A 44473-nucleotide genomic window follows, 5' to 3' on the forward strand; every position below is an offset into this window, starting at 1 on the left:
CCCGTGCCATTCGGGTCAGGCCTCTTTCTCTAAACCCAACAAAGAGTCCTGCCCCCATTTCCCAGTCAGCGACTGCCTACTGCCTACAAAAAAAGCGTCAGCGGGCTTCGCTGACGCTTTTGTCGGTTTGTGATCGTTGAGTGCTGCCTAGAAGCAGACGGCTCGGTCGCCGGAGTGAATCTTCGTCAGGCTCGCCGGGTCCGTGACCGTTGCGACCGACTGGTTGCCGTTGACGCTGTTGATCAGCAGGTGTGCCACGAGTCGCTCGCCGGTCAAGTACTGGTGATAGACGGTGACCGAGGCTCCGGGACGCATTTCCTGGCCGCTCCGCAAGATCACGCGTCCGTTGCGTTGATCGACACCGACAACCGTAGCGACCACGTTTTTTCGCTGGACCGGCTGGGCCGTGACTCGTCGGACCGAGCGGGCCTTGGGTGCTTCAATCGCTTCGGTGGTGTCAACCGGCTGGGCGTTTTGGATCGGAAGTGCGATCGGCTTGGGCAACGCCAACTTGGCCGAGGCTTCCGATTTGGCCGAGTCGTCGCTCAGTGACAGAGAGACCGGCTGGCTCGATTGAAGCTCCTCTTGGACGTTGGACGTTGCGGTGACGGGCGAGATGGTGACCGGTTGGATCGCCATGCCTCCGATCATCTTGACTTGCCCGACTTCGACGTCGTTTCGCTCCACCTTCGCGGCTTGAAACAGCTTCAAGCTGTCCGCGGTGGTGGTGGCGTCCACGCTCGTGGCATCGCTTGCCGAACCCGCCTCGCTGTCTTCGTCATCATCGTCGGATTTGTTCGCATCGGTGTCGACAGCACCTTCGCCCTGGATCCCTTCGACGTCCGCGGCCCCTTCGCCGGAAATCGGGTCGGGCACAACGGGCGGAGGCATCAACTCCTCGGGGATGTCTTCTTCGATCGGCCCGGTGGCACGATTCGGGCAGCACACACAAAGTGCCTTGGCCGCAGCCGCTCGCACGTCTGCATTGGGTTCCAAGTGGCATCCGCTGTCGTCGCGTTCGTAGGCAATTTCGCTCAGACGTTTCGTGACTTTCTCGCTACAGCAGGACGTCGACCCACATTTGCTGCAACCTTCGCCGTTGGCAGCCGTTTCGATGGCGTCCATTGCCGCCAATCGGACGTCTGGCGTGCAGTCGTCCATCGCCGCCAGCAGGGCGTCGGTGATCTTCCCTTCTTTGTCGTAGCACCCACAACCCATCTTGGCCAGGAACTTGATCGCCTTGATCTTTTGTGCTTTCAAGTCCTCGGCTTGCTTGATCTCCGCGGCGGCTTTGATCGCCGGATTGGGGGATTCAAGGTTGGCCGGGTCACCGATTCGCTTCAATGGCGGCTTTCGCTCCAGACCGGGAAAATTCCCACGCCGGTTCACCGTGACGTCACGGATTTTTTGGATGCCCTGAGGAATTCCGATGAACCGCCAAATGGTCGGTACGGGAGCTTCAGGGGTTTGTGCATGAACTGAGGATGCGGTGGAAATGGCTAGCGCTGCCACCGAAATCCAAATGAGATTATTTGTTTTCACCGTCGCATTCCATTGCGGTTTGTGTTTCGATGGCGTTCTGTGTCGCACACGCGTTTCGCTACGTGCCCGTCTATGGTGATCGGCAAATCACCCGCGTGAGTTCATTTGCAAAACGTGACGCGGCACAAACGGAAGCTGGTTTCTGGCGAATCCTGTGAAAGATTGCCGGTTACAGGAATTGCAAGACGGGCGTGGTCGGGAAAGGATGGCCAAGCTGGGCTCTGCAAAGTTTCACGGCCTGCGTTTCACAACCGTGGCATGCTCAAGTGTCGTGACGGCTTGTTGATTTAATCCGATCACACGTTTCTCTTGTTCCCGGGCTCCGCCCTCCGCCTGGGATCAAGCCGAAGTGGGGTAAGCATCTTGCTTGCCAACCCCGACGGCTCTGCCGGCGAACGCGACAGGCGGAGCCTTGCAAACGAGTCGAAGTCAAAACTACTCATCCTTTTCCGGCTCCAAGATTTCTAGCTTCATGTTTCGAAAGCGCACTTCGGTTTTTCCGCCGCTGTGTAGTTGAAAGGCGATGATGCCGCTTTCGGCGCCGTCGGGATCGTGCAGGTCGACACAGAGTTGATCGTTGATTCGCGTTTGGATGTGATCCCCTTGGGCAAACACTTCGTACTTGTTCCATTCGCCGGGCTGGACGTGTTGCTCGCCCGACTGATCCCACAACAGCTTGCGCCCGTGCTCTTCATACAGCTTGCCCCACCATCCCTGGCCGATGTCGGCCTGGTAACCGGAAACCTCACCGTCGTCGGCGTGACTGCGAAATTGGATGCCGCTGTTTCCCGCGTTGTCGACCAGTTTGACTTCGACGGTCAATCGGAAATCTGACGCCGCCAGGTCGCTGACGATCCATTCATTGCGCCTCAAACCGTCGGTGCGACCGACGAGCTCTCCGTTTTCCACCGACCACAAACTCAGGTCGCCGCGCCAGCCCGAAAGATCGCTCCCGTTGAAGAATGCGGCGGCATTCTCTTTGCTCGCCCGCATCGGAACTTGTTGTTTTCCACGCAGGTACGCGATCAGCGACCGGACTTCGTGCGGCGAAAATTGTTTCAACTGATCGTCGGGCATCATCGACTTGTCTGCCGTTGCCCGCTGTTCGATTTCATCTTTGGGGATCACGACGACGGCGTCGGAGGTCTGCATCGTCAGCGAAAACTTATCTTCGGCTTTGATCAGCCCGTTGACCACGCGTCCATCGTCGACCAGGACAACCGTCGGGACGTATTCCTTAGCCATCACGGCACTCGGATCGACGATGTTGGACAGCAAGTACTCCAAGTTGGCTCGGTTCGATCCCGTCAAGTCGGGGCCGACCTTGAACCCGACGCCGTACAGCACGTGACATTTCATGCAAGTCTTGGCGAACACGGCTCGGCCGAGTTCCAGGTCCGCCGGCGGGTGCTCGGTCGATGCGACCAATTGTTTGTACTCTTCGATCATCGCAAGTTTATCGGCCGCCGATTCGCGGGCGACTCCCCAAACACTGTCCAGCATTGCGTCGATCTTCTTGTTGCTCAAGAACTGCAACTGACGCACCAGATCGGCGGTCAAGTCCGTGCCTGGGATTTGTTCGGCTTCGATTGCATCGAGCAGAGCGATGCCGGGCTTCACTCGGGAACAGAGGGTTGCGAGCGCCGAACGCTTTTCGCCCGGGCTGAGTTGTTCGTACACGGCGAGCAGAGCCGGCGCGATCGAAGCGTCGTCATACTGCGCCATCCCACGGATCGCCGTTTCACGCAGGGGCGAGTCGACTGTCAACAGCCCGACCAAGGTCGGTACCAGGTCGGGATCGTCGAGATCGAGCAACGACCGCAAGGCGACTTGTCGCGATGGAAGCGGTGCGGACGGGTCGACGACTTGGGTCCGCATCGCCGCGAGTGCTTTGGGGTCACCGAATGTGACGCCCAAGGCAACGGCCTGCAACCGGACGTCGTCGTTTTCACTGGCCCACAATCGTTTGGCAACCGAATCCCATTGCGGCGGCGCGTCGACCTGTCGTCGACCTTCCAAAGACGATCGAATCGCGTTGATGTACGTCAGTTGCATCGCGGCGTCGGTGGCTTGCCCGAGTCCATCGACGAGGACGGCGAGTGAATCATTGCCGCCTTCACCGATTCGACGCAACATGAACTCTCGCAGCAGCGGGATCCGCTCGCCGGCCGACATCGCCAACGCGATCGCACGCCCGGGATCAAGATCCGCCAACGGTTCTGCGGCATACCAATACATCAGCGGCAGATTGTGATCGCGGGCATCTTCGGCGTGCGACGTCAATGATTCGAGCAAGTCCCAGCGCGAATCCAAGGGCAGTTTTTGTGCGGCCGAGGTGAGGTACAAACGCACGATCGGCGACGGGTCGCTGTCGGCCATTTTGACGAAACGTTCCAACAACGTGGGCGTGATTTCGGCATCCGCCGATTCCATCGCCATCTGGATCGCCCAGCCGCGGACAGAGGGGCTTTGGTCCGCCATCAACTGTTGCACTGATTCTGAACTTAAACTTCCCGTGACGTGCAGTGCCCAAGCGGCACGCAACCGACGCCTGTCGTCCTGGTGCGTTTCAGCGATTTGCCGCAGCCGCGTCAGGGCGTCGGAGGCGATCTGCCGCTCCGCGGCACGCTCCTGCAGGACGCGGCGACTGTGGCGGACGTACCAATCATTCTGATGCAGCACCAGTTCGGCCAATTGCAAATCCGTTGCCGTCGCAAAGTCGATCGTCGGCGCCGCGGACCCGACGTCGCCGTAGCTGATCTTGTAGATCCGGCCGTTACTGCGGTCATGCACTTCCGCTTCACGGCGGTGACAGGCTTGCATGTCGTACCAGTCGATCATCCATGCATTGCCATCGGGTCCGTAACGCAAGTTCAGGATTTGAGAGGCCTGGTCGCCGGTCAATAGAAAATCCGGACCGTGCCGTCCGACGTAACCGGATCCGGCGGGTTCCAGAAGATCGACGTTCAATCGCTGTCCGTGGATGTTGTTCATCATCAATTGACCGCGATATTCTGCCGGCCAACGGTCGCCCAAATAAATCATCGCGCCCGCATGTGCGTGGCCTCCGCCGGCGGAATCGGATTTGCTGTTTCCGCCGTGCGGCGTGGCGCCGAGGTAGTGCAAGTGATCGGCGATGGTGACGATGTCGCGATAGGTGTGCGAGTTGAAGTGCCGTCCGCCTTGACGTTGATAGCGGGCGCCATCGATGATGTGGTACAGGTGCGGAATGACACAGGCCGTGATGAAGGCTTGCCCGTGATCGTTGAAGTCGACACCCCACGGATTGCTGGTTCCATGGGCAAAGACTTCGAAGCGGTGTTGCGTCGGGTGATACCTCCAAACGCCGCAATTGATCGGCGTGCGTTGCTCGTCCGGTGTTCCCGGTTTGCCGACTCTTGAATGAGTGAACACGCCGTGGCAACCGTACAGCCAGCCATCGGGCCCCCAAATAAATGCGTTGAGGGTTTCGTGGGTGTCTTGATAGCCCCATCCATCCAACAGAATCTGTGGCTCGGCATCGGGGACATCGTCACCATCTTTGTCGGGAATGAACATCAGGTACGGAGCCGCGCCGACCCACACGCCGCCGAAACCGACTTCCAGTCCGCTAACCAGATTGAGTCCTTCGGCGAAGACCTTTCTGCTGTCCAACGATCCGTCGCCGTCGGTGTCTTCGAAGATCAGGATGCGGTCGCGTCCGACGTCGCCTTCGGCTCGAATCGGATACTCATAGGCTTCGGCGATCCAGACTCGGCCGCGATCATCCAGGGCCATCGCGATCGGTTGTTTGACGTCGGGTTCGGCGGCACCGACGGTGACGCGAAACCCGTCAGGGACTTGCATGGCAGCGGCGGCCTGCTCGGCGTCCAACCCGGCGTGCGGATACTCGTCCGCAGTCAGCACCACCATGGCGGGTGTGGGACGCGCGGGCGGTTTCACGTGCAAGCGAAAATCGTCAAAGTTGACGTGCCCCCATCCGTCTTGAGATTGGTCGACCAGCCGCACGATGATCTCTTTGCCGACATGGGCTCGCAAGTCCACGATGACGCGTCGCATCGTTTCGCTGTCGGTTCCGTTGCTCTGAAAGAAAACTTTGCCGCTGTCTTTGCGGAGCAATTCCACTCTGGTCGATTCGTGATCGCCCCCGTTGGACAAAAACGACGCGTAGGGTTGGGAGACGACAAACGGCACAGAGGTCAACGTTCCCTGTCGCTCGTCCCCAAATTTTTCGTAGCCGCCGATCCAGTATTGGCCGTCATGATTGCTCTGCATGTCCTTGCGGCGTGCATTGACGGTGTCTCCCTTGATCGGTTGGCCTTCGAACGCATCGCCGGTCGCAGTCCAATCGTCTAGCGTGCCGGTTTCAAATCCCAAATTGAGCACGCGTCCGTCGGTGTCCTTGGGACGAATCCCGACGTTTGCCGCTTCGCTTGCGGCCACGGCGTTGCGCGGCGCCGGCCCGGCCACATAACTGCCATCGGATTTCTTGATTCGCAGATAGTCGAGCGCGAACATGTACGCTTTCTTGGCGTTCGGATTGGCGCCGACGATTTTGACGCCCAGTGTGTGTTTACTTCCTTTCAGCGTCAGCTTCGGAAAGGACAGCACGCCGGTCGTGACCACTTGGCGATCGAAAAGGTCGATGGGGTCGCCCAATGGCTTGTCGTCCAGGGACAGCTGAACGATGCCGTAGTCCGCGGCACAGGTCAGCACCACGTCCAAGTCAATCACTCCGGTTGCCGGCGGCAGCTGAATCGTCAACGTGTCGCCGGGTCTGGCATCGGTCCACCACAATTGTGACTTGCCGCTCCACTTGTCGGCTTGGAAATTCGACATGTCCTGCGCACGTGCCTCTCCTCCCGTCGTGCGGAACTTGAGCGATTCGCCTTCGATCGCACCGACCGCTCGCGCCGTCTTGGGATCGATTTTGGACTTCGGGCCGCGTCGTGCGTTTGCGCCGTCGGCGCTGGGCGGTTCGGGACCGGTGTACGGTTGGGGTTGGGCTGCCAACCAGTCCGCTTCGCTGACCGATTGTCGCGAATGGCTCAACACATGGGCGCCCTTCATGCCGCCGACGATAATGTCCGGGTTGCCGTCGTTATCTAAATCGTTGACGACAATTTGGCGTCCAATCCCGGCTTCACCATCGGCTTGGTAGGGAACCCAGTCGACTCCGTCTGTGCCGCGAACGAGGCGAAACCAGTAGACCACCGCGCCGGCATCCCACATCGGACTTTGTTTGTGGTGCGACCAATAGGTCTTTCCCGTCACGATGTCTTTCAATCCATCGCCGTCGAGATCGACCAATTCAACCGAATGGGGCTCGCTGAATAGAACCCCGTATTTGTTTTCCGACGGGTGCGATCCCATGATCAGATGTTGTTTGAACGTGCGTTTCTCGCCGTCGACGATCTGTTCAAACCAAGACAATCCGAAATTGTGCGCCGAGTCGCTGGTGATGATGTCGTTGTCGCCGTCGCCGTCGACATCATAGGCGTACATCTCCGCGCCGCCGCTGCCCCCGCAAAGCTTCGCTTCGTGATGCATCCAACGCGACGTCAACGGTTCGGTTTCGGGTTGTTCGAACCATCCCTTGGCGTGGATGATGTCCAACCGGTCGTCACCGTTGACATCGCCGATTCCCAGTCCGTGGCCAAACCGTGGCGCGGCCATCCGCGGCGAAATGGCATGAAACTGCCACGTTCCCAGCGGGTCCGCTGGATCAATCGTGGCAAAGCCGAAAAAGCCGTCCCGCGTGCAGACCAGCTCGGGCCGTTCATCGCCGAGCAAGTTGATCAACTCGGGCGACTCGTTGGACACCCAGTCAAACACTTGGTGCTTTTTCCAATGGGCATCGAGTCCCGCCTGCTTCGGATTTTCGTAGACGTACGCCGGCGTCCCCGGAAAGCCGACGACGAAGATGTCATTCCAACCGTCGTCGTTGAAATCATCGATCCACGAGAAGAAGTTATCCGCATAACGATTCATGTCTTGCGGAACCGGTGGATAGATCTCGTGCTTCGATTCGTAATCCGGTCCCGCGAACCAATACGGTCCGTAGACAATGTCGCTGACGCCGTCTCCGTTGATGTCACCGGCGGAGACGCCTTCAGAGAAGTAGGTTCCGGTCAATTGTTTTCGTTCGAACTGGTGCAGCGAGTGGTCGTCTGCGGCAGACAGATCAAGGTGCCCAAGCGTTGAGACAAACGAAATTGCGACCCACAGAAGGCTGCGAGAGGAAAGCGTGAGGCTGGAGTTCTGCATCGGGAGCGTGCCGGCGAGGGGGGGATGTGGAACGGTGGGGGACGTATTCTACAACGGTCGTCACACGGATGCACCTCGCTGGGAACACAATGCGCGGTCTATCCAGCCACCGTGCCCTGTCAAGTCGGCGGAGAATCAGGAAAGGAATGGCAGAAGGATGGGGACCGCTAGGCGGGCGCTGAGTGGAAGTGGGGTAAGCATCCTGCTTGCCACCCCCGCCGGCTCTGCCGGCGAACGAGCGAGGCGGAGCCTGGGTTCAAGCCGAAGTGGAGTAAGCATCTTGCTTGCCACCCACGCCGGCTCTGCCGGCGAACGAGCGAGGCGGAGCCTGGGTTCAGGCGGAAGTGGGGTAAGCATCTTGCTTGCCACCCCCGCCGGCTCTGCCGGCGAACAAGCGAGGCGGAGCCTGGGTTCAAGCCGAAGTGGGATAAGCATCCTGCTTGCCACCCACGCCGGCTCTGCCGGCGAACGAGCGAGGCGGAGCCTCCAAAACACCGTGTCCCCAAGCGAAGCCCTACGCCGTGAACGATTTTTTAGCGGCAGGGCGCGAGCCCTCCGGTCTTTTCACAAAGATGCGGAACCGGAGGGCTCGCGCCCTGCCGCTAACACCATTCAAAACACAGAAGAGAAATCGTTCACGGCGTAGGGCGAAGCCTGGGAACAAGCGGCCGAGGCGATTGTGTATGTTGTGGGACCTCCGCTTCTTCGAACCGCCCCGCCCGTTGAGATGCATCTGCGATGAAACGACTACTCTTTTCCGCCACCGCGTGTTTGCTGCTGACACTGCAAATCCATCCAAATTCCTTCGCCGAATCCCGCGGCGATCGGATGAACGTATTGTTCATCATTTCGGATGACCTGACGTACACCGCACTCTCGTGCTACGGAAACACGGTCTGCCAGACCCCCAACATCGACCGGTTGGCGGCCAGCGGAACCCGATTCACGCGGGCTTACTGCCAAGGGACGTATTGTGGGCCATCAAGAGCCTCGTTCATGTCGGGGTTCTATCCGCACGCGACGGGCGTGCTGGGATACAAGAATCCGCGGCCCCAAATCGGCGACCGCGCGACGTGGTCTCAGCATTTCAAAGACAACGGCTATTATGCCGCGCGGGTCAGCAAGATCTTTCACATGGGAGTTCCCGGTGGGGTCGAAGATCACGGGCCGGGGCGGGATTATAACGGAGCCGATGACGCCTTGTCGTGGACCGAACGTTTCAACAGTCCCGGACCGGAATGGCGGGCCGCCGGCGACGGAGAGACTTTGGAAGGAAACCCTGACGGCAAGAAGCCGGTTGTCGGCGGCAACACGTTCGTGGTGGTCGAAGCCGACGGCGATGACGACGTCCACAGCGACGGCAAGACCGCGGCAAAGGCGTGTGAGCTGCTTCAGCAACCGCGTGACCAACCGTTTTGGCTGGGCGTCGGATTTGTCCGCCCCCACGTGCCTTTTGTCGCGCCCGCTACCTACTTCCCGCCCTACAAACCGTACAGCAAGCTAGAACTGCCGCCCAAGATCGACGGCGATTGGGACGACATCCCCAAAGCCGGCATCAATTACAAAACCAGCCAGAACATGAAGATGGATGTGCGTCGGCAAAAGAAAGCCGTCGGCGGCTACTATGCGTCGGTCGCGTACATGGATGCTCAAGTCGGTAAGGTGCTCGATGCACTGCAAGCGTCGGGACAAGCAGACCGCACGATCGTGATCTTCACCAGTGACCACGGCTACCACTTGGGCGAACATGATTTTTGGGCCAAGGTTTCATTGCGAGACGAATCGGCGGGCGTGCCGCTGATCATTCGCGTGCCCGGAAAGCAACCCGCCGTCTGCCACAGCTTTGTCGAATTGTTGGACCTGTATCCGACCGTCGCGTCCCTCTGTGGGTTGCCGATCCCGGAGCATGTGCAGGGCAAAGACATCTCGTTGATGCTGGATGATCCCGATCACCAGGTTCGCGAGTTCGCCTTCAGCGTCGCACCAATGCGGAAAGGCTTTTTGATCCGCGAGAATCGATTTGCGTTCATTCAGTACAATGAGGATGCATCCGGGGGAATGGAACTGTTTGATACCGACGTGGATCCGCAGGGGTATCGGAATCTGGTCGATGAGGAGAATTACCAAGACGTGGCGACGAGAATGCGGTCGACGTTGGCGAAGAAGTTGGCCGAAATCCGCAACAACGATTTATCACTGGATTGATGAATGAACCGTGGGATGACAGGCTGAAATTCGATCCCACTTTCCCTTGTCAGTGGCCGCGCCCGCTCGGTTGCTTGTCGTCGGTACACAGACGATAATGATCCGCTCTGGCCCCTCCTCTCATTCACCGGACATCGAACATGGATCGCCGAAAGTTTCTTGCAGGATCTGCATTGGTCGCATCCGCCGCTGCCACCAATCGCAACGCGTACGCCGCGGCGGGTGACAAGAAACGTCGCGTCGGTTTGATCGGATGCGGCTGGTACGGAAAATGCGACTTGCTGCAGTTGCTAAACATCGAGCCGGTCGAAGTCGTTTCGTTGTGCGACGTCGATTCGAAAATGCTCAACGAAGCCGCTGACCTGTTCGCCTCCCGTCAGGTATCCAAGAAACGGCCTCGGACGTATGGGCTGTACAGCGACATGCTGGCCGAACAGGACTTGGACATTGTCCTGGTGGCCACGCCCGATCATTGGCATGCCTTACCGATGATCGCGGCAGTTCAGTCCGGCGCCGACGTTTACGTCCAAAAACCGACGGGCGTCGATGTGCTGGAAAGCAAAGCGATGTTGGATGCCGCCCGGGCCAATGGCCGAGTGGTCCAAGTCGGAACGCAACGCAGAAGCACGCCGCACTTGATCGAGGCAAAACAACGTGTCGTCGACGCAGGATTGCTGGGCGATGTCGCGCACGCGGAAGTCTGCTGTTACTATCACATGCGAGCCAGGAAGAATCCACCGGACACCGCGCCACCGGAGTACCTGGATTACGAAACCTGGACGGGACCGGCACCGATGCGGCCTTACAACGAATTGGTGCATCCACGGTCTTGGCGTGCGTTCATGGAGTATGGCAACGGGATCGTGGGCGACATGTGCGTTCACATGCTAGACATGGTGCGCTGGCAACTCGGTCTGGGCTGGCCCAAACGGATCAGCAGCAGCGGCGGCATTTACGTCGACCATGACTCAAAAGCCAACATCTCGGACACGCAGTCGGCCCGCTTCGAGTTTGACGAGTTGGACATCAATTGGACGCATCGCAGTTGGGGCAATGCACCCGATCCGGAATGGCCGTGGGCCGGAATCATCTACGGTGATCGGGGCACGTTAAAGTTGGACGTTCACAAATACGAGTTCACACCCCGCGGCGGCGGCCAAAAGCTGACCGGCGAGAAGCTGATCGAAACCGACAAGTACCCCAGCGATCTTTCCGATCAGAAAGATTGGCGTCTGGAGTTGCACGTCGCATCAGCGATCCGCGGTCACATGCGAGACTTTCTCGATGCGATCGACGGCCGCACCAAGCCGATTGCCGACATCGAGCAGGGACACATTTCCAGCGCATCGTGCATCATGGCAAACGTGTCGATGGATCTGGGACGGTCGTTGGAATTCGATCCCGCGACCCACACCATCATCGGTGACGACGAAGCGACGGCCAAATTGAAACGTCCGTACCGCAAACCCTATGTGCACCCGTCGCAGGCGTAGGGTGTTTGCGAGGCAGAACGAAGCCGTCCACCTAGGGACGGCTTAGCAACGGCCGGAAAATTGGTGGGTTTCGTGACACGTCTCGCTGAACGCCACCACAATTGATTCAAGGTGCCCGTTGGACGACGGGGAATTGGTCAAAACATTTGGTGGTCAAAAAATGAAGAGTTCCGCCAGGATGCCACGTATGACGTCCTTTCTAGGTCATCGAGGAGAGCGCTACCGATGACGGCTTGGCAGGGACCATCGTCCCCGGAAAAGCGGTCGGGCGGCTCAGATGCTTCGCGACAGGGGCGGGTTCCACTGGATCTTCCAGCCGGCATCCATCATGGATGCACCGCCGCCCGCGGGGGCGGGTAAATCGCTCTCCCCCTCCAACTCGGGACGGTTCAGCTCGATCGCGTCGTCTTCGTCCACCGCCGGCTCAGGACCGGTCGTCTCGATGCTTTTCAAGCCCGTCTTGGGCGCGGCGTCGAAGGTTTCGGCCGGCTTCAGACTCATCTGACTGTCGGCCGAAGGCTGATTGATCGTCGAAGAGGAGCTGCTCGTTTCGGAAAACGACGAGAAGCCATGGGTGATGGCGCTGCCGAAGGAGTCATAGTAGGACATCGGCACGCGCATCACGGTCTGGCGTGGCACGACGACGGTCTCGGTGTAGGGTTCGTAAACTTGACGGGTCACCGGACGACGGACCGTTTGAATCACCTCTTCGTACTCGGTGTACTGGACGGTTTGCGGCACCTTTTTCGTCTCGTAGCGAATCTTGCTGGTTTGCACCGGCACCTTTCGCACCTGTTCTTCGGTGATCCAGCGTTGCTGTGTCACGGGCACCTTGCGGGTCATGGTTTTGGTGACCGGCCGCTGAACGACGTAGGGAACCTTGCGAACCATCGTCGTCGGCACCATCCGCGTCGACTGAACGGGAACGTTTTGGGTGACCACTTCGCTTTGCATCCGCGTGGTCTGGACGGGGACTTTCTGGGTGACCACTTCGCTCTGCATCCGCTGGACCTGGACCGGCACTTGGACTTGCTCGGTGACGGGCATGTAGGACGTTTGCGCGACCTGCTGTTGGATGTAGTTGGGCCGGTAAACGTACTGCGTTTGCGCCGTCGGCGGGGTGACCACCGGTTTGGCGACATAGCCGCCGTGGACACGAGCAAAAAGCCCGAGCGGACCTGGGGTGGCGTACAGTCCCCGTTGGTACTGCAATCCGTAGCCCACCGAACCGGGAGTGACCGTGGTTTGGGGGACGTAACCGCCGGCGTCGACGGTCTGGTTGACCATCGTCGTTTGGGGACGCAACGTCGTGTACTGTTGCGTCTGCATTTGCGTTTCAACGACCGGCCGTTGAACGGTGTATTGCTGCTCGTAGTAGCTGGTTTCGGTCACAGGCCGCTGAACCGTGTACTGCTGTTGGTACATCTTGGTTTCGGTCACGGGGCGGTACGTCGTGTATTGCTCTTCCCGCTCGGAGGTCTCCGTCACGTATTCGGTCTCGGTGTACGTTTCGTCTCGGTAGCTGGTTTCGGTGACCGGCTTCCACACGGTGAAACGCTCTTCTTTGTAGGAGGTTTCGACGGTATTGACGGGGACGGTCACTTCACGCGTTTCGGTGCGGGTGCGGACGACCGGCCGAAACGATTTGACTTGTTCTTCGACCATTTCGGTGCGGTACACCGGCCGCATCCGCTGCACCGTCTGTCGCTCGTAGGTGGTCGTCGGCTGGAGTCGGTAAGCCTGGGGATAGCAAAAGTCCTGAGCCCGCGCCCCACCGCTCCATAGACAAAGGGCGGAACCGGCGAGAACCAGATTGCGGGCGAACAGACTGCAGGGGAACTGGCGATACATCGCGAGGGGACCTTCTAGCAACTAAAACATGGAACGCGATCAAACGAACGCTGGGCGGCCCGTCGGCAGAGCCACCGGTTAAGGTTACGCAGTTCGTTAGCCAAATGCCAAAAAAAGAGCGGAAAAACCGGTGTTTTAGCTCACCAACGCCGCGCCAGCTTTACCATTTTGCCTGACTGTTTGCCCACTTCGCCTGATGTAAACTGCGTTCCGATGGGACAGTTTGACGGTTGGGAGGGTTGTACCGATCGTCTCGTTTCGCTCGTGAAACGCAAGCTGGAAGCTTACGCCACTTTCGTTCTGACCCGAAAACATAGCGTTGACCAAGCACTAGCCCGTATTGGTCAGCCATTCCGCTTGGGGTAGCCGTGCCAACCAGGCCAACCAAGCGTAATTCGAAGCCGAAATCATCGCCTCTCGGTGAGTCAATTTGAGTGCCGCTAACCCATAGGCTGCCTCTTTGCGACCGCCGTGCATGATCATCTCGTTGCCACTGGCAGGCCCGACCAGGTGTGCCAATTCGTGGACCATCGCGTCGGTCATGAAAAAGGTGTCTTTTCCTTGCATATTTTTGACGCACACTTTGACCCGTTTCTTGTCTTTTACTGCACTGTGAAACCCGCCGGGAATCGCCTCGGCAAAGATCGCATGGCCTTTTTCATTCCTACAACTGCCTCCGGATCGCACGAAGGGCTTGACGGCGCGGCGGGCACGCGGATACCGATTGAAGATCTTGATGATCTTGTTGATCGCGTGGATTTGCTGTTTTTCGGTCGACAAGCTCTTGATTTTGAAACAGCGGTCGACGAGATCGTAGCTCGGTTTTTGTTCCTTCTTGCCTTCCAGGTAGAGAATCGCGTTGAGCAGTTCGACGACGGCTTTGCGGGCCCACTGTTCGGCCCGATTGACGCTTGAATTGATCCGCGTCATGACGTCCTTTTCAGACTCCGTCGTGGGCACGAACAGGCTTGTGCCAGGCCCCGACGATCCCCCGCCCCCGCCCGATCCGCCGCCCGATCCCCCACCCGATCCGCCGGCGGACGGTTGTAATTCGTTCAATTTGGCGATCGTGCGATGTCCGGGGTCGACGCGGGCATCGGCGCGGGCGGCTCCGAAGTGATGCTTCTGAAAGAGGTAAATCGCGCGTTCGGTCTTGGGACCGTTGAGCCCGTCGACGACGAGAAGCGGGTTAGGACGTCCGGCATTGAGCGGGACCCGGTTGAGGGCCTGCTGAATCGATTTGACGTCGGAGCGAAGATTCTTTCCCTGGCGACCGACCGAGCCCGAGATCGTGATTTCAGTGGCCGTCCCACCGGGTTCGCCCGATCCAGCCGTGGGTGAGCAGCGACCGAACAGCCCATACCCCATACACTCTTCGCGGCGTGCAGACATGATTCGTCTCTTGCGTGAAAGAAAGATCAGCAACAGTGATGGTCGTACCCAGTCGCGGTTTGTTGCGTGCATTTTTTGAAATTCACCGTTTTATCGGGCTTTGCCGCAATCAGGCAAAAGGCATGCACAGCATGCCCTACCTGTCTGGACATCTGACTCGCTGGACGGCGTCAGCAGCGTCAATCGCCTGGTGGGCCGGGACGCTTGCCGGCGGGCCCGGTCAGGCGGGTTCGTCGCCCGATGCGGCATCGAAGGTGGATTCGATTTCTCGATAGTTCGCCCGCATCGCGTCGAGTTGCTCTTTCAACCGCTCCAGGTCTCGGCCGTTGTCGATCGATTCGCTCAAGATCGGTCGCAGCCATTCCTGCATCAAGTGGAATTGACCTTTGATCAGATCCGCCAAAACGCGTGGGACCTTGTGCTGCACGTAGACCTTCTGATCCGGCGGCTGGGCGGTGGCTTGATGCTCGCTGATGCGTTGCAGTTGCTCGCCGGTCGATTTCAAGCTTGCCGCGACTTGATCGGCCGAGGCGGTCAGGCTGTGTCGCAACGCATCGATGCGGGCGTCCATCCGCTCTTCGGTGCCGTCGCCGCCGACCGCGATCGCTCGTGAGATCACCTGCCGAATCGATTCCAAACCGTCCCGCATCGATGCCAACTGCCGCATCAGTTGCCCCGCCTGGTCTTCGCTGTCGAGCCCCTGCATGCGGACACTTTCGACGAAGGCATACTTGATGCTGTCCCAACGCTCCTTTTCTTCGGGAGTGAGAATCCCCATCAGTTCTTTGAATTTCAGCACGTTGGCTTCGTTGTCGGTCGTCAGCGTCTGTGCGTCCTGTTCGTAGCTGCTGACGATCAGCGATTGCAATTCCTTGGCGTTCATCACGCTGGCGACTTTTTCCGCCATGCGATTCATGTTTCGATAACTGCCCTGGAGCTTGAACGGCGGTTCGGTGCGGTACGCGTCGGCCTGGGCGGCGCTGCGGATGTACGCCCGGTTGACGCGCAGCACGACGTCGCGGACCCGCAACAGCTTTCGCATCACCTCGTACATGTCGCGGACTTGGTCCGGTGAAAAATTGCCCTGCAGTTCGATGCCTTCCATGGTGTCGCGTTCGGCGGCCCGGATGATGGCGCGGGCATCGTCGGGCGAAGCGGATGACAACGGCGCGAGCGTCGGATTGCTGGTCAAGCAGTTTTCCAGGTAGCTCATCTCAAACGCGTCGGCCGACTCCCCGATGATCTCGCCGAGGTTGTACACGTCGGCGCGGTTGGACAACATGTCGGGAATCTGGAATCGGTCGCCGCTTTCGGTGTAGGGGTTGCCGGCCATCACGACCGAAACACGTCGGCCACGCAGATCGTAGGTTCTCGTCTTCCCATTGCTGACGCCTTCGATCTTTCGCGTCGCATCGCAAAGCGAGATGAATTTTTGCAAGAACTCGGGATGCGTGTGCTGGATGTCATCCAGGTACAACATCACGTTGTCGCCCATTTCCAGCGCCAGATTCAACCGTTCGACTTCTTCTTTCGCGGCCGCGTTGGGCGCTTCGGCGGGGTCGAGCGAGGTGACTTGATGTCCGATCGCCGGTCCGTTGATCTTCATAAAGACCAGGCCGAGTCGATTGGCGATGTATTCCATCAAGGTGGTCTTTCCGTAGCCCGGCGGAGAGATCAGCAACAACAGCCCCATGCGATCGGTCCGTTTGTTCTCGCCCGCGGCCCCCATCTGTTTGGCCAGGTTGTCGCCGATCAACGGCAAATAAACTTCGTCCAGCAGTCGGTTTCGAACGAAGCTGGTCAGGACGCGCGGTTTGAACTCATCGAGCCGCATGTCCTCGCGGGCCACGTCGACGAGTTTGGATTTGGTCTGGTTCAGTTTTCGATAACGCGGCACGACATCCAACATGTACCGCCCGACGCGTCGCAACAGTTCATGATAGTGGACGACCATCGATCCACCTTGGATCCGATCATGGTTCCCGACCAATCCGGTCAACGATTTTGCGACCGCCACTTCGGCGACACTCAGATTCGATAAGCCGCCGGACAGGATGATCCATGCCAATTCGTCCAAGTAGTAGTGCGGCGGATCCACCTGATCGCCGCCGGAGTGATTTGCCAAGAACGCTTTGGCCCAGTTGCGTGCCAGGACGAATGCACGCACCGGATCACTTTCGTTACTCTTCATCGCGGTTTCGAGCAATTTTTGCCGATCGACTTCGGGGACCGAATCGGTGAACGCTTGAAAGAGCCCCGCGGCGCGAGCACTGCAGACGTTTTTCCGTGAGTTGTCGACGAGTTGGTCGAAGAGGTAGTTTGCGATCGCCTCGGCAGTGACGTTGTGATCGAACAGCGGCCCCCAGTACTGAGCGTCTTCTTCTGCCAACTCGGCCAGTCGCTGGCGGAATTCAACCGCCGGTTCGGCATTCGGATAGGCTTTGGCCAGTTTGGCAAACCCTCCGATCCAGTCGGTCATTTCCTTACGCGTCTTCCCCACCAACAGTTTGCCGAACCAGAGCAGGCTGGCGGCCCGAACGCTGGGCGGATGCGCGAGCAGTTCGATGTGCGCATCGATTTCCAACAGGGCTTTCAAAATGCTTGCGGCATCGTGATCGTGAACCCCTTTCGCGTATCCCTGATCGAACCGTCCGCCGATCTGCGATTGAACCCAAGCGGGATTAACTTTCTCCGCGGTCAATTTGTCCTTATATGAATGTCTGTTTTGGAACAGGTCCACGGCCAAGTACTCGGCCCGATAAACGTGGCGGTTTTCGCTGATCAGTTCCTGATTCCACAGATCCCGGGCATCCGACAGAGCCGGGTCTTCCAGCGGAGAGAAATACTGGGTTCCGGTCAAATGCAAACACATCGCATCGTTGCGCAGGACCGTGGTCAGATCCAGCGGCTGCGTGTTGACGGCGAACTTTTGTTTCCCCAGGCGAATGATGTCGCCTCCATCTTCGTACAGATCTTGGCGATCCTTCAGTTGCCGCACCGAGTCCTCGCGGATCGTCTTCATCCGGCTTTGCAGATCGCCGACCCGCACGGCATCGTCTAGGGCCTGCAGCTGGTCGATGATGTCGCGAACCTTTTCGACCATCAGATCGCCGGCGAAGTAGGCCGCGATGTCGTCGGCCGATTCCATCGATCGCACGCGATTGTCGATGCCTTTGAGAATCCGATCGGCTGCCGAGGAAAGCGATTCGGCGCGGCGGTTGCGTTTCTCGACCAACTGGACCTTTCGCGACTCGAACGCCGCATAAACTTCTTCGCGGCGGACGGCCAGTTGCTCGATAAAATCGTCGAACTCGGCGAACTTGCCTTCCAGTTCTTCCAGTTGCACCATGACCTTGGTCAGGTATTCGTCGCAGCGTTCGGGGCTGTCGCAAACGTCCAAGTAGCCGGCTGTGGTTTGCTCGAGCAATTTCAATTGTGATGCAAATTCGGCGCGACCCTCGACGCCGACCAACTCGGTGGTGCGTGCCTTGAGCGCGCTGCGAACGCGGTTGACCGAGGCGAACACGTCGCCGATCGCGTCGATGATCTCGGTGCGTTTGGTTGCGTCCTCGATCCGCAGGTTGCTGACGGTCTCGGTCAACAATTCCAGTTGTGATGCGGCGGCGTCGATTTCTTCGCCCAGCGATTTGGATTCCGCGACGGTGGCGACTTCGGCGACGCGTTCGTTCGCCGCGGCAATGCGTTTGATGTAGGGATCGAGCGCGCCCGGGGTGAGCAAGAAATCAACACATCGACGGCTCAGTCGTTCGCTGCGTTCGGCCGTGGTGGACTCGAGTTCCTCGACGACCTCCAAGTCGACGTATCGCAGTTCTTTGAGTCCCAGGGCGTGTCCACGCTGGGTTCGCAGTTCGGCCAACGATTTGACGAAATCATCGATCGACTCGAATCGACTGCGTTCGATCTTCTTGATCAAGTCCTCGATGGCGGCGGAGACTTCCTGGGTGCGTGTGTTCGTTTCGCGGCGGGCACGGACGACTTTGTCGAATTCTTCGACGGCCGCGTTGGAGGCCTCACGGATTCTCTGCAACGGCTCGGCGAGGTTTTCCGTTTCCGCCTTGTCGATCCAGAAGTAACTGTCCAGGATGTCAGACGACTTCTTGTTCAGATCCAGATACAGACCTTCGTAGCTATCGTCCTTGTCGATCAACTGCAGCAATTCGCTGCATTCGGCCATCCCTCGGACAATCTCTTTATTGCCGATTTTGAACAGCAACGAGTCGGTTTGGTTTTCGGGGACGAAGTTGGGACCGGTGAACGGTGTCTGCCAGATTTGGACGGCATGGTGCTTTTGGGCTTCTTCTTGGCCGCGAAAACATACCATCTCGCCGCGTTCGAAGAACGTTTGCCCGTGACAGATCAGCGGCGTATCAACCGTCTGCTTGATCAGGTTATAGCGCAGTTGAACATAGGTGCCCGAGATCGGCGCGTAGAACAGGTACAGGTAGTCTTCGCCGTTGGAAGCGGCGACGGTGCGTTGGTAACGCATGTCGCTGAGCCCGGTTTCGAAGCGTTTGAATTCTCCGGTTTGCAGATAATAACCGCCGGGAAAAATCAAACCTTGATCCCCCGGCAACATGACGCACGCCGCGGCGATTTCGTCCAGACGGATGACCTGCTGGATTTTGCTGTTGTAGACCAGGTACCGGAATTGGTCTTCCTGGTAGGGTTTCATTTTCAGCAGCACCAGATTGCCCAGAATCGCGTAATAGATTTCCGCGTCATCAAGGGTTTGGTCTGGATTGTCGACCGGCTCGCAATAAATCCCTTCACCGCTGCTGGTGTTGTTTTCGACCTTGATCGTCAGGTCACCGCCGACGGTTTCCACAAACACAAGGTCTTCGATCGAGATGTGTGGGTGGTCGCCATAGTGGTGCTGGTCGCGGGTGGTGCGAGCCCAGCGGAATTCATGCTGTGCGGGTTCTTTGACCTCGTGATCGCTACGGTTGTCGATGTATTCGATGGCGTCGGGCGAGACCCGCCACTTAAACGACTTGATATCACGGGTCGTCTTGCCGACCTGAAACACCATATGCAGCATCGGGCCGGAGCGATAGAAACGCGAAAAACGCGTGTCCTTGTAGAACCGGTACAGTTCGCTGAAATCATTGTGGAAACGTGAGTCGCCGATCAGATCCAGCGAGGCTTCGTGGAACTGATTGTCTTCGAATCGGTAGGCCGAAAAGACGTCCGAAAGTTCGATTTCCGTCTTCAGGCCGAACTGCACGTTGTAACCAAACAAGAACTCGTCGCCGATCGAGACCAAGTCGCGGGGCACACAATTGTGCTCGGTGGTGACGCGTTCGGTCGAGATCAGCTTGGTCTCGATGTTGCCAAACACCTCCGCACGCGACTCGTTCAGCTTGGCAAGACGCTCACGCAGGTTGTCTGCGGCATCACGCAAGCGATTGCGGAGAACTTCATAGGTGCCGGCGGCGAGTTGGGAGTCGGGCATGGATTGGCTCCCGAAGGGTGGGTTTGGAAAGCAGGCGACGGAATCAAAATGCCCGGGGACGAACCCCCGGGACGATCGGCGAGGTAATCGGAGGCTTCACGCCCGCCCGTGGCCGAGCGGTGTGAAATCGAAGGTCGGCGGCAAGCCGCTGGACATGCCGCCGAGTCCCGGCCGAGTTACGCTAAACCGCCTTTCAGATTTTTGCCGTTGCCGGAGGGGTTGGCCAGCAGACGACTCGCTTTCTGGTCCGCGATGTTGGCGGTTCCGGCCATTCCGAGCAGACTGGTCAGTTGTGACCGCATGTCGTCGGTATCGGCCATCCCCATCATTTTGGCGATCAAGGCGGCGATGGACAGGTCCTTCACGCCGTCGGTGTCCAAGTTGAATTGGCCGATCATCTTGGTCAGCTGGTCGCGGAAGTACTCCGCGTTGCCGTCGAAGAACGTGTCCTTGATGTCCGTGGCGACGCGGCTGTTGTAGACGAATCGGTCGATCGCCTTGCCGCCCTTGACGGCCGAAGTGATCTGATCGAAGAACTCGCCGTCGCCACCGACGATGTCGATACGAGCGGCCTTGAGGGCTTCGCTGACGACCCCGGCTTGGCTTTCGGCGATGCCACGCTGGGCATCGATCGCGGCGATTTCGACATCCTTTTCTTTGCTGAGCTTGAGTTTGAATTCCTCGTGCTCCTTTCCGACGCTGTCGAAGATCTTCATCGCTTCGGCTTTCTCGGTGATGCCGACCGCCTCGCTGCGGTACTTTTCCAATTCCACGCTGGCTTCGGCCATGCCCTGCTTTTCGATCGCAGCGGCTTTGGCTTCGATCCCCTTGGCTTCGGCGACGGCTTTCTTCTCCAAGACCGTCGCTTCGGCGAAACCTTCTTTTTCCAAACTCGCTGCCTTGGCTTCTCGCACACGTGCTTCGGCAAGTCCCGCCGCGGCGGCTTGAGCGGATTCGGCTTCGGCAAGCATTTTCGTTGCCGCGGTTTCTTTTTCCGCCGCGTCGCGTTTGGCTTCCGCTTCGATGCGAATTTTCTCCGCCAACAACTCGCTGGATTCCTTTTCCGCTTGGGCCAGCTTGGTTTGGCGAATCAGCTCTTCCTCGGCCTTCATTTCCGCAGCCGTGATTTGAACCTTTTTGGCCCGTTCGGCTTTGGCGATTTCTTCGGTGTCCTTGATGCGTTCCTGTTCTTCGACGACGGCTCGTTCGACGGCGACGCGTTCGCGGATGACTTCTTGGATGTTCCGCTTTTCGGTTTCGATCGCCTTTTCCTTTTCGACTTCGGCGACCCCGACGACTCGCAGGCGCTCGGTGGCTTCCAAGTCACGGTCACGATTGACACGTTCCAATTCGACGGCGTCGGTTTTCTCTTTGTTGCGCTGGGCGACGAGGATTTGGCGGTCCTTGTTTTCCGTTGCGACGCCCAATTCTTCTTCGGTCGCGATTCGCGCCCGCTCGGATTCCAATCGCTGTTCCTCTTCGACCTTTCGGGCCGAAGCCTGTTCGCGGGCGGTGATTTCGGCGATTTCGCGTTTCTGTTTCTCGACCGCTTCGACACGCTGTCGCTCAAGCGCAAGGATCGTTTCTTCCGCTTCGACGTCCTGCTTTTTGAGCGTTTTTTCCTTGTCCCGGGTGAATTGATTTTCCTTGACCTTTTCGGCGGCGGTCAATTCGGTGATCTTTTTGATCCCTTCGGCGTCCAGAATGTTGTTGGGCGAAAGGAGTTCCAGCGGCGTTTGTTCCAGGTAGTCGATCGCCGCGTCGTCGAGCCGGTAACCGTTCAAGTCGGTGCCGATGACTTTCAGGATTTCGTCTTTGAACTTGTCGCGTTCGTCGTACAGTTCGACAAAATCAAACTGCTTGCCGACGGTCTTGAGTGCTTCGGAGAACTTGGCGTCAAACAGTTCACGCAGTGTTTCAAGTTCCGAACAGCGGCGTGCCCCGATCGACGCGGCGACTTCCTTCATTTCTTCTTCGCTGCTGTCGACTCGAATGAAGAAGGCGACTTTGATGTCCGCGCGAATGTTGTCTTTACAGATCAGCCCCTCGCTACCCTGACGGCTGATTTCAAAGCTCTTCAGCGACAGGTCCATCAGCTCGTAGCGATGGATCACAGGGACGATCAGCATGCCGTTGCCGGTGACGACGTCCATCTTGCCCATCCCGGTCTTGACGATGGCTTGGTCCGGGCCGACCACCATGTAACATTTTTTGATCGTCGCGACGATGCCGAGCAGCACCACAAAGAGAATCCCGACACCGATCAGGACACTCGTCAGCAGGCCTTCGGCCAGCAGCGGCGTCGCAAGAATACTCCAAGTCATCACGATTCGTTCTCCGGTTCAAGTTCAGTAACGGTGTAAATCCGTTTGGTTGGGTCAAACTCTAGAATCCGCACTTCCGTCCCTTTCGGAATCTCAGCCCCCGTGGTGCGGACATTTAGCAAAAGCGGAGCGGCATTCGTCCGAAACTTAGCTTGCCCGAACGTGGACGAAGCCTGGATTGACGAAATTTCGCAGGTCGCCCCGATCAGTCGGTCCTTGTCGTAACCCGGTTCGGGCGTGAATTTGCCGACGACCGGCTGGGTGACGAATTTGGTCGCCACGACGGCGATGACAAAGTTTCGCGCGCCCAACAAGATCGACGGCAGCCAGACCGGCTGGTATCGCGAGGCGTCGAAACCGTGCCACAAGCCATAAGACACCATCCAGAACAGGACGGTGAATGCCCCAAACCAAATCACCAAGGGCACGCGTCCGAAGTTGGACCAGCGGACCGTCGTGGCCGCAAACCCGCCCAAAAAGTCGAAACCGCCCGCGTGTCCGATGTCCGCATCCCCGCCGGCGACGTCGAAATCGACCGCCTCCAGATCCGGCGTCCCCACGTCCACATCCATGTCCATCGACATGTCGGCGTCCAGGTCAATGTCGGGCGCATCGAGATCCAGTTCGATCAGCCCGATCAACGCCACCAACGTGTACATCACCATCAGGCAAACCAGAATCGACGCCGGCCATACCGGACCGACGAACATTCGATTGGCGAGATCTGTCAGTACTTCTTCCACAGCGGTCATGCCCAGCAAGAGTCATGCGATTCCTAAACCGACTCGTTAGCGTAGGGCATTTTCAGACCGCCGGAGGGGCGCGGGGTTGCCGAGAAAGAGGAAAACTCACGAAGTCGCAGCGAAAGGAAGTGCGACGGCGCGAAACTCCGATGGATCGCGGGGCCCGCTTTTCACGCCACGTGCGTTGAGTCTGAAGGTGTGAGCGGAACGGCGCGAGCGGGCTGTCGCTAGCAAAAAAACACCCGCTTGGCGGCGTCAGCCCTGCGCCGCCAACCCCGCTCGGACGCGGATGGTGTCCAGATCCAGCAGACCGATCAAGCGACCGCTGGCGTCGGCCACGGCGAATTGACGACAGCCTTCCAAGGGCCGTGTGACGACGGATTCCAAGGATTCATCCGGAGACAGCACCGGCGCGTCATATCGAGCCAGTTGGCCGACGGTGGTGCGGGGATCGGCACCGCGCTCGACGGCTTCGGTGACGTCTTCGAGCGCCAGGATGCCGACGACGAACTCGTCCTGACCGACCACCGGAACCGCGGTCGTCGGGCACGATCGCAGCGACGGAAGTAACTCATCGAGTTCCATGTCCATCGGCAACCGGGGTGGTTGATGAATCATCGCGTCGTTGATCGTCAAATCACGCAGCGGCTCGATCACGTCGACTTGTCGCGCTTCGCTCAAGCCCGCGTAACAGATAAACACCGCGATCAGCCCCGCGGTCACGGCGCCATGGTGCAGCGCTAAGCCACCCATCACGACGGCGCACAGGACGCCGATGTAAGACGCAATCCGTGTCGCACGCCGATACTCGATCCCCATCGCCAAGACGCTTCGCAGCACCCGCCCGCCGTCCATCGGAAACGCCGGGATCATGTTGAACAAAACCAGAGCCGTATTGATCAACATCATCGACAACAGGTACCCCAACGGTGTCGGTGAATTGAGCACTTCGATGACCCGATCGCCCGCTTCGGCCTCCGTCAAAATTTCTCCCAGCGAGGGCAGCCCCAATCCGGGCAGGAGCCACAAAACGGTTCCCAAGATCAATAGAATCACGACGTTCACCGCTGGACCGGCAACCGCGACCAGAAATTCTTGCCAGGGAATCCGCGGGATCTTCATCAATCGGGCGACGCCGCCGATCGGAAACAGCGTGATGTCCAACGTTTCGATGCCGAAACGACGGGCCATCAAAGCATGGCCGTATTCATGTAGCGTCACGCACAAGAACATGCCCAACAACAGCGTGACTCCGAAAACCGTGCCGATCACGCCATCCTGGTATCCTGCATAGGCGACGTAAGCGACCAAAAGGGCGAACGACCAGTGGACGTAGACGCCGATTCGAAAGTAAGTTCCCAGTTTGAGTCGTCTTCGCCACACGTCGGCTCGGCCCGTTCAATAAGTCCGTAAAATTCCGTCAGTTCCTCAACCGCATCACACTATGTTACGCCACAAACTGATTCACCCCCAGATCTCCTCCATCCTGGCTGCCTCGGGACACCATAGCACCATCCTGATTGCCGACGGGAACTACCCCGCAGCGAGTAAACGAGGCCCCCGCGCCGAACTGGTCAGTTTGAATCTAATGCCCGGCGTCCCGACCTGCAATCAGGTTCTCGAGGCCGTCCTGTCGGCGATCCCGGTCGAAACCATCCAGACCATGAAGACGGAAACCGAAGGCCCCTACGCCCTGGACGGCGATCCGCCGGTCTGGGACGACTACCGAGCGACGATCAAATCCGAAGGCCTGGATCTGGAATTGGAACCGATCGAAAAATGGGATTTTTATAAAGCGGTCAGCACCGAAGACCACGTGCTGACGATCCAAACGGCCGATCAGCAACGCTACGCCAACATCCTGCTGAGCGTCGGCGTGCGGATGTAGCGCGGATGAACCGTCTTAGCGGAAGGGCGCGAGCCCTCCGGTCTTTCACGATGTTATTGAAGCGCGACCGGACGGCTCGCGCCGTTCCGCTAACACCTTTCGAGCCAGAGTGGATGAGATAGGGCTTGCGGCCTGCCGCTAGCGCCACAGCCATTCGCGGAAACCTTCGACGACCTGCTGTCGTTCCGCGATCGCTCGCCAAACGACAAACAACCCCAGCGTCAGCGCGACGATGATCATCGTGCCGCCACGCCGCGGGGCCGGAGGCGACGTCGCTTCCGCTTTGTCTCTCAAGTGCCCCAACAGTTTTTCCCAGAAAACACTCGTCGCGATCGGTTCGAACGATTCAATCGACGTCGAATCGATCGCTTGATGCCCCGCCGCTCGCAAGTGGACGCGCAACTGGGGCAGAAACACCTGCAGCGTCTCTCGATCACACGTCGCCTCGGCATCGAGTTCCAACGCGGCTTCGAGTAACGGCAACAACATCTGCTCCGGCATCCGCCCGTACACAACCAATCGCGGGCGCGCGGTCAGCGCAAACAGAGAGATGATCAGCCCATAAAACGTCGCCAGGGCAAGCCACACCCAGCCGCCAAACACGCCGGCCGCCGCCTTGGGGAAAAAAAGTTCCCCCGGACCGATGGCCACCAAACCGACGACCGAAAACCCCAGCGCCGCAATATCGCGCCCTCCCGTCGTGATCAACACCCGACCGCTGAGACGAATCATCCCTAGCAACAACAGATACGCGACCAGCGGAAGCAAGGCGATCAGCAAGTAGATCGGTTCGATGGACATGCGCGGGTGAAGAGGCCGGGAGTCGGAGGGGAGGCGATTCGGTCCGTAAAGCGTACCAATTTCAACCGCTCGACGCGACGGAGGAGACGAGGCGGCGAGAGTTCTGCGAAACAGCCGGATGATCCGACCGATCGGACCAATCGGCAGATTGCTGGTAAGTGATCGCGGTGGTTGGTCAAGCAAAACAGGCCAGTGGGAAGATCGCGCCGCACGCTTTTTTCAACGAAGCACCTTTTTCGAACACGCAACGTACTGCATGAGTCAACCATCCCATCTGACGTTTTCGCAATCGGTCACCACCGGTGTCGATCAACAGAACGCGCTGCCCTCCCAACCGCAAGGTCCCTCCGACGTGATCGGCCGAGTCGAACAGACGCTCACCGAGGTTGAAAACGCGTGCCGGGAAATCGGAGACGAACGCAACTGCGCGTTCGGGCTGAGCGTGATCGTCCCCGTGTTCAACGAACGAGACACCCTGCCGAAAATCTTAGACCGCATTGATGAGGTGATGCCGGAGGGGACGCAAACCGTGGTGGTCGACGATGCCAGCACCGACGGGACAGCTCAATGGTTGACGGCGCTGCCGCCGCGGGCCAATCGAACGATTCTGTTGCGCGGCCGCAATCACGGCAAGGGCTCCGCCGTCCGAATGGGCATGCGGCACAGTCGCGGCGAAATCGTCGCGATTCAGGACGCCGATACCGAGTACGATCCGATCGACCTGCTGGACGTCATCCAGCCGATTCAACAAGGCGAGGCAGAAGTCGTGTACGGCTCGCGCTACCTCGGACAGAGCGATGACCCGTCGATGTTTCATCGGCTCGGCAATTGGGCTCTAACCGCACTCAGCAATTGCATGACCGGCCAGCGATTGACGGACATGGAAACCTGTCACAAAGCGTTTCGAGGCGAATTGGTGCGATCGATTCGGATCAAAGAGTGTCGATTCGGATTCGAACCCGAAATCACCGGCAAGATCGCCGAACGCGGAATCGCGATCGCCGAAGTGCCCACCGGTTACCAGTACCGCAGCTATGACGAGGGCAAAAAAATCACCTGGAAAGACGGCATCGCCGCGCTGGCGTGCATGTGGCGCTACCGCAACGCGGGATGGCTGCGGCGTGCGGTCGCCGGGGCGGGCAGAGTGCTGATCCGCCTGCCGCGTCTGGCTCGCAACAAAGTGGCGTAAGCTAATTGCCGGGCAGTTGCCGACGGTGTTTCGGCGTTTCCGAGGGCGGCAGCTCGCAGTCAAACTCTTCCTGGTAACGGCGTCGTTCGACGGGCGTGGCGTAGAACCGCAGCCATGTCTCAGTATCCTCGACGCACATCCACTCCAGGGCCTTGCCCGGGACATCGACTTTCTTTTCGCAGCAGGGCAGGATATCGCGATAAATGATCGTGTACAGTTCTCGATCACAGAGGTGATCGGTGCACCGCAACACGATGTGCTTGCTGTACAACTTTTGAATCGTCTTTTTCAGTCGGTGCGAAAGTTGCGAGTCCCCCAAGGCGTCGGGCGGCAGCAAGTGAAGCGGCGGAGCGAACCAGTCGGAGATCGGCAGGGCAGGTGCCCGTTCCCAAGCCAACATCGATGCCAAGTATTCGTTCTCGGCTTGCAGCGACATTCGGTTGATCGACGATTCGATCGACTCGTCGCGGTAGGGCTCCAGCTCATCCCGAAGCCGCGCGTTGGCCAACATTAATTCGACTTCGTCGATCGTTTGGCGGCGGGTTTCTCGCATGTCCATCTAAACCGGTTGGCAGGGGGGGGAGGCAGCTAGGCTGGTGCAAAGGATCGGTCGACCGGCCCGCAGGCAACCCTGGTGGGGCACCGTTCGGCTGACCGAGTCGTCCAACGATGCTCTGATGGTATCTGTCCTTTGCCGCCACTCAACTTGCAACTGAAGCAAAACCGCGGTTTCAAATCAATTTCGTCGCTCCGGCCTTGGCTTGACCGTTACGAACGGAATGGCTTATCAGGATTTGCCGTCAATTCGGCAGGCAACGTGTGTCTTTCCGAAAAGATCGGCTCCCGTCACGGTCATCGCGAGATCAGATCTCGATACAGCTGGGCGTGGCCCTCGACCATTTTCTCAACCGAAAACACTTCCTCGATGCGTTGTCTGGCGGTGGCCCCCAGCCGGTCGGCCGCGTCGGGGTGCTCCAGTAAATCCAGCGATTCGCGGGCCAGCGCTGCACGGTCTCCCAGTGGAACCAGTCGACCGGTTTGATCGTCGATCACCAAATCTCGATTGCCGGGGATGTCCGAGGCGATCACGGGGATCCCGGCTTGCATGGCTTCGATCACCGCATTGCTCTGGCCTTCATACTCGCTGCCGATCCAAAACAGATCCGCGTGCGGCAACAGTTCGGCGACATCATCGCGCGCGCCCGCAAAACGAACGTGTTTGGGGATCGTGACGGAGTCGCGAAACCGCAGCAATTCAGCCTTTTGGGGACCGTCGCCGATCACGACCAACGTGGTGTCGCCACGCGTGCAGGCGAGCAGTTCGGCGGCCCAGATCAAATCACGATAACGCTTTTGCGGCCACAGGCGGCCGACCGCCAGCACCAGCTTTCGCTCCACCGAGACGCCGAGCCGCTCGAAAGCCTGCGAGCGCGAGATCGGCGTCGCAGCCCGCGGGGGAATGCCATTGGGGATGACATGAAACAGATCGGGGGCGATGCCGTGACGCGCATAAAACTCCTGGACCCCGGAACTGTTGGTCGTGATCGCGGCCGAACGTCGTGCCAGAAAACGATCGATCTGAAAATGCCACCAGGATTTCCAAGGGTCGACGCAACGTTCACTGGCGACAATCACCGGAACCTTGGCCAGCAGCGCCGCGGCGCGGCCGAAGCTGTTGGCGGCGAACAACCAGGTGTGCACCAGATCGGGCGACCAATCCGCCAACACCCGTCGCAGCCGAAACAACGCCGTCGGATCGGCCTTGAAACGCTTGCCGATCACGGTGACGGAGATCCCAGCTTGCCTCAGCGATTCGCTTCTCGGACCGTCGCGCGTCAACAGGAAGACTCGCACGTCAAACTCCTCGCGCGGCAGGTTTTCGGCCAACAACGCAAGCTGCTTTTCGGCACCGCCTCGGTCCATCGTCGGAATGATCAGCGCGATTCGAAGTTTCATTGCGCGTTTTCCAGCGATGTCGATTGCGAAGTGTTCGGAGACGATCCGGCGACGAGTTGGCGAAAGAGGGTGACATAACGCTCGATGGAGTCGCTTCGTGATCGGCTTCGTTGCATGATCCGACGCGTCTGCCGGGCGCGCCGGCGAGCCTGCTCCAGGTTGCCGACGATCTGTTCAATCGCGAAACGCAGGGTTTTGGGGCGCGCGGGATCGAACCACCAGACCAAGTGGCCAGCCTGCTCGGACATCTGGTCGACAGCCTCGGGATCGGCTTGGAGTGCATCGCCACGACGCTCGATGATCCGCAGCCGGACCTCCGACTCGCTGACGCCGAAAAACTCGCGCGCCGTTGCGGTATTGGCCAGCACCAACGGCAATGCGGCCGAGATCGCGGTCGGGACCTGATGTTCGAAGCCCTCGTCGCCGACATGGACCATCAAGTCGGCTGCGGAATAGACATCGTCGGGTGATCCGAAGGAGCCCGGCATCGCCATCGATTGCCGCAACCCGTCGCTTTTCAGTCGCGAGTAGATCGTTTCACGCAGCGGGCCATCGCCGATCAACCAAAACTGTAATCCGCGGATGTGATTGGAAAGCAGGTAGGCCGATTTCACCAGTGTCATGATGCCCGAACTTCGATCCAAGCGTTCGACCGACAGGACGACCGAGCAGGATTCGGGGACGAACAGATCGCCGTTGATCCGCGACATCGCCCGGCGAAGATTTTTGGGACTCGATAACCCATGCTCCTTCGTCGGACCGACCCCATGGGCAATGCGATGGGTCCGCGTCTTGTCGCCGCCTTCGGCCAGCCAACGGCGATGGACCGAGGCACTGTCAAGAATGACGGCAGCGGCGTCCATCACGGCTGATCGACAACGCTTTCCGATGCGACTCTGTTTGAAGAATTCCAAATCGCTACAGTCGCCGTGCCCGGAAAGGCGAACCACCGCAGGAACACCGATCGCCCGGGCGGCTTCGACCGCCGCAATCGCTTCTTCACGACCGGCGTCACAGTAGACGATATCGCACGAGGTCGGATCGGATTCAATCCAGTCACGCAGGTAGCGAATGTAGCGTGATGCCGTGCGGTCACCACGGGCCGTCCAACCGGTTCGAAACATCCGAATCGGCCGATACACCTGACACTCGCGAAACGAAAACCTCTCCGCCCAGGAGCCGGCATATTTCGGCGTCACGACCGACACCTGAATCCCCGCCAGCCGCAACCCGGTGGCAAGTTCCATCAAATGGCCGGCCGAATCGATCGACCCGTGCGGCCAAAAGTGTCGACCGATCAGCAGAACACGGACGGGGCGTTCCAAACCACTCACTGTTTCGATTTGTGCTCCGTCGCTTCGATCTCGTGCGTCTCCAAGACCGCCAGGTAGGGCAGGTTGCGGTACATGTCCAAGTAATCCAAGCCGTAGCCGACCACAAATTCATCGGGGATTTCAAACGCCACAAAGTCGGGACGCAGTGACACGGCATGCTCGCGATGCTTGTGCAACAACACCGCCGTCTTGGTCGATTTCGCGCCGAGTTCCTTGATCATCCCCGACAACCGATCCAACGTTCGTCCGGTGTCAAAAATGTCATCGACCAACAGGACTTCGCGATCTTTGACGTCGATCAGCATGTTGGCGTTGACCTCCAAATTTCCCGATTCGGTCCCCCCACGATAACTCGACGCCTGGATCACGCCAACTCGTTGCGGCATCGACAGACGACGAATCAGATCGGCAAACAAGACCAAACTGCCCGTCATGACCGCAATCACCGTCAGCGGCCGCTGCGCCCCGTAAAACCGATCGATTTCCGTGGCCAGTCGTTCGACGCCGGCCTGTAACTGGTTCTCATCAAGCAGAATACGCATCCGTTTCGCGTCCGGTCGACGCGCTCCCCGCGGCAAATTCTCAAATGGCTGGCAAAATGGGCGATTTAGGGCTTCAGTGCGATTCGGTCCAGCAAATTGCGGATCGGACACAACGAAACGCCGATGAACGATACACCGGCGGCCGATAATTTCCCACGGGACTTCCCCCCCCGGAATGCCTCGTCCGTCCCAGGGATCCCTGCTCCACTGACGCGTTTTTTCGACAGACCCGACGAATGACCAATTCCCAACGTTTGGCGACCGTGCGAGCCCATCTGCAGCAGTGGCTGGCCGCCAATGTGATGCCGCGCCCCTGCCAAATGACGCCGGACGTGGATGCATCAAACGTGGTCTCTGAAGCAGAGGTTTCTGAAGGGGCTGAATTGAACGCGGATTGCGATCTGGACCAGGCATCGGAGACCGACGCGACGGAATCGGCGGAAGCCACCCAGGAGCAAATGGCGCAGGAAATCCAGTCACAGTCGGATCAAGAGGACGAGAACGACGCGAAAATCGTTTCCGAGTCGATTCTGATTCGGGACGGGTTCTACGCCGGACGCACCTTTCATGCGACCGCCCAGGGCGAAACGTTTCGAGCGACCTGGTTCATGGAACCCGACGAACTGAAAATCCACGGTGCCGGCGGCGCCTTGGTGGCGTCGTTCCAGGGCGAGCAAATCGTTGCAAACGCCCCTGCCTTGCAAGACGTTGCGTTGGAAGACGTTGCGTTGGAAGACGCGGCCTCGGACGACCAGGACGAATCCTCCGCGACCGACGCGGGGCCGATCAGTTTCCCGATGCCGGCGGCCGATCACGATTCAAGCGACCAGGATTCCGACCAGCAAGGCCAGGTTCCCAAAGCGGCCTAGTGCTTTGTTCCATTTCAATGTTCGGGTCGATGAGAGATTCGCGAAAAGGGGTCAGACCCCAATAGCCGGAACGGCCCGAAGGGTGCTTCGCACTATTGGGGTCTGACCCCTTTTCGCTGGCAACCCTAATTGCAAATTGGAACAAAGCACTAGCGTCTTCTGGCGAAAAGCGTGCGACTGGATTTGCCACCCCTCCGTAGGTGACATACGTTTCGATAGTGAGTCCTCTCTACGAAACACGTCTCCTACGGAATTCCAGCAAATGCGATTCAGCTTGATTGTCCTGCTTCTCGTTTCGATCCATCCGACACTCGCCGCTGACGTGCAGGAGTCTGCGTTTTTCAGTCAGTCTGCCGAATCGCAACAGCCACGCGACGCGACGTTTTGCGGATTCACGCTTGGCGGAAGTATGGATCAAGCGGTCAAAGAAGTGCCCAAATCAATGCGTTTCTTGGGTCACAAGAAAGATGGACGCAATGAAACGGTGGTCTTCAAGGGTGGTCCGTTGAAGGGGACTCCCAGCACAGCATTGATTTTTGTCAACGAAAAGCTCGCAATGGTTCAACTTCAATTTCCGAACCAGAAGTACGCGCTGATCAAGCTCGCCGAACAGAAGTATGAAAAACAACTGGACGACGGGACGCAATGGATCGGTACCAAGGACGGGATCATGGTGACGGTCAACGACAAGGCGATTGTTGCGTCCCATCTGCGATTGCTTGAAAAGATGACGGAGAATAACGCGGCAAACCTCGGGAGCCTGTAAGGGCGAAAGATGCCTGTTCACCCTTCAGCACCCGCCAAGCGATCGTTTCCCCAAACGCCACACGCAGTACCCCCCAGCTTTCGACTGAATTGGCGGCCCTTGTTTGCACGTCGCGTCGTCGTCGCCAGCGGACTGTCGCCAGCAGACTGCGGCGTGCATGAGCAAAGCAGAACGAGCGTCATGGCAATCGGTAGGTGGTTCATCGTTCGCTGCTTCCTTGAAGACCGGTTGGTGACAAGTGGTGCTCTGATGATCATGATTTCTGGCCCCACACGCAAACCAGTTGGCTGACTGCAAACCCCCGCGAAAAGGATTCGCGGCAGAACGATTAGGGCGGAATCTGGGGAATTGAGTCGGGATTTGCGAATTCCTGGCTGGACTTCACGACTGACACGTGACGATGTAGACTGCTCTCGATCGCCGCCGATGCCTTCAACGGGTGGGTGGCAAGTGTCTTTGGCCCTGCAATGCGGCCGAAGCGAATCAATGCAAGCCGGATGGGTGGCCGAGTGGTCGAAGGCTCTAGTCTTGAAAACTAGCGTAGGGGAAACTCTACCGTGGGTTCGAATCCCACCCCATCCGCTTCTCTTGAGGTGACCGACGACTGGATCGGTCGGTCCCTTGTCTGACAGCCGGAGTGCGTGCCTCTGCGGCCAGTCTCAGTACTCAGTACTCTGTCCGCGGAACTCTGTTCCCGCGGACTCGGCAATTTTTCGGTGTCGCCCAACCCGGGCATGAACCGCGTTTGTTTCGCTTCTGATCTGCCCCTCCGGAAGGTTTTTCGAGCTAGGCTCCCCCTGTGCCCCTGTCACTCGATCGACCTATCCGCTTGGTTCCGCTGCCGGTGAACGCTTCCGATGAGCTACAACCCGTACAATTCCTCTACCCCGCCGCGTCCGCTTCGCATCATCTTCGGCGCCATGATCGCCATCGCCGGCTTGATCGCCGGAATGACGGGGTCGGTTCATGAATTCCACAAGGCATCGGTGATGCAGGGCGAGCCGGTCGAGATGGACTGGCACACTCTGGTGGCCGAGGGCTACGGAGACAACCCACACCTCCGTCTGGTCAATATTGCGGTGATCGATCCCTACATCGAGCGGGACGATCTGCTGGCCGAAGACGACCTCGAAACGTTGATGGATGATCCTTTCCGGGCCGGCGAAGTGGACACGTTGGATCTGGGGCCGGCGAAAGTCATCCCGCTCGGCGCTCACGAGACGGACGTCGAGCCGCGGGTGTTCATTGCCGAAGGCGAGCACTATTTGGAGGAGGCCTTTCGCCAAGTCGAGGAGACGGGAGCGGTAACCGGGATGGTCAGCACCTACGGCGTGAACCAGATGATCGCCGATTTCGTCGCGTTCTGCAGCGGCAATGAAATTCGAGGGCCAACCGAGGACGGTCAGGTCGCCTACACCATCGTGCCGATCGACGAGACCCCGGACCTGGGACTGGCCCGCAACCTGTTTCTGACTTCCGGTTTTGCGCTGGCGTTGGGATTGATCCTGTGTGGCAGCGGCGGGCCCGGCATCTGGTGTTGTTGGTACGCGCCCCTGCCTTCGCTGTTGAGCTTGATCGGACACCCGATGCGTTACGGCCGCGGCAGTTGGACGACTCGACTCACCTACATCGCCCTGGGCGGGTTTCTGATGGGCTACGGAGTTTATCTGTTGGTTCCGATGGGACACTTCGGCACGACCGACGGAAACCCGGTCTTCCATGCGTTCGGATTCGCGACGCTGTTCATCGGACTGGGAGGAATCCTGGCGGTGCCGCTGCAAATCACCTCCCGGGCACTCAGCACAAGCGTCGAAGTTCAGCCCAAAAAGAAACCCGTGCGGATGTCATGGAACCAAGCCTGTTCGATGGAACCGGTGATCCAAGAAATTGAGTACAAAGATCCACCGCTGGTTCCCTCTGGAACCTTGCCGCTCAGTGGCGCGCTGAAACAAAAGGCCGAAGCGTTAACCGAAGCCGGCTTCAATCGAGCGGATCCGCTGCAGTGGCAACGTGAGACCGGGATTGCGGCCGCAGCCATTCAACTCGGTTGCCAGCACATGGTCGTCACGGACCTGGAATACAACAACGACGCCGACATCGTTGAATGCGGATTGATCAGCGTGCTCGGGATAGGGATTCCCATCATCACGGTTTCGGCCAATTCAGGTGTCAAACAGAACCGGCCTTTGACGAAGTGTCTGTTCCAGCGTTCGTCATCGAGCGACCCGACACAGATGCTGGCCGAACACCTGGAGGTGGTCGTTCAAGAAGCAGAGCAGCGAGACACGGTTGTCGTGGAATTCGACGAAAGCGAGACGCACGATGTCGTCCGCTTGGCGCGACGGGTTCTGGCCGAGATCCAGGGGACGCTGGACGGCCAAATCGTCAACGTCGGGCCCAAACGTTACGGCCGTTTCCACTATCCGCCGGCACCCGTCCCGGAATTCGTCTCCACGACGGTCTAACCGAGTGGGATGGGCTTCCAGCCTGTCACGGCGAAAACGACAGGCTGGAAGGCTAGCCCACACTCAATTCCCGTCACTTGTTGTTCCGTTCGTTGCTCAACGCTTGATTGCGGTGATGAATCCGCGGTCGGCGATGGTGTCTTGATAGGGACCGACGTCGAATCCGAAATCGGCAAGGATCTTGCCGTATTCGGCCGGGCAGTAACACTTGCCGCGTGTGATGTTGACCAACAACACGGAATATTCCGCGACCGGCAGCGGACCGGCTTTGTCATCGTCGAGAAACGCTTCATGGATGATCATGCGGCCTCCCGAAGGCAACGCAGCGGAGGCCTTCTGGATCAGTGTACGGATCTCCGGAAAGTCCCAGTCGTGCAACACATTGGACAGCAGCACGCAATCGGCGCCGGTGGGCCACGGATCAGTAAACATGTTGCCCTGGACCACGTCGATTCGATCTTGCAGCCCGTGACGGAGAATCTCGTCGCGAGTCAGCCGATCGACAGGGGCCTGTTCTAACACGGTCGCTCGCAGGTGGTCGTGCTTGGCGACCAGCGTCGAAGAGTAAATCCCTGATCCGCCGCCGACATCCAACACATGTTTGCAATCGGCGAGAAACGGTCCGGTCTTGTCGGCAAGCACTTGTCCCATCGCCGTGCCGCGACAATTCATCAGGTCCGTGAACCCCTTGGCAAAGTCCTCGTCCATCATCGAGGCGTGCCAGTCGTTGCCGTCTTCGCTGGCCTGCCAATTGGCCGGGCGATCATGCTGCAGAACTTGCAGGCAACCCAGGGCGATCGGTGAATCCACGATCGGTGTATAATACGGCCCCAAGAACCATGGCGAATGATCGACAAGATGCTCCCGTCCCAGCGCCGTTAATTCGTGTCGGCCGGAGTCGGTGCGAATCAACCCGCCGGCACGACAAAGGGTGAGCAGCACATCCAAGGGCCGCGCCGCGAGCGAGAAATGCTGCTCGATGGATTCGGTCGTGGCCGATCCCCGCGCATGGATCCAAGAGAACAGATTCAGCTTGCCGATGGCGACGGCCAGCATCTCGGGCGCGTATTGGCGATCCCGATACCGCAGCAATAAAGCGGGATCGGTGGAAGGATTTTGCTGGAGGTCGTTTGACATGTCGGAGTGTTTGTGATGCGGTACAGTTCAACAGGTCCGCAAGTGTCGTCGCGAAACAACGGGCGGTCAATTGCAGTCGAACGTTGCGTAGCTAAGTCGCCAGACGGCGTTCATGACCAGACGGGGAAGCAGAATGATGATGTGGCAGAATGATGGGGTAGCAGAATGATGGGGTAGCCGTCTGATGCAGGCTCCGCGATCTGAGCGCTCAGAACATGATTCTGCCCCGTATGATTCTGCCACTTCAAATCCTTTCCATCATGCTGCCATCGAGAACACTTTCGCACCAAGCGGGCGATCACTGTTTCCTGTGGTGTCGATCATTCGGTGTTCGTTGCATCGTCCGCGGATTGAACGAGTTGCTCAACCGTCGTCTCGAGCTGCATCCCGGTGAAGTCTAAGGCCGCGACCTTGCCGTCTTGATTGAAGATCGCGACGAAGGGCAGCGAGACCAAGCCGAACTTGGTGGCGATCGGATTTCCCTGGTCGACGTTCGATGAGGAAACGCTTCGAAAGCTGGGGAAACCGAGATCATTCTGCGCCAGGAACTCGCCCAGCGGCGCCTGCTCTGAATCGAGGTTCATTCCCACGATGGCGATTTGATCGGGATGCCGCGATTGGATTTCTTTGAGCATCGGGACGATCTGCAGCGATTGGGGAATCGTCACGGCCCAAAACGGCATCAACACAACCTTGCCCTTGACGCTGCTTGATGAGATACCGTTGCCGTCGAGTGTTGGCAGGTTGGCCAACGCGTCGAACGAGGTCCCGATGACGTCACGACGTGCTTCCATCGCCATTCGCGCCGTTTCGATTTCATTTGCCGTGGCGGAGTCGGTATCGGCAAATCCATCGGCCAGGATGCGAAACGTTTCTTCGACAAACGCGTCACGTTGGGCCGCTTCGAGCTGCAAAGCCGACGTCCCTAAGAATTCCACCGTGTTCATCTCGGGGGCTTCGCGAACCAATTCCGTCACGGCCTCGGTCCATCGCGCCAAAGCCACGTTGTCGTTCTGCAAAATCTCCCCGAGCAGGCGTCTGGCGGAGTCATACTTGGCGGTCCCGGCGGCATCGGCGGCGACTTGTGCGATCATCTTGTCGGGCGAGTTGCCGTACAACGCCAGGATCTTGTCGCGGACCCGAGCCGATTCGTCGATCAAGCCGTAATTGGCCAACACCTGCCTGGCCTCGGCCATCATCAAGACCGCCGGAATGTCGGCGGTGCGACTGGCCGTCATCCCTTCAATCAGCGAGACGATTTCTTGGGCCGCCGATTCGCGTCCAGCCCTCAGCCCGTCGATCGCGAACCCGATCAGCACGATCCGGCTGTCACCGGCGATCGTGGGTTCCGGCGACGACAGGTTCTCGCGCGCAAGTGCTTCGAGCGCCTTGGCCGAACCCAGGTCGCCCATCGCCGAAAGGTGCGAGAGCGCCTGGAGTTGGCCCCGCAAGCCCGCGGTGCGTTGCTTGGCGGTGGCATCGGTGTGGTCTTGGAGCCGGACGGCGGCTTGCAGCTTGCTTCTGACCAGCTGTTGCATCAGCTCGTTGGCCTGATTCGGGTCTTGCAGCTGTTCGCGGCCGCGGGCGAGCATCTCCATGTCGCGGTCGGACTCTTCCAGGTATGTCATCAATTCGCCGGCGGTCAGGTCGTCGCGAAGTTCACGTTGGGCGGCGCCGGCTCCGGCGGCATCGATCATCTCCGGAATCCCCGCGGGGATTCCGGTCGTTTCGGCCAATTCGAACCCAGGCGGTGATTCCGATGGCGAATCGGGCGGACTGGGAGCGGTCGATCCGCGCGGCGGCGTCCTGCGACCGGCCAAGTCGCCACGTTCTCCGGCCGTCGAAGGCAGCGGTGTGGTCTGTTGAGAAAACGAGTCGGATCCGACATCGGGCTCCTCACCACTGGCCGCCATGTCGGCAGCACTGCGAATCAAGGCGTCATCGCTTTCGCCCGTCGCGGCGGCGGCGGCATCGTGAGAGTTTGGATCGGTTTCATTGCGGGAGCACCCGGGCATCACCACGACGACGGATAGCAAAATGGCGGAAAGAATGTTGGTTGATTCGCCCGAAAGCATACGGATGCGCATGGAAAGGTTCACGGAAAAACGGGTCAGGACTCTGATTGCCCAACTATATCGCATAGACCGACTTTCCACTGCGCCGGGATCATGATTGCGACTGAATCAACACGTCAGCCCACCGCATTCCTCGCGTTTCTTCCCACTTAGCGATCGCGCCGTTTCCGAAGCCACCCTCCTGGTAGGCATTGGTACCTCAACCGCTTAAAAACGGCACGATCTCCAAAGCCGGGGGAGAAGCTGTTAAACTGCATCGCCTTCAACTCCACCTTGATTCCCCACCTCGCCCCAACATTTCCGCCATGCGACCATTCCTCGCTTGTAGCTTGCTGTGCTTGCTGACACTCTCTTCCTTCGCGCAAGAACGCCCCAATGTCGTCGTCGTGCTGTGCGATGACATTCGCTGGAACGCGCTCTCCTGCGCCGGCCACCCGCACCTGAAAACGCCCCACATCGACCGCCTGGCCGCCGAGGGCATTTATTTCGAGAACATGTTCTGCACGACCAGCTTGTGCTCTCCCAGTCGTGCCACCATCCTGAGCGGACTTTACGCCCACGCCCACGGGGTCACCAACAACTTCACCGACTACCCCGCCGAGTTGGATAGTTTCCCAAGACGGCTGCAAGAGGCCGGCTACCAGACCGCGTACATCGGCAAGTGGCACATGGGCGAAAAGAACGACGAGCCCCGCCCCGGATTCAACTACTTCGTCACCCACAAGGGCCAGGGCAGCTACTTCGATACGGAGTTCAACATCAATGGAACCGGAAGCCGCGTCGTGCCGGGTTACTACACCACCGTGGTGACCGACATGTCGATCGATTGGATCGACAAACATCGCGCCGACGACGCCTCCAAGCCGTTCATGTTGATGATCGGTCAGAAGGCACCGCACAGTTTCTATTTCCCCGAACCGAAATACGAACATGTCTTTGACGACGTCGAAGTCAACTACCCGCACTCATCGTTCAAGCTGGACGACAAACCGAAATGGATCACCCAGCGACTCTCAACGTGGCACGGCATCTATGGGCCGATCTTCGATTGGCGCAAAGAATTCCCCAACGACAAAGCCAGCGGTGTCGTTGATTTCGCCCGCATGGTCCGGGCGTATTGGGGGACCATTTTGTCGGTCGACGACAGCGTCGGCCGGCTGGTCGATCATCTGAAAGCGGCCGGGCAATTCGACAACACCCTGTTCATTTTCATGGGCGACAACGGATTGCTCGAAGGGGAACACGGTATGGTCGATAAACGGACGGCCCACGAGGCCAGCGCCCGTGTGCCGATGATCATCCGCTACCCCCGCTGGACCAAAGCTTCCGGGCCGGTGCGGATCAAACAACAGGTCCTGACGACCGATGTCGCGCCGACGATCTTGGACGCAGCCGGTGCCACCCAGATGACCAACATTCACGGCAGCTCGATCAAACCGCTGATCTCCGGAGACGACAGCGGCTGGCGGACCGAATGGCTGTATCACTACAACTACGAAAAACAATTCCCCTACACGCCCAACGTCCGCTCGGTGCGGGGAGACCGCTACAAGTACATTCGCTATCCGCACGGCGACGGGTCCCCGGATCGTCACATGGCCGAGTTGTACGACATGCAGAACGACCCGTCGGAATCAACCAATCTGGTCAACGCCCCCGCACACCAGTCGACGATCGCGGAAATGGAGCAGCGGTTGTTGCGGGCGATGAAAGCCGTCGGACTCGATCCGAGCAACGACACCATGCCGCTGGATGCCGGCATCGGAACCGCGCTGCCGGACAAGGCGATTCGTTAGCAGATCGTCGACTCCGATTTTGAAGTCTCGAAACTCGCGTCGGGCATGCTGTGCATGCCAAGAGACCACGCGTAGGGCATGCTGTGCATGCCAAGAGACCTCGCGTAGGGCATGCTGTGCATGCCAATGGACCGTCAGGCACGGCCTGACCTACCACGCGCTCCTCATTTCCGCCGACTCGACAGGAAACCGTGGCTGGGGGAGAGGTAGGAAGATTTTGAAGGTAGGAAAAGACGCTCCATCGAATGGATGGCGTGACACGGCGGTTCGGCGCAGCCCAGACTGCAAGACGAAGCGGGCGGGATGGCGACAGGAGGGGGGCTGAACCGGCCGCGGGAACCGTCAGGGACGTATCGATTGGACCGAGATGCTAGGTTAGTGCCTCTTTCCCCAGCCGCCGAGGAATTAATCCATGAAGTTCTTACAGCGTCTCTTGTCCAAACCCCAGCCCTCGCACGTTCTGAAAATTCGTTTGTTTGGACCAGGCACCTTTGACATCGAGGTAACGTCGTTGTCGATAAAAAGCCTAAATGTGTTCTGGAAGGCAACGTCCAACGAATGGACTCGCAAGGACGGGGAACGCCACTTGTACCAGTTGCAGACCGATGCGGCATTGGTGTCGGATACCGAGCATCGTCTCCCCACTGCGATCCGCGTCGAAATCGCGGGCAAGGTCATCGGGCATCTCGGCCACGCCGACGCCTTGCGGCTGCACCGTCGGGTGAGCGACCTGGGTTATCACCGCATCCATTCGATCTGCCAAGCCTACGTGGTCGGACGCTCGGGTTTATGGGAAGTGACACTCGACTTCGATCCCAGCTTGCCCGATACAAAAGCCGCGTTATCCGAGGCGGAAAGCTGAGCCCGCTCGGGATCGGCAGCACGGGTAACGATTTGCCATGGTAAATTTTGGGCGCGGTTCCATGCACAAATCCCCAAGATCTTCCTCCCCCTCCCGCCTCGCATGCGTTTCCGGCTGCGGTTGCTCACCACAACCCCCATACCCTATTCTCTTGGGTTGACGCCAGGTGCGGCGGCTGAGCGAATTGAATCGCATGCCGCCACACGGGCTCCCCTTCACCATCCCGGACAAAACCCGACAGACAAGGAACGCGACGCATGGGTGGTTGGTACGTGTTGGGAATCATCATCGTTTCCCTGTTATTGCTCTCCGCGATGGCGGTTTTCCTGCCTCGCTTATTCGTTCGCGCCATCTTCCGTCCGATGCTGGCGTTGTTTTATCGCAAACGCGTGCTGGGTCTAGAGAACCTGCCTGCTTCGGGCGGCTACCTGATCGTCAGCAATCATGTCTCCTGGATCGATGGCATCGTGATCTTGTGGATGATGCCCCGCAATGTTCGCTTCGTCGTCGACGGCTCCAATTTCGGTTCGGCGTTCGCCAAGTGGATCGCCGCCGCCTTTGACACGATCCTGATGGTCGCCAACCCGAAATCGATCATGCGGGCGCTCAAGGCCGCACGCGAGGCGCTCAAAGCCGGCGACGTCGTCGGCATCTTTCCCGAAGGCACGATCACGCGGACCGGGCAGTTGCAAGCGTTCAAACCGGGCATGGGCAAGATCCTGCAGGGACATGACGCCCCCGTGGTTCCGGTTTACCTGGACGGCATGTGGGGCAGCATTTTCAGCTACAGCGGCGGAAAGTTCTTCTTCAAATGGCCGGACAAGTTTCGCCGTCGATTGACGCTCTACATCGGCAAACCGCTCCCCAACGACACACCGATCGAACTGGTCCGTTCTCAAGTCAATCAGCTCAATGCCAAGGCGCAAACCGACCATCGACATGAGTTCCCCATCCTCGCCGGGGAGGTGATCCGAGCTTGGCGACATCGTGGAAAACGGCTTCAAATCGCCGATTCGATGGGAACCGAACTGGGCGGCCGCGAAGCCTTGACGCGCGCGTTCGCACTGCGGCGTGTGCTATCGCGGGAGGTTTTTGCAAAGGACGAAACCAATATCGGAGTGTTCTTGCCGCCCAGCGCCGGCGCGGTGGTTGTCAACGTTGCGCTGGCACTCGATCGCCGCGTTTCGGCCAACCTGAACTACACCGTTTCCAGCGAAGTCATCAATCACTGCATCCGGGAAATCAACATTCGCCATGTGCTCACGAGCGAACGATTCCTGAGCAAAGTAGGTATCAAGATCGACTCCGACACCGTGACCCTGGAATCGATCCGCGACAAAATCACGACGGCGGACAAAGTCATCGCGTTCATCCAGGCCAACGTGATCCCGAGGCGACTGCTGCGACGCATGCTGGGTCTGCACCGTGTCAAAAGCGATGATCTGATGACGGTGATCTTCACCAGCGGTTCGACCGGCATGCCCAAGGGCGTGATGCTCAGCCAGGCCAACATCAGCCACAACGTCGACGCGATCAAAAAAGCCATTCGCCTCAATGACGAAGACGTCGTGCTGGGCATCCTGCCGTTTTTCCATTCGTTCGGATACAGCGTCACGCTCTGGGCGACCCAGGTCCTGGGTCCCTGCGGCGTTTATCACTTCAACCCGCTCGACTCGCGACAGATCGGCAAGCTGGCCGAAAAGTACGGCGGGACGGTCCTGCTTGCTACGCCGACGTTCTTGCGAAGCTACATCCGACGCGTGAAACCGGAACAATTCAAGACCCTGGACACCTGCATTGTCGGCGCCGAGAAGATGCCGGCGGACCTCTTCGACTCCTTCGAACAGACCTTCGGACTCCGACCGGTGGAAGGCTACGGGACGACGGAATTGAGCCCACTGGTTTCGGTCAACATCCCCCCGAGTCGTTCTCCGGCCGCCTACCAACTCGATCGCATCGAAGGATCCGTCGGCCGCCCGCTGCCGGGCGTCTGCGCGAAAGTGGTCTCCCAGGATTCGGGCGACGAACAACCGGCGGGTATCGACGGCATGCTGATGATCGCCGGGCCCAACGTGATGACCGGATACGCCGGACAAAAAGAGCTGACCGAAAAAGCGATCCAATCGGGCTGGTACAACACCGGCGACATCGCCAACATCGACGACCAAGGTTTCATCCACATCACCGGTCGACTGAGCCGGTTCTCCAAGATCGGCGGCGAAATGGTCCCGCACCTGAAGGTCGAAGAGGAAATCGCCAAGTCGATTGCCCAGTCGCCGTCGAGCGAATCGCCTGACGACGGAGCCGCAGATGGCAAAGGAACCGACGACGAAAATGCAGTGACGCTCTGCGTCACCGCCGTCCCCGACAGCAAGAAGGGCGAACGCCTGATCGTGCTGCACCGCCGACTGGACAAAAACATCGACGAAATTTTGGCCGATCTCAAAACCGCCGGGCTGCCCAATCTGTTCATCCCGTCGCAGGATGCGTTTTACGAAGTCGAACAAATCCCCTTGCTCGGAACCGGCAAACTGGACCTCAAGGGCGCCAAAGACCTGGCGCTGCAACTGGCCGCCGGGAAATCGAGTGATTGACCGGAGGGCTCGCGTCCTACCGCTAACAAGAAGACACGCCGCTTGATGGCATTGGGCTGGCGTTGATGCCTCACTTCAATTGCCACTCGGTCGTATCCGCCGCGGCACCGTGTTGATTGACCTCCTTGACCGATCGGATCAGCTGAATCGGCAACTGGACCAGTCCGGCAATGATCAGCGCGGCGTAGGTGAACAGCAGGAACTGCGCCGGGGTGACGAGGGATTGCGGCAGCCAAAACAATGCCGCCGTGGCAATCCCGATCAAACTCAACAGCGTCTTAAATTCTGTCGGCCCGAATCGGGACAGCGTAAATTCCCCCACCAACTTTGCCTTGATGTTCGTCAGCACAGCGGTCGCGAACAGGCAAACGACCGCCACGATGGCCAAATCCAATCGTCCGCAGGCGACACCGATTCCGATCAGATAGTAGGCAAAGGAAAGCGGATCGGTGAAGTGATCGAGCAACTCACCGCCGTTGCGACACTGGCCGGTCCGCCGAGCGTGCGTGCCATCGACACAGTCGGCCAAATGGTTGCCGACGATTCCCGCCGCACCAACGATTCCCGCCCACCAGAAGGTCGTTGAAAACGCGAGCCCCACGGCGCCGACGATCGCCGAGAGATGCCCGATCAAGACGATCCCTTCGGGAGGAAACCCGCTGGGGATCCGCAGATGAGGGTACAGCGACTGCAACTTCGGTGAAATGATCGGATCGATCAGGCTATGGGAAACGCGTGCCGACATCGTCTGGGCCTTCACTTGAAGAGTCAAAAACCGCCGCCGACTTCGGCGGGCCAAGACAAAAGAGCCCCGGCTGGCCCGAACACTGCGCACTCTTTGACGATCCCGACTGAATTCCGATCCCGTTACGTTAACATCAATGAGGGGGCCCGGACGGTGGCGCGAAC

General features: G+C 58.9%; 26 protein-coding genes and 1 tRNA gene. 11 read left to right on the forward strand and 16 right to left on the reverse strand.

Features of this window, described 5'->3' with window-relative positions; genetic code table 11:
- Nucleotides 1-147 precede the first annotated feature (147 nt).
- Both NZK35_RS21115 and NZK35_RS21120 read right to left on the reverse strand, forming a co-directional pair.
- Nucleotides 148-1344, reverse strand: coding sequence for a hypothetical protein (locus tag NZK35_RS21115; RefSeq protein WP_259634510.1), 1197 nt, complete (start codon nt 1342-1344; stop codon nt 148-150).
- Nucleotides 1345-1977: 633 nt separating this feature from the next.
- The gene (locus tag NZK35_RS21120) at nt 1978-7809 is read right to left on the reverse strand and encodes a PVC-type heme-binding CxxCH protein (RefSeq protein ID WP_259634511.1); all 5832 of its coding nucleotides are present in this window, start codon (nt 7807-7809) and stop codon (nt 1978-1980) included.
- Nucleotides 7810-8547: 738 nt separating this feature from the next.
- Here NZK35_RS21120 and NZK35_RS21125 point away from each other — a divergent pair.
- Together NZK35_RS21125 and NZK35_RS21130 are read left to right on the forward strand one after the other, a co-directional pair.
- Nucleotides 8548-10014 carry a sulfatase gene (locus NZK35_RS21125; protein ID WP_456115277.1) on the forward strand — a complete coding sequence of 489 codons (1467 nt, stop codon included), beginning with the start codon at nt 8548-8550 and terminating at the stop codon, nt 10012-10014.
- Between the two features lie 140 nt (nt 10015-10154).
- Nucleotides 10155-11507, forward strand: a complete 1353-nt coding sequence (locus NZK35_RS21130) for a Gfo/Idh/MocA family protein (protein ID WP_259634512.1) — start codon at nt 10155-10157, stop codon at nt 11505-11507.
- 273 nt (nt 11508-11780) lie between these two features.
- Here NZK35_RS21130 and NZK35_RS21135 read toward each other — a convergent pair whose 3' ends face one another.
- From NZK35_RS21135 to NZK35_RS21160, 6 genes are all read right to left on the reverse strand, one after another.
- On the reverse strand, nt 11781-13358 hold the full coding sequence (locus NZK35_RS21135) for a hypothetical protein (protein WP_259634513.1): 1578 nt from the start codon (nt 13356-13358) through the stop codon (nt 11781-11783).
- Between the two features lie 330 nt (nt 13359-13688).
- Nucleotides 13689-14750, reverse strand: a complete 1062-nt coding sequence (locus tag NZK35_RS21140; RefSeq protein ID WP_259634514.1) for a peptidoglycan-binding domain-containing protein — start codon at nt 14748-14750, stop codon at nt 13689-13691.
- 220 nt (nt 14751-14970) lie between these two features.
- Nucleotides 14971-20223: a DNA repair ATPase gene (locus NZK35_RS21145; protein ID WP_259634515.1), complete on the reverse strand. Its 5253-nt coding sequence runs from the start codon at nt 20221-20223 to the stop codon at nt 14971-14973.
- A 176-nt stretch (nt 20224-20399) separates the two neighbouring features.
- Nucleotides 20400-22547 (reverse strand): flotillin family protein, encoded by a 2148-nt coding sequence (locus tag NZK35_RS21150; protein WP_259634516.1) that lies wholly within the window; start codon nt 22545-22547, stop codon nt 20400-20402.
- On the reverse strand, nt 22547-23299 hold the full coding sequence (locus tag NZK35_RS21155) for a YqiJ family protein (RefSeq protein ID WP_259634517.1): 753 nt from the start codon (nt 23297-23299) through the stop codon (nt 22547-22549). The genes NZK35_RS21150 and NZK35_RS21155 overlap by 1 nt, the downstream gene beginning before the upstream one ends.
- A 246-nt stretch (nt 23300-23545) precedes the next feature.
- Nucleotides 23546-24673, reverse strand: coding sequence for a site-2 protease family protein (locus tag NZK35_RS21160; protein ID WP_259634518.1), 1128 nt, complete (start codon nt 24671-24673; stop codon nt 23546-23548).
- A 61-nt stretch (nt 24674-24734) separates the two neighbouring features.
- On the opposite strand from NZK35_RS21160, the gene NZK35_RS21165 reads away from it, so the two are divergent.
- Nucleotides 24735-25178: an RbsD/FucU family protein gene (locus NZK35_RS21165; RefSeq protein ID WP_259634519.1), complete on the forward strand. Its 444-nt coding sequence runs from the start codon at nt 24735-24737 to the stop codon at nt 25176-25178.
- 138 nt (nt 25179-25316) lie between these two features.
- Here the strand turns inward: NZK35_RS21165 and NZK35_RS21170 are convergent, their stop codons facing one another.
- On the reverse strand, nt 25317-25979 hold the full coding sequence (locus tag NZK35_RS21170; protein ID WP_259634520.1) for a hypothetical protein: 663 nt from the start codon (nt 25977-25979) through the stop codon (nt 25317-25319).
- A 256-nt stretch (nt 25980-26235) separates the two neighbouring features.
- Here NZK35_RS21170 and NZK35_RS21175 point away from each other — a divergent pair, with 256 nt between their 5' ends.
- On the forward strand, nt 26236-27168 hold the full coding sequence (locus NZK35_RS21175) for a glycosyltransferase family 2 protein (protein ID WP_259634521.1): 933 nt from the start codon (nt 26236-26238) through the stop codon (nt 27166-27168).
- 1 nt (nt 27169) lies between these two features.
- Here NZK35_RS21175 and NZK35_RS21180 read toward each other — a convergent pair whose 3' ends face one another.
- The 4 genes from NZK35_RS21180 to hpt form a co-directional block, all read right to left on the reverse strand.
- A complete protein-coding gene (locus tag NZK35_RS21180; protein ID WP_259634522.1) occupies nt 27170-27721 on the reverse strand; it encodes a hypothetical protein in 552 nt (183 codons plus the stop codon).
- A gap of 299 nt (nt 27722-28020) precedes the next feature.
- Complete coding sequence (locus NZK35_RS21185; RefSeq protein WP_259634523.1) at nt 28021-29124, reverse strand: glycosyltransferase family 4 protein; 1104 nt, start codon at nt 29122-29124, stop codon at nt 28021-28023.
- The gene (locus tag NZK35_RS21190) at nt 29121-30458 is read right to left on the reverse strand and encodes a glycosyltransferase (protein ID WP_259634524.1); all 1338 of its coding nucleotides are present in this window, start codon (nt 30456-30458) and stop codon (nt 29121-29123) included. Before NZK35_RS21190 ends, NZK35_RS21185 begins: the two co-directional genes overlap by 4 nt.
- A complete protein-coding gene (gene hpt, locus NZK35_RS21195) occupies nt 30455-31000 on the reverse strand; it encodes a hypoxanthine phosphoribosyltransferase (RefSeq protein WP_095741632.1) in 546 nt (181 codons plus the stop codon). The genes NZK35_RS21190 and hpt overlap by 4 nt, the downstream gene beginning before the upstream one ends.
- Nucleotides 31001-31236: 236 nt before the next feature.
- On the opposite strand from hpt, the gene NZK35_RS21200 reads away from it, so the two are divergent.
- From NZK35_RS21200 to NZK35_RS21215, 4 genes are all read left to right on the forward strand, one after another.
- Entirely contained in the window at nt 31237-31869 is a 633-nt protein-coding gene (locus NZK35_RS21200; RefSeq protein ID WP_259634525.1) for a hypothetical protein, read from the forward strand.
- A gap of 262 nt (nt 31870-32131) precedes the next feature.
- A complete protein-coding gene (locus tag NZK35_RS21205) occupies nt 32132-32635 on the forward strand; it encodes a hypothetical protein (protein WP_259634526.1) in 504 nt (167 codons plus the stop codon).
- 495 nt (nt 32636-33130) lie between these two features.
- Nucleotides 33131-33217, forward strand: a tRNA-Ser gene (locus NZK35_RS21210).
- A 275-nt stretch (nt 33218-33492) separates the two neighbouring features.
- Complete coding sequence (locus NZK35_RS21215) at nt 33493-35100, forward strand: hypothetical protein (RefSeq protein WP_259634527.1); 1608 nt, start codon at nt 33493-33495, stop codon at nt 35098-35100.
- Between the two features lie 96 nt (nt 35101-35196).
- On the opposite strand, the gene NZK35_RS21220 is transcribed toward NZK35_RS21215, so the two are convergent.
- Both NZK35_RS21220 and NZK35_RS21225 read right to left on the reverse strand, forming a co-directional pair.
- Nucleotides 35197-36237, reverse strand: a complete 1041-nt coding sequence (locus NZK35_RS21220) for a methyltransferase (RefSeq protein ID WP_259634528.1) — start codon at nt 36235-36237, stop codon at nt 35197-35199.
- Between the two features lie 320 nt (nt 36238-36557).
- Complete coding sequence (locus tag NZK35_RS21225; RefSeq protein ID WP_259634529.1) at nt 36558-38324, reverse strand: TlpA family protein disulfide reductase; 1767 nt, start codon at nt 38322-38324, stop codon at nt 36558-36560.
- Nucleotides 38325-38617: 293 nt separating this feature from the next.
- On the opposite strand from NZK35_RS21225, the gene NZK35_RS21230 reads away from it, so the two are divergent.
- From NZK35_RS21230 to NZK35_RS21240, 3 genes are all read left to right on the forward strand, one after another.
- A complete protein-coding gene (locus NZK35_RS21230) occupies nt 38618-40108 on the forward strand; it encodes a sulfatase family protein (RefSeq protein WP_259634530.1) in 1491 nt (496 codons plus the stop codon).
- A gap of 412 nt (nt 40109-40520) precedes the next feature.
- Nucleotides 40521-40970 (forward strand): hypothetical protein, encoded by a 450-nt coding sequence (locus NZK35_RS21235; protein WP_259634531.1) that lies wholly within the window; start codon nt 40521-40523, stop codon nt 40968-40970.
- Between the two features lie 257 nt (nt 40971-41227).
- Nucleotides 41228-43564: an AMP-binding protein gene (locus tag NZK35_RS21240; protein ID WP_259634532.1), complete on the forward strand. Its 2337-nt coding sequence runs from the start codon at nt 41228-41230 to the stop codon at nt 43562-43564.
- A 70-nt stretch (nt 43565-43634) separates the two neighbouring features.
- On the opposite strand, the gene NZK35_RS21245 is transcribed toward NZK35_RS21240, so the two are convergent.
- Nucleotides 43635-44309, reverse strand: a complete 675-nt coding sequence (locus tag NZK35_RS21245; RefSeq protein ID WP_259634533.1) for a CDP-alcohol phosphatidyltransferase family protein — start codon at nt 44307-44309, stop codon at nt 43635-43637.
- Nucleotides 44310-44473: the final 164 nt, after the last annotated feature.

This window comes from Stieleria sedimenti (genome assembly GCF_025060895.1).
Lineage (GTDB): Bacteria > Planctomycetota > Planctomycetia > Pirellulales > Pirellulaceae > Stieleria > Stieleria sedimenti.

Excerpts from the sequence above, each read along its gene's own strand:
- NZK35_RS21170 (WP_259634520.1), bottom strand. The coding sequence starts at position 25,979 with ATGTCCATCGAACCGATCTACTTGCTGATCGCCTTGCTTCCGCTGGTC.
- NZK35_RS21240 (WP_259634532.1), top strand. The coding sequence starts at position 41,228 with ATGGGTGGTTGGTACGTGTTGGGAATCATCATCGTTTCCCTGTTATTG.
- NZK35_RS21145 (WP_259634515.1), bottom strand. The coding sequence starts at position 20,223 with ATGCCCGACTCCCAACTCGCCGCCGGCACCTATGAAGTTCTCCGCAAT.
- NZK35_RS21225 (WP_259634529.1), bottom strand. The coding sequence starts at position 38,324 with ATGCGCATCCGTATGCTTTCGGGCGAATCAACCAACATTCTTTCCGCC.
- NZK35_RS21230 (WP_259634530.1), top strand. The coding sequence starts at position 38,618 with ATGCGACCATTCCTCGCTTGTAGCTTGCTGTGCTTGCTGACACTCTCT.
- NZK35_RS21120 (WP_259634511.1), bottom strand. The coding sequence starts at position 7,809 with ATGCAGAACTCCAGCCTCACGCTTTCCTCTCGCAGCCTTCTGTGGGTC.
- NZK35_RS21125 (WP_456115277.1), top strand. The coding sequence starts at position 8,548 with ATGAAACGACTACTCTTTTCCGCCACCGCGTGTTTGCTGCTGACACTG.
- NZK35_RS21215 (WP_259634527.1), top strand. The coding sequence starts at position 33,493 with ATGAGCTACAACCCGTACAATTCCTCTACCCCGCCGCGTCCGCTTCGC.
- hpt (WP_095741632.1), bottom strand. The coding sequence starts at position 31,000 with ATGCGTATTCTGCTTGATGAGAACCAGTTACAGGCCGGCGTCGAACGA.
- NZK35_RS21220 (WP_259634528.1), bottom strand. The coding sequence starts at position 36,237 with ATGTCAAACGACCTCCAGCAAAATCCTTCCACCGATCCCGCTTTATTG.
- NZK35_RS21245 (WP_259634533.1), bottom strand. The coding sequence starts at position 44,309 with ATGTCGGCACGCGTTTCCCATAGCCTGATCGATCCGATCATTTCACCG.
- NZK35_RS21200 (WP_259634525.1), top strand. The coding sequence starts at position 31,237 with ATGACCAATTCCCAACGTTTGGCGACCGTGCGAGCCCATCTGCAGCAG.
- NZK35_RS21205 (WP_259634526.1), top strand. The coding sequence starts at position 32,132 with ATGCGATTCAGCTTGATTGTCCTGCTTCTCGTTTCGATCCATCCGACA.
- NZK35_RS21130 (WP_259634512.1), top strand. The coding sequence starts at position 10,155 with ATGGATCGCCGAAAGTTTCTTGCAGGATCTGCATTGGTCGCATCCGCC.
- NZK35_RS21180 (WP_259634522.1), bottom strand. The coding sequence starts at position 27,721 with ATGCGAGAAACCCGCCGCCAAACGATCGACGAAGTCGAATTAATGTTG.
- NZK35_RS21155 (WP_259634517.1), bottom strand. The coding sequence starts at position 23,299 with ATGACCGCTGTGGAAGAAGTACTGACAGATCTCGCCAATCGAATGTTC.
- NZK35_RS21140 (WP_259634514.1), bottom strand. The coding sequence starts at position 14,750 with ATGTCTGCACGCCGCGAAGAGTGTATGGGGTATGGGCTGTTCGGTCGC.
- NZK35_RS21135 (WP_259634513.1), bottom strand. The coding sequence starts at position 13,358 with ATGTATCGCCAGTTCCCCTGCAGTCTGTTCGCCCGCAATCTGGTTCTC.
- NZK35_RS21150 (WP_259634516.1), bottom strand. The coding sequence starts at position 22,547 with ATGACTTGGAGTATTCTTGCGACGCCGCTGCTGGCCGAAGGCCTGCTG.
- NZK35_RS21185 (WP_259634523.1), bottom strand. The coding sequence starts at position 29,124 with ATGAAACTTCGAATCGCGCTGATCATTCCGACGATGGACCGAGGCGGT.
- NZK35_RS21165 (WP_259634519.1), top strand. The coding sequence starts at position 24,735 with ATGTTACGCCACAAACTGATTCACCCCCAGATCTCCTCCATCCTGGCT.
- NZK35_RS21235 (WP_259634531.1), top strand. The coding sequence starts at position 40,521 with ATGAAGTTCTTACAGCGTCTCTTGTCCAAACCCCAGCCCTCGCACGTT.
- NZK35_RS21175 (WP_259634521.1), top strand. The coding sequence starts at position 26,236 with ATGAGTCAACCATCCCATCTGACGTTTTCGCAATCGGTCACCACCGGT.